This window comes from Pontibacterium sinense, assembly GCF_015209595.1.
GTDB lineage: Bacteria > Pseudomonadota > Gammaproteobacteria > Pseudomonadales > Balneatricaceae > Pontibacterium > Pontibacterium sinense.
In genome coordinates this window covers 115,343-173,013 of record NZ_JADEYS010000006.1, presented here as the reverse complement: position 1 = coordinate 173,013, position 57,671 = coordinate 115,343, and the positions used below count along the sequence as shown (strand labels likewise).

General features: G+C 50.0%; 48 protein-coding genes (2 of these 48 running past the window's edge). 21 read left to right on the top strand and 27 right to left on the bottom strand.

The genetic code is table 11. The features are described from left to right. From IOQ59_RS08025 to sohB, 5 genes are all read right to left on the bottom strand, one after another. On the bottom strand, positions 1–560 hold the 5' portion of the coding sequence (locus IOQ59_RS08025; RefSeq protein ID WP_371871841.1) for a mechanosensitive ion channel family protein. Its footprint begins 559 nt before the window's first position; the window shows 560 of its 1,119 coding nt (coding positions 1–560); the start codon lies at positions 558–560; its stop codon lies off the left edge, out of view. After that, a complete protein-coding gene (gene nagZ / locus IOQ59_RS08020) occupies positions 553–1,569 on the bottom strand; it encodes a beta-N-acetylhexosaminidase (protein WP_193952746.1) in 1,017 nt (338 codons plus the stop codon). Before nagZ ends, IOQ59_RS08025 begins: the two co-directional genes overlap by 8 nt. Positions 1,570–1,572: 3 nt before the next feature. Continuing rightward, positions 1,573–2,055, bottom strand: a complete 483-nt coding sequence (locus IOQ59_RS08015; protein WP_193952745.1) for a L,D-transpeptidase — start codon at positions 2,053–2,055, stop codon at positions 1,573–1,575. Further along, positions 2,055–2,714, bottom strand: coding sequence for a TetR/AcrR family transcriptional regulator (locus IOQ59_RS08010; protein WP_193952744.1), 660 nt, complete (start codon positions 2,712–2,714; stop codon positions 2,055–2,057). The genes IOQ59_RS08015 and IOQ59_RS08010 overlap by 1 nt, the downstream gene beginning before the upstream one ends. Before the next feature lie 87 nt (positions 2,715–2,801). Next, the gene (gene sohB / locus IOQ59_RS08005; protein ID WP_193952743.1) at positions 2,802–3,860 is read right to left on the bottom strand and encodes a protease SohB; all 1,059 of its coding nucleotides are present in this window, start codon (positions 3,858–3,860) and stop codon (positions 2,802–2,804) included. 274 nt (positions 3,861–4,134) lie between these two features. On the opposite strand from sohB, the gene IOQ59_RS08000 reads away from it, so the two are divergent. After that, positions 4,135–4,467, top strand: coding sequence for an SCP2 sterol-binding domain-containing protein (locus IOQ59_RS08000; RefSeq protein ID WP_193952742.1), 333 nt, complete (start codon positions 4,135–4,137; stop codon positions 4,465–4,467). 41 nt (positions 4,468–4,508) lie between these two features. Here the strand turns inward: IOQ59_RS08000 and nudC are convergent, their stop codons facing one another. Beyond that, positions 4,509–5,291 (bottom strand): NAD(+) diphosphatase, encoded by a 783-nt coding sequence (gene nudC / locus IOQ59_RS07995; RefSeq protein ID WP_371871840.1) that lies wholly within the window; start codon positions 5,289–5,291, stop codon positions 4,509–4,511. Between the two features lie 233 nt (positions 5,292–5,524). Between nudC and nhaB the strand changes: the two genes are divergently transcribed. After that, positions 5,525–7,030, top strand: a complete 1,506-nt coding sequence (gene nhaB, locus IOQ59_RS07990; protein ID WP_193952741.1) for a sodium/proton antiporter NhaB — start codon at positions 5,525–5,527, stop codon at positions 7,028–7,030. A gap of 69 nt (positions 7,031–7,099) precedes the next feature. On the opposite strand, the gene dnaQ is transcribed toward nhaB, so the two are convergent. Genes dnaQ through IOQ59_RS07975 form a run of 3 tightly spaced genes read right to left on the bottom strand, consistent with a single transcriptional unit; the run spans position 7,100 to position 9,029 of the window. Next, the gene (dnaQ, locus tag IOQ59_RS07985) at positions 7,100–7,825 is read right to left on the bottom strand and encodes a DNA polymerase III subunit epsilon (protein ID WP_193952740.1); all 726 of its coding nucleotides are present in this window, start codon (positions 7,823–7,825) and stop codon (positions 7,100–7,102) included. Positions 7,826–7,834: 9 nt separating this feature from the next. Next, positions 7,835–8,269, bottom strand: coding sequence for a ribonuclease HI (rnhA, locus tag IOQ59_RS07980; RefSeq protein WP_193952739.1), 435 nt, complete (start codon positions 8,267–8,269; stop codon positions 7,835–7,837). Further along, a complete protein-coding gene (locus IOQ59_RS07975; RefSeq protein WP_193952738.1) occupies positions 8,226–9,029 on the bottom strand; it encodes a class I SAM-dependent methyltransferase in 804 nt (267 codons plus the stop codon). The genes rnhA and IOQ59_RS07975 overlap by 44 nt, the downstream gene beginning before the upstream one ends. A 100-nt stretch (positions 9,030–9,129) precedes the next feature. On the opposite strand from IOQ59_RS07975, the gene gloB reads away from it, so the two are divergent. The 7 genes from gloB (at position 9,130) to IOQ59_RS07940 (ending at position 17,632) form a co-directional block, all read left to right on the top strand. After that, positions 9,130–9,903, top strand: coding sequence for a hydroxyacylglutathione hydrolase (gloB, locus tag IOQ59_RS07970; protein ID WP_193952737.1), 774 nt, complete (start codon positions 9,130–9,132; stop codon positions 9,901–9,903). 238 nt (positions 9,904–10,141) lie between these two features. Continuing rightward, entirely contained in the window at positions 10,142–11,752 is a 1,611-nt protein-coding gene (locus IOQ59_RS07965; RefSeq protein WP_193952736.1) for a lytic transglycosylase, read from the top strand. Between the two features lie 9 nt (positions 11,753–11,761). Next, positions 11,762–12,010: a hypothetical protein gene (locus IOQ59_RS07960; protein ID WP_193952735.1), complete on the top strand. Its 249-nt coding sequence runs from the start codon at positions 11,762–11,764 to the stop codon at positions 12,008–12,010. A gap of 87 nt (positions 12,011–12,097) precedes the next feature. Then, the gene (locus IOQ59_RS07955) at positions 12,098–13,912 is read left to right on the top strand and encodes an extracellular solute-binding protein (RefSeq protein ID WP_193952734.1); all 1,815 of its coding nucleotides are present in this window, start codon (positions 12,098–12,100) and stop codon (positions 13,910–13,912) included. After that, complete coding sequence (locus IOQ59_RS07950) at positions 13,912–15,012, top strand: microcin C ABC transporter permease YejB (protein WP_193952733.1); 1,101 nt, start codon at positions 13,912–13,914, stop codon at positions 15,010–15,012. The genes IOQ59_RS07955 and IOQ59_RS07950 overlap by 1 nt, the downstream gene beginning before the upstream one ends. 2 nt (positions 15,013–15,014) lie before the next feature. Beyond that, the gene (locus IOQ59_RS07945) at positions 15,015–16,034 is read left to right on the top strand and encodes an ABC transporter permease (protein ID WP_228050766.1); all 1,020 of its coding nucleotides are present in this window, start codon (positions 15,015–15,017) and stop codon (positions 16,032–16,034) included. 2 nt (positions 16,035–16,036) lie between these two features. Next, positions 16,037–17,632 (top strand): ABC transporter ATP-binding protein, encoded by a 1,596-nt coding sequence (locus IOQ59_RS07940; protein ID WP_193952731.1) that lies wholly within the window; start codon positions 16,037–16,039, stop codon positions 17,630–17,632. A gap of 10 nt (positions 17,633–17,642) precedes the next feature. Here the strand turns inward: IOQ59_RS07940 and IOQ59_RS07935 are convergent, their stop codons facing one another. After that, positions 17,643–18,416 carry a formylglycine-generating enzyme family protein gene (locus IOQ59_RS07935; RefSeq protein WP_228050765.1) on the bottom strand — a complete coding sequence of 258 codons (774 nt, stop codon included), beginning with the start codon at positions 18,414–18,416 and terminating at the stop codon, positions 17,643–17,645. Positions 18,417–18,960: 544 nt separating this feature from the next. Between IOQ59_RS07935 and IOQ59_RS07930 the strand changes: the two genes are divergently transcribed. The 3 genes from IOQ59_RS07930 to IOQ59_RS07920 all read left to right on the top strand — a co-directional run bounded on the left by IOQ59_RS07930 (position 18,961) and on the right by IOQ59_RS07920 (position 22,818). After that, positions 18,961–19,965: a TRAP transporter substrate-binding protein gene (locus IOQ59_RS07930; RefSeq protein WP_193952729.1), complete on the top strand. Its 1,005-nt coding sequence runs from the start codon at positions 18,961–18,963 to the stop codon at positions 19,963–19,965. A 347-nt stretch (positions 19,966–20,312) separates the two neighbouring features. Next, positions 20,313–21,728 carry a DUF4856 domain-containing protein gene (locus IOQ59_RS07925; RefSeq protein ID WP_193952728.1) on the top strand — a complete coding sequence of 472 codons (1,416 nt, stop codon included), beginning with the start codon at positions 20,313–20,315 and terminating at the stop codon, positions 21,726–21,728. A gap of 118 nt (positions 21,729–21,846) precedes the next feature. Then, entirely contained in the window at positions 21,847–22,818 is a 972-nt protein-coding gene (locus tag IOQ59_RS07920; RefSeq protein WP_193952727.1) for a sterol desaturase family protein, read from the top strand. A 95-nt stretch (positions 22,819–22,913) separates the two neighbouring features. Here IOQ59_RS07920 and lhgD read toward each other — a convergent pair whose 3' ends face one another. Beyond that, positions 22,914–24,125 carry an L-2-hydroxyglutarate dehydrogenase gene (gene lhgD, locus IOQ59_RS07915; RefSeq protein ID WP_193952810.1) on the bottom strand — a complete coding sequence of 404 codons (1,212 nt, stop codon included), beginning with the start codon at positions 24,123–24,125 and terminating at the stop codon, positions 22,914–22,916. 83 nt (positions 24,126–24,208) lie between these two features. Beyond that, entirely contained in the window at positions 24,209–25,153 is a 945-nt protein-coding gene (glaH, locus tag IOQ59_RS07910) for a glutarate dioxygenase GlaH (RefSeq protein WP_193952726.1), read from the bottom strand. Positions 25,154–25,310: 157 nt separating this feature from the next. Between glaH and csiR the strand changes: the two genes are divergently transcribed. Then, entirely contained in the window at positions 25,311–26,018 is a 708-nt protein-coding gene (csiR, locus tag IOQ59_RS07905; protein ID WP_193952725.1) for a DNA-binding transcriptional regulator CsiR, read from the top strand. A gap of 18 nt (positions 26,019–26,036) precedes the next feature. Here the strand turns inward: csiR and IOQ59_RS07900 are convergent, their stop codons facing one another. Both IOQ59_RS07900 and IOQ59_RS21335 read right to left on the bottom strand, forming a co-directional pair. Next, the gene (locus tag IOQ59_RS07900) at positions 26,037–27,137 is read right to left on the bottom strand and encodes a sigma-54-dependent Fis family transcriptional regulator (RefSeq protein WP_193952724.1); all 1,101 of its coding nucleotides are present in this window, start codon (positions 27,135–27,137) and stop codon (positions 26,037–26,039) included. 10 nt (positions 27,138–27,147) lie between these two features. Continuing rightward, complete coding sequence (locus tag IOQ59_RS21335) at positions 27,148–27,270, bottom strand: hypothetical protein (RefSeq protein WP_255512532.1); 123 nt, start codon at positions 27,268–27,270, stop codon at positions 27,148–27,150. Between the two features lie 231 nt (positions 27,271–27,501). On the opposite strand from IOQ59_RS21335, the gene IOQ59_RS07895 reads away from it, so the two are divergent. Then, positions 27,502–28,173, top strand: a complete 672-nt coding sequence (locus IOQ59_RS07895) for a TetR/AcrR family transcriptional regulator (RefSeq protein WP_193952723.1) — start codon at positions 27,502–27,504, stop codon at positions 28,171–28,173. An 8-nt stretch (positions 28,174–28,181) separates the two neighbouring features. Here the strand turns inward: IOQ59_RS07895 and IOQ59_RS07890 are convergent, their stop codons facing one another. From IOQ59_RS07890 to bktB, 5 genes are all read right to left on the bottom strand, one after another. Then, positions 28,182–28,799 carry a response regulator transcription factor gene (locus tag IOQ59_RS07890; RefSeq protein WP_193952722.1) on the bottom strand — a complete coding sequence of 206 codons (618 nt, stop codon included), beginning with the start codon at positions 28,797–28,799 and terminating at the stop codon, positions 28,182–28,184. 160 nt (positions 28,800–28,959) lie between these two features. Continuing rightward, complete coding sequence (locus IOQ59_RS07885) at positions 28,960–30,621, bottom strand: electron transfer flavoprotein-ubiquinone oxidoreductase (RefSeq protein ID WP_228050764.1); 1,662 nt, start codon at positions 30,619–30,621, stop codon at positions 28,960–28,962. A 118-nt stretch (positions 30,622–30,739) separates the two neighbouring features. Continuing rightward, a complete protein-coding gene (locus tag IOQ59_RS07880; protein ID WP_193952721.1) occupies positions 30,740–32,518 on the bottom strand; it encodes an acyl-CoA dehydrogenase C-terminal domain-containing protein in 1,779 nt (592 codons plus the stop codon). A 94-nt stretch (positions 32,519–32,612) separates the two neighbouring features. Continuing rightward, positions 32,613–34,751 (bottom strand): fatty acid oxidation complex subunit alpha FadB, encoded by a 2,139-nt coding sequence (gene fadB, locus IOQ59_RS07875; RefSeq protein ID WP_193952720.1) that lies wholly within the window; start codon positions 34,749–34,751, stop codon positions 32,613–32,615. Positions 34,752–34,941: 190 nt separating this feature from the next. Continuing rightward, positions 34,942–36,126, bottom strand: coding sequence for a beta-ketothiolase BktB (gene bktB / locus IOQ59_RS07870; RefSeq protein WP_193952719.1), 1,185 nt, complete (start codon positions 36,124–36,126; stop codon positions 34,942–34,944). 236 nt (positions 36,127–36,362) lie between these two features. Here bktB and IOQ59_RS07865 point away from each other — a divergent pair, with 236 nt between their 5' ends. After that, entirely contained in the window at positions 36,363–37,367 is a 1,005-nt protein-coding gene (locus tag IOQ59_RS07865) for an AraC family transcriptional regulator (protein WP_193952718.1), read from the top strand. A gap of 31 nt (positions 37,368–37,398) precedes the next feature. Here the strand turns inward: IOQ59_RS07865 and IOQ59_RS07860 are convergent, their stop codons facing one another. Further along, complete coding sequence (locus IOQ59_RS07860) at positions 37,399–38,430, bottom strand: MBL fold metallo-hydrolase (protein WP_193952717.1); 1,032 nt, start codon at positions 38,428–38,430, stop codon at positions 37,399–37,401. Between the two features lie 331 nt (positions 38,431–38,761). Here IOQ59_RS07860 and IOQ59_RS07855 point away from each other — a divergent pair, with 331 nt between their 5' ends. Continuing rightward, positions 38,762–40,471 carry an HAD family hydrolase gene (locus IOQ59_RS07855; RefSeq protein WP_193952716.1) on the top strand — a complete coding sequence of 570 codons (1,710 nt, stop codon included), beginning with the start codon at positions 38,762–38,764 and terminating at the stop codon, positions 40,469–40,471. Positions 40,472–40,532: 61 nt separating this feature from the next. On the opposite strand, the gene IOQ59_RS07850 is transcribed toward IOQ59_RS07855, so the two are convergent. Further along, complete coding sequence (locus tag IOQ59_RS07850; RefSeq protein WP_193952715.1) at positions 40,533–41,303, bottom strand: enoyl-CoA hydratase; 771 nt, start codon at positions 41,301–41,303, stop codon at positions 40,533–40,535. A 367-nt stretch (positions 41,304–41,670) separates the two neighbouring features. On the opposite strand from IOQ59_RS07850, the gene IOQ59_RS07845 reads away from it, so the two are divergent. From IOQ59_RS07845 to IOQ59_RS07825, 5 genes are all read left to right on the top strand, one after another. Then, a complete protein-coding gene (locus IOQ59_RS07845) occupies positions 41,671–42,327 on the top strand; it encodes an Hpt domain-containing protein (protein WP_193952714.1) in 657 nt (218 codons plus the stop codon). Further along, positions 42,317–43,291 carry a diguanylate cyclase domain-containing protein gene (locus tag IOQ59_RS07840; RefSeq protein WP_193952713.1) on the top strand — a complete coding sequence of 325 codons (975 nt, stop codon included), beginning with the start codon at positions 42,317–42,319 and terminating at the stop codon, positions 43,289–43,291. Before IOQ59_RS07845 ends, IOQ59_RS07840 begins: the two co-directional genes overlap by 11 nt. Positions 43,292–43,490: 199 nt before the next feature. Continuing rightward, positions 43,491–44,576 carry a response regulator gene (locus IOQ59_RS07835; protein WP_193952712.1) on the top strand — a complete coding sequence of 362 codons (1,086 nt, stop codon included), beginning with the start codon at positions 43,491–43,493 and terminating at the stop codon, positions 44,574–44,576. A 20-nt stretch (positions 44,577–44,596) separates the two neighbouring features. Then, a complete protein-coding gene (locus IOQ59_RS07830) occupies positions 44,597–45,403 on the top strand; it encodes a phosphate/phosphite/phosphonate ABC transporter substrate-binding protein (protein WP_193952711.1) in 807 nt (268 codons plus the stop codon). Positions 45,404–45,416: 13 nt separating this feature from the next. Beyond that, the gene (locus tag IOQ59_RS07825; protein WP_193952710.1) at positions 45,417–48,311 is read left to right on the top strand and encodes a HAMP domain-containing sensor histidine kinase; all 2,895 of its coding nucleotides are present in this window, start codon (positions 45,417–45,419) and stop codon (positions 48,309–48,311) included. Between the two features lie 177 nt (positions 48,312–48,488). Here IOQ59_RS07825 and IOQ59_RS07820 read toward each other — a convergent pair whose 3' ends face one another. The 6 genes from IOQ59_RS07820 to IOQ59_RS07795 form a co-directional block, all read right to left on the bottom strand. Then, entirely contained in the window at positions 48,489–50,846 is a 2,358-nt protein-coding gene (locus IOQ59_RS07820; RefSeq protein WP_193952709.1) for an ATP-binding protein, read from the bottom strand. Beyond that, positions 50,839–51,387, bottom strand: coding sequence for a heme NO-binding domain-containing protein (locus IOQ59_RS07815; protein WP_193952708.1), 549 nt, complete (start codon positions 51,385–51,387; stop codon positions 50,839–50,841). The genes IOQ59_RS07820 and IOQ59_RS07815 overlap by 8 nt, the downstream gene beginning before the upstream one ends. Positions 51,388–51,419: 32 nt before the next feature. Next, positions 51,420–54,788 carry a PAS domain S-box protein gene (locus IOQ59_RS07810; RefSeq protein ID WP_193952707.1) on the bottom strand — a complete coding sequence of 1,123 codons (3,369 nt, stop codon included), beginning with the start codon at positions 54,786–54,788 and terminating at the stop codon, positions 51,420–51,422. A gap of 21 nt (positions 54,789–54,809) precedes the next feature. Continuing rightward, the gene (locus IOQ59_RS07805; RefSeq protein ID WP_193952706.1) at positions 54,810–55,937 is read right to left on the bottom strand and encodes an FIST signal transduction protein; all 1,128 of its coding nucleotides are present in this window, start codon (positions 55,935–55,937) and stop codon (positions 54,810–54,812) included. A gap of 118 nt (positions 55,938–56,055) precedes the next feature. Continuing rightward, complete coding sequence (locus IOQ59_RS07800; protein ID WP_193952705.1) at positions 56,056–56,883, bottom strand: HDOD domain-containing protein; 828 nt, start codon at positions 56,881–56,883, stop codon at positions 56,056–56,058. Positions 56,884–57,129: 246 nt separating this feature from the next. Beyond that, a protein-coding gene (locus IOQ59_RS07795) for a fatty acid--CoA ligase (protein ID WP_193952704.1) crosses the window boundary here: on the bottom strand, positions 57,130–57,671 show its final stretch. 1,096 nt of this gene lie beyond the right edge of the window; the window shows 542 of its 1,638 coding nt (coding positions 1,097–1,638); its start codon lies beyond the right edge, outside the window; its stop codon occupies positions 57,130–57,132.

Sequence of the window (57,671 nt, the reverse complement as noted above, 5' to 3'; positions counted from 1 at the left end):
AGATCCTTCGCTGCAAAACCAACAGCCAGACCACCGATGCCGCCAAAGGCCAGAATACCAGACACGCTGATCCCAAGGTTCTGCAATACGATCAACACCGCCAGAACCAAAACCGCCAACCGCAACAGCCGCCCCAATGCGCGCACCGTTGTCACATCCATCGCCTTACGCTTAGCACCGGCCTGCATCAACACCAACTCAATGCGACCAATAAAACGCACAACAAACCAGCTAAGCGCCACAATCAACATTAGCTTACGGACTGTAGATACAGACTCAGGCAGAACAAGACCACCGTTACTCACCGCAATCTGCAAGCCCGTGACAACCCCCATCACCCAAACAAGCAACATCACCGGCGCTCGTGCAGCAGCGACCACCGCATCATCCCACAGCAAATCAGTTTTGGCGGCCTGCAGACTTAAACGGGATAACAACCACCCGACAATAACGTGTGCAATCAGCGTTAAACCCAACACCAGAGCCAGCACAACGCTCCAGGCAAATTGCGGATCAACCCAATCAAGCGCCGCAACCCAATCCGACAACCAGTCAGCCACGCTCAACCTCCGACCAGAGCAATTGACACAACTCAACACCGCGCTTCATACGATCAACATCAGCCGTAAACCGCCCACCTCGCATCCGCGTCAATGACGAAACCGGGGTGCAAGAATGATCCTCAAGATATGCCAACACCTCCAAAGCCCCTTCACGGTTATTGCACGGCAACAGCACATTACAACCTGCGTTCAGCGCAGCTTCCGCCCGATGACGATACCCACCCGCGGTATGTGCAGCCTTCATCGACAGATCATCACTAAAAATCACACCGTCAAACCCCAATTTTTCGCGCAGCACTTGCCGCAACCAGAAATCTGAAAAACCGGCCGGCATATCTGAACACGCAGGATAGAGCACATGCGCCGGCATAATACCCTCCATACCCGCAGCCACCAGCTCCCGAAACGGAACAAGATCCTGCTGCCAGATTTCATCAAAAGACCGAGCATCCAAGGCATCTTTATGATGCGTATCGGCATCCGCCCATCCGTGCCCCGGAAAGTGCTTTCCTGTGGCAGCCATACCCGCTTCGCGCATCCCGGCAACAAAAGCCGCCGCCAGCGCAGATATCTGCTGCGCATCACACGCAAACGCCCGATCGCCAATCACGCTATTGCGGCCGTAATCTACATCCAGCACAGGCGCAAAACTGACATCAATATCTAATAGCCGCAACTCAGCAGCCATGAGATAGCCAACTTCTCGCGCATTATTCAGCGCCTCATTTTCGTCACGTTGAAACACCCGACCCAGCGCAGCCATGGGAGGCAGACGAGTAACACCTTCGCGCAAGCGCTGCACACGCCCACCCTCCTGATCAATACTGACGATCAGATCATCACGCACCGCGTGAATAGACTTCGATAACCGGGCCGTTTGCTCAGACTGCAAAGTGTTTCGACCGAATAAAATCACACCACCCACATGCGGGTTTTCGAGCAAACGACAATCAGCATCCGACAACTCGGTGCCATCAATATCAATAAATAAAGTTCCCTGCCCCATAGATCACTCTTCTATTACAACACGGGTGCCAACAGGCACTTTATCAAACAACTCAATCAACTCAGCGTTTCGCATTCGGATACAACCATGTGATGCAGGCACCCCCATAGGCTCGGTATCCGGCGTGCCATGTATATAGACATAGCGCTGCATCGTATCGACACTACCCAATCGATTTTTCCCCGGCTCCAAACCACTCAGCCAGAGTATGCGTGTCAGAATCCAATCACGCATAGGGAAACGCTCGGCTAACGCCTCAGAATATATTTCACCGGTAAAACGCCGCCCAACAAAAACACTATTGATCGCCTGCCCACCACCGATACAAGCACGAATATAGTGCAAACCGCGTGGCGTACAGCCACTATTCTTTTGCTCGCCAGCGCCGTTGGTGGCAGTAGAAATAGAAAACCGGCATTGCCGACCCTGATCATCGATCAAAGTAAGCAACTGCCGGTTTATAGATATGTGTAGGTGAGGAGCCATTAGATACGACAGAAAAAGGTTTTATCTGCTCGCGCCTGAAATCCTGCTGCCAACACAGGAATCATACGATGTAACACCTCTTCTACCGCCGCATCATCACGGTGAAACTCTCGTTTCTCCAGTGCACTAATGGTCTGATAGTTAGACAGAGTAAACGTAATTGAACCCAGCAAGAAATGCAGACGCCAGAAGAACTCATCATCCTCCATTGGAGCCGCATCTTCGCGCACGATACGTATCAAGCCCTGAAAACGCTGACCGTAACGCTCAACCAGGAAGCCTCGCAAATCTTCCTGATTCTTCATATACGCAAGATCCAGCAAACGCATAAATACTGCAAGCGCCTGATCATTGTCACGATTGACGACAAGAAGAGAGCGCATCAATATTTCCAGCGACTCTTCAAGCGTGACGCGAAACTCACTGGCGGTAAGCCGCTCAGCCAGCGCGTGCTCAACGTGATCACACAACGGAACGAGAAACTTCTCTGCTACTGCCTGTACAAGTCCTTTTTTTGAGCCGAAATGATAGTTTACAGCAGCCAGATTGACCCCCGCCTTAGCGGTGATCTGACGAACTGTAGTTTCGGCGAAACCGTTCTCTGCAAAAAGCACTTCTGCAGCCCGAACAATGCTCTGAGATGTATCCAGATGCGGCATCCTAACTCCCGAACCTGCGTTTGAAACTAAACATGCATATCATTATAGCGTCTAAGGCCCGCCACATATCAAGTTTTAATTCTTGTTTTAAAGAGAAATAAAACGGTTTTTAGCCAAACGGTTATACCACTTGGTTAAAATTCCATCACCAGAGTCCACAGCAAAGGACGAAAGCTTATCCTGCAGGCTCTTTTTCTCCTCATATCGAACAACATACACGTCTGCGTTTTCACACGCTTCGGTCAGATACTCATCAGAAGTGATCAATTCATCGACAAGGTTGGCATCAATAGCGCGTTTACCGAACCACACTTCACCGGTTGCGACTTTGTCGATATCTACGCTTGGACGATATTCAGACACAAACTCTTTAAACAACTCATGGGTATCTTCCAGTTCTTCGAGGAACTTTTGTCGACCCTTATCGGTATTCTGACCAAACATCGTCAGGGTTCGCTTGTACTCGCCTGCCGTTAACACTTCGTAATCGATATCGTTTTTCTTCAGCAAACGATGGAAGTTAGGCAACTGAGCAATCACCCCGATAGACCCGACGATGGCAAACGGTGCGGCTAATACACGATCACCTAAACAAGCCATCATATAACCGCCACTTGCAGCCACCTGATCTACACAGATAGTGAGCGGTATCTGCTTACGTTTAATTCGCTCCAGCTGTGACGATGCCAAACCATAGGAATGCACCATGCCGCCACCGCTTTCCAGACGAACAACCACTTCATCTTCCGGCTCAGCTAACGTCAGTACGGCGGAAATTTCTTCGCGCATCGGCTCCACATCAGACGCTCGGATGTCACCATCAAAATCGAGCACATATACACGCTTGCGACGTGGCTCATCTGCAGCTGGCTTCTGCTTCTTCCGGGCTTTACGTTCAGCCTTCTCTTTCTTCTTTTCTTCTTTTATCAGCGCTTTCAGCTCATCCCTGTCCAGAACGGCCTCTTCCAGCTGCTGCTTCATCTCTTCCAGCTCTTCATTGAGATGAGTGATTTCTACTGTGCCATGATCACCGGTTTTCCGGCCTCGAGACGCAATGGCCGCAATACCGCCGACAACGGTAATGATTGCCAGCACAATAGTGACGGACTTGGCCAAAAACAGACCATAGTCACTCAAAAATTCCATCACAGCGTTTTCTCCGCAGACATGTAGTATCAAAATAAGCCGCTAAGCGGCAATCGGTTGACCGACAAACAACATTAACCCGGACAAACATCCCATACAGATCTGGAATCGATACAGGGAAAGCCACAAATACGACCAATACCCACAATTTCAGTGCTGATTGTTGTTAAGTCCGAGCGGCAGCTAATGTAACATAAAAGCCCTCATAGTAACCGGACACTTCCACCCCTGACAGGTGGGAGATCCAGCACCCTGAATCGGACTTTCGTACCTCATGACCAATATCACTGTTGAACGCGTTATCGAAAAACTCCCAAGCCGTTTTGTTGCCGACAACGCGAAAGACTTTGCAGCAGTATTTCAGTTTGTGATTGAAGATGGGGATGACTTTAACATCCAGATCGATGACGGCACCTGCACAGTTGAAAAAGGCGAACATCCAGACCCAAACATCACCCTGATCATGGATTCTGAGACAGTCATCGATGTCGTAACAGGTACAACGGATGGTATGAGCGCTTTCTTAAAAGGACGACTACGTGCAGAAGGCAATGTGATACTGGCAACAAAACTGGGCAAATTGTTTACGAAAGACAAACAAAGCTGATTATTCCAGTGGGGGCTATCAACAAGCCCCCTCCCCAAACATTAATCTGCCAATTCCGCGAAAAAATGATCGATCAATTTTCGAGCAATTGTAAATGACGGGGGAATAGATGGCAGAGTATTTTGGTCGAACCACTGCGCGTCCAGAATCTCAACACCATCAGGGACGATGTCACCCGCCTCATAATCGGCAAAGTAACCCAGCATCAATGAATGAGGAAATGGCCACGACTGGCTGCAGTGATAGGTCACGTTTCCTACTTTTATACCTACCTCTTCCATCACTTCGCGCGCAACAGCTGCCTCCGCCGTCTCTCCTGCCTCAATGAAACCTGCCAACGTGCTATACCGCTTTTCATCAAAATGCGCAGCATGAGCCAACAGGCAACGCTCTCCATTGCGAACCAACACGATGATGCACGGAGAAATACGTGGATACTGCACAAGCCTGCAACTGACACACTCCAGCGCCAGATCATCCTTGTGTGGTGTCAATACTGTCGCACAGCGAGGACAGAAACGATGATTAGCATGCCAGGTTGCAATCTGCGATGCCCGCGATAGCAATCCGTACATCTCTTCATCGTCAGCAGCCGCCAGTAAGCGCCTCAATCCCCAACGCTCAACACATTCATTTAACAGATCGTCCGATTCATTAGCCTCAATCAAAATAAGACGATACCTAATTCCCTTATATTCACCTACGGGGTATTCGGCTTTTGATTTGCGACGCAATAGCTTCGCTGTATTTTCATCACAACGAAGCACGCCTTGCTCATTACCAACCAAACGACCGTTTTCTACTACGAGATATTCAGTTTTCACGCTGCAGCCCTATTTGCATTATTAGCTTATCCCAAAAATTAATATGATTTTTTTTAAGAAAATGCTTATAAACCTGTATCATATATAGGGTTTTCCCCTACTTACCCACGACCAAATTGGTTTTTTTACATATTAATACCCTTTTGATTTTAGGTGGCAACTGATAGGCCACCTGCCGTTTGCCGACTTCAAATTAAACATAACTAAGTGTTCTCGCATAGGAAGAGAAATAAATGACCAACACGCTAACCCAGGCTTTGGTTCGCAATTTCCTCGGAAATTCGCCCATGTGGTACAAACAGGCCATTATCGGATTCCTGATTCTTAATCCGATCTTGCTCTATACCGTGGGCCCTGTCGTAACTGGCTGGCTGCTGATCTTTGAGTTCATTTTCACACTTGCACTCGCGCTTAAGTGTTATCCGTTGCAACCGGGTGGTTTGTTGGCGCTGGAAGCCGTAGTTATCGGCCTCACAAGCCCTGCTACCGTTTCACACGAGATCGAATCTAACCTTGAAGTAATTTTGCTGCTGATGTTTATGGTCGCAGGCATCTACTTCATGAAGAGCATGCTACTTTGGGGATTTACCAAAATACTGCTCAAAGTTCGCTCCAAAATTTATCTTTCGCTGCTCTTTTCATTTTCCGCTGCGTTCCTATCTGCGTTCCTGGACGCATTGACTGTAACAGCGGTTCTGATCAGCGTAGGTGTTGGCTTCTATTCTGTCTATCATAAGGTAGCTTCAGGTAAACCATACGCTCACGCAGACCACGATCACGCCACAGATGAAGAGATCCGTGCAGCACATCACGAAGATCTGATCCAATTCCGACGCTTCCTGCGTAGCCTGCTGATGCACGGCGCAGTTGGTACAGCACTGGGTGGTGTATGTACATTGGTGGGTGAACCACAAAACCTGCTGATCGCACAGAAAACGGGCTGGGATTTCATCGAGTTCTTCTTGCTGATGGCACCTATCACCATGCCGGTACTGGTTGCCGGCCTGATCACCTGCGCCCTTCTGGAAAAAGCCAAAATCTTTGACTACGGTGCCGAGCTGCCAACCAACGTACGCTCGATTCTGGAAGATTTTGCAGTGGAACAAGACAAGAAACGCACCTTGCGCGATTCTGCCATGCTTCTGGTTCAGGGTGTTGTAGCACTCTTCCTGATCTTCGCACTGGCTTTCCATCTGGCAGAAGTTGGCCTGATTGGTCTGACAATTATTGTCCTACTAACTGCGTTTAACGGCATCGTCGAAGAACATCAGATTGGTAAAGCGTTTGAAGAGGCCCTGCCTTTCACCGCGCTGCTGGTTGTTTTCTTCGCCGTGGTATCGGTCATTCATGATCAGCACCTGTTCCAGCCGATTATTGCAGCCGTATTGGCTTTGGATCCTGAGATTCAGCCTGCGATTTTCTTCGCAGCAAACGGTTTACTATCAGCTATCAGTGACAATGTGTTTGTGGCTACTGTGTATATCAACGAAGTTGTTGCTGCACAGAACGCAGGTACTATCACCCGCGAACACTTCGAAGCACTGGCCATTGCGATCAACACCGGCACCAACATCCCAAGTGTTGCGACACCAAACGGACAGGCCGCATTCCTGTTCCTGCTGACGTCGGCGCTGGCACCACTGATTCGCTTGTCATACGGCAAGATGGTTTGGATGGCTCTGCCATACACCATGGTGATGAGTTTTGTTGGCTTCATCGCGGTTTACAACACACTGTAAGCCACTGATTCCGGAAAATAAAAAAGCAGGCTTCGGCCTGCTTTTTTGTTTTCTGTAACTGATATTTAACTAGTGCACCGTGCTATCGTCTTCGCCCTTCAGCCACAAACACCCGCCACCACTCTTTTTATCCAGCAATGCCAGAAAGGCCTCATGGGCAGCTTGCTCTTCGTCATTAGCGCGCGGCACGGTCAACTCCCAGTGATCGCCTTCTACTCGACGAATACCGCCAACACCACCGACACCGTCATCCCCTTCATGCCCCAGCACTAACGACGTCTGACCACCCGTCATCATCAGGTACACGTCAGCAAGGATCTCAGAGTCAAGCAATGCGCCATGCAGCTCACGATGCGAGTTATCGATGCCGTAACGACGGCACAGCGCATCGAGGTTATTCTTCTGGCCCGGGTGTTTCTCCCTCGCCAGCTTCAGCGAGTCAGTCACCGTACAGATATCCGCTACCCGTTCTGGATAACCGTTGCGCTCTAGCTCTTTATCGATAAAGCCAACGTCAAACGCAGCGTTGTGGATAACCAGATTCGCACCGCGAATGAACTCGATAAATTCCTCGGTAATCTCCGCAAACTTCGGCTTATCCACCAAAGATTCATTGGTAATACCGTGAACAGCAATCGCTTCTTCTTCAATATCGCGATCAGGCTTAATATATTGATGATACGTTCGACCGGTGAGTCGACGGTTATCCATCTCGACACAACCTATCTCGATAATATTGTGCCCTTCCTTTGGCTCAAGACCCGTTGTTTCGGTATCCAGTACAATCTGTCGCATTCTTTCGCCTTACATGTATTTTGCTGCACCACGGTTGGCCAAATCATCGGCCAACTCGTTCCCCGGATGACCGCTATGCCCTTTGACCCAGTGCCATTCCACTGAGTGACGCTGCACCTCTTCATCCAGACGCTGCCAAAGATCAGCATTCTTAACAGGCTTTTTCGCAGCCGTTTTCCAACCGTTACGCTTCCAGTTCTTCATCCATTCAGTAATCCCTTTTCGGACATACTGGGAATCCGTCGTCAATTTAACTTCGCAGGTACGCTTAAGCGCTGCCAGTGCTTCAATTGCAGCCATCAGCTCCATGCGGTTGTTGGTCGTGTTATCTTCACCACCAAACAACTGCTTTTCCTGATCTCCGTATTGAAGCACGGCCCCCCAGCCACCCGGGCCAGGATTACCTTTGCAGGCGCCGTCGGTATAGATCTGAACGACCTTCACTAATTTGTCCCCGAACACTCGGCTCCGCTACCGGCAGATTAATCAGACGGCCACGGGCTCTCTCTTCTTTAATTGGCGTCATTCCCGCCACATCTTTACGCGCAAGCATCAAAGTAAAAGCACCGCGCTCTTTAAAAGCACGATGCCCCCACCTTTCAAAAACACAACAGCGCTTGCGCCACTTTTCGTTCTCAAACGGCGCGAGGAAGTACTCTGAACGTCGTTTAAGCTCGGTCAACTCCAGCAACTGAAACCAGTCCGACAGGCGTCGATGACTGATAAAGTGCCCATTCCACGGCGCCTTAGGCTGTTTACCCTTAAAACGCCGGTATAATCCCCATAAGCTTGATGGGTTAAAGCCCACGACTAACATGTGCCCACCCGGCCGTAGTATCCTCGCCGCCTCACGTAATACCTGATGCGGGCTTTGCGCAAAATCCAACGCGTGATGCAGTATCACCACATCCACGCTGTGTTGCTCAAAAGGTAGTTCACTACTATCTGCAACGACACAGTTATCAGCCAGACCCAACGCTAACGCGGGCACAACAACAAACTTATTCCGCACAGGACTTTCGTCATACAAACAGATACGAGAGTCCACACCGATCTGCACCAGATGATAACCAAACAGCGTTGGTAATATGCGAGATATCAGTGCGGATTCTGCTTCTAGCAATTCGCGCCCGACCTCTGAATCGAACCACGCCTTCAAGTCAGGCGTCATAACTTTCAGGGGAGGTTGTGATTGAAAACTCATTCACTTGCTCCGATCAAAACCGATCATTCTTAACGGCTACTTTAACATTGCAGATTATTATAAAGTAATAGTAACTGGCTTTTATCATTGAGGTTTTTCTATGTTCGACGTAACACCGATCCCGGCTTTCAACGATAACTATATATGGGCACTCTCGGTCGCAGGCCAAAACCAGATCGCCGTTGTTGATCCCGGCGACGCGACACCCGTCGAAAACTATCTGCGTGACAATAACTTGCAGTTGGCCGCTATTCTGGTCACTCATCACCATCATGACCACACCGGAGGCATCCAGGCACTGCGCGCTGAATTTGATGTTCCGGTTTACGGCCCTGAAGATTGCCAGTTCTCAGGCATTACTCACACACTTGCAGACGGTGCGACAATAAATCTCTTCGGGCGCCCACTTGAAATTCGTGCAATACCGGGTCATACGCTGGATCATATCTCTTATTTTAGCGCAGCAGATACACCTCAGATTTTCTGTGGTGACACGCTGTTTCTAGCAGGCTGCGGCCGTATTTTTGAGGGTACACCGTCCCAGATGTTTGACGCCATGGCCTATTTCAAGACCCTGCCAGATACCACTGAGATTTACTGCACGCATGAGTATTCTATGGCCAACCTGAAGTTTGCCGCTGCCGTAGAGCCGGATAACACTGATATCGAAGCAACGCTGAGCACCTGTTATCAGTTGCGAGAAGCTGACAAACCCACCCTGCCAACATCTATCGCACAGGAACGCCGAATCAATCCATTTTTACGTACTGACTCCGATACAGTTATTCGCACCGCCAGTGATTTCAGCGGCCGTGCCTTAAACACTGAACTGGACGTATTTACCGCAGTCCGCGAATGGAAAAACCAGTTCTGATCAGCACTTCTTAGGGTAACTTCCGACCACAACCGTTGTCGGCAGTTACCTATTTCCCAAAACGATAGCCAGAACCAGATCACATTATACAAACACGCCAGTTGACCCTCCATTTCCAGCTCCCTAGAATGCCCCGTTAAGATTTAAAAATCCGGGCAGTTTTATACTCGGTGAGACGGCTTCAATACCCTATTAATTTTTAACGACCATGCCAGTTTTTTGTCTATAGCGGGAACACATGACTCCATATATTAAAGCAATTGTAGTGGCCCTTGTCGGGTCTGTTGCCCTTACCGGGTGTCAGTTACTTCCCCAAAAAACGCCATCGAATTCAGACAGCAACACCACGGCGAATGCAGAGCAAAGCATCCAGCAACAAACATTGACGCATCAACAGGTATATATCAAAGATGGCAAGCCTGTCGTGCGACAGGTTGTGAAACGCGACGATCTGTGGGATCTCACCCGCGATCACTTTGCATTCGATCATGCACGTAGCAACGCTCGCATAGACGCTCAGGTTATCTGGTTTGCAAAACATCCACGCTATATTAATCGTGTCGTGAAACGCGCATCTCGCTATTACTACTATGTACTGAACGAGACGATCAAACGTGGTCTGCCCGCCGAGCTTGCATTACTGCCCATTGTCGAAAGTGCGTATGATCCGTTCGCATACTCTCATGGTCGTGCCGCTGGCGCCTGGCAGTTCATCCCATCGACCGGAAAATATTTTGGCCTGAAGAAGACCTGGTGGTATGACGGACGTCGAGACATCATCGCCTCTACGGATGCCGCCCTAACCTACCTGCAGCAACTGCATAAACGCTTTGATGACTGGGAACTCGCCCTCGCCGCATACAATGCAGGCGGAGGTACGGTCTCTCTCGCCATGAAGAAAAATCGCCGCAAGGGCAAACCGACTGACTTCTGGTCTCTAAACCTGCCTGCGGAGACAGAAGCCTACGTGCCAAAGCTTTTGGCTATCGCCAAAGTGTTTAGCGCACCAGAACAACACGGGGTAACGATCCCCCCTATAGAAAACACCCCTTACTTTACCCAAATTGCCACCGAGTCCCAGATAGATCTGGCGCAGGCCGCGGATCTGGCAGGTATCAGTGCACAGGAGCTGTATCAGCTAAACCCAGGGTTTAACCGTTGGGCAACGGACCCACAAGGCCCCCACCGTCTGTTGATTCCCGTGACTAATGCCGCTCAGTTTGAAAACAATTTGGCCGCACTACCTGCGGACCAACGCGTGAAATGGGCACGGCACAAGATCAAAGCCGGTGAGTCACTGATCGGGATTGCCAAGCAATATCGCACTACCGTCACCATTGTGCGCACGGCGAATAACTTAAAGAACAATAATATTCGTGCGGGAAAAACCTTGCTGGTTCCCACGGCCAGCCAGCACTCAAGCGCTTACGTCATGAGTCAGGCTCAGCGTATGAACCGCAAGCAGGAAAAGATCTCGCGACAAACCAATCGTAGTAAAACAAAGCACAAGGTTAAGAACGGCGAAAGCTTCTGGTCTATCTCCCGCAAACACAAAGTAGGGGTACGCCAACTCGCAAGCTGGAACAACATGGCGCCAGGAGATCCACTTGCAGTCGGTAAAACCCTGATTATCTGGAAAGACCGTAAAACTTCCGCCAGCGCCGTTAGTCAGGGCGTTATCCGCAAGGTGGGCTACGTCGTCAGAAGTGGAGATTCTCTGTCACGTATCGCCAGTCGTTTTAATGTCAGCGTCAAAAGCATCCTTACATGGAACGACCTTGAAAAGCACAGAATTCTAAAACCCGGTCAGCGTCTCACACTTCACGTTGACGTGACTCAATCCAATTAAGGCGAATCCATGGACGCTACCGCTATTGTTATCATTGTTGTGTCTACAGCGCTGGCTATCATATTTAAGCTGGTGCTTTTCAAGAAAATTCGCAACTGGATGGATCAGGACCTGATCAAGGGACTGGCGGGCGATGACAGCGATAAACTGCAGTTTTTGCAGAACAAACTTGAAGGCCTGAAGAGCGATGGAGTGCCACGCAAACTGTATCAGGAACACCTCACAAACGATGCAAACGAGTTTGAACAAAGCCGATAATCATCTGTCCGAATGAAGAGGCAACTGGCGAAAGCTGCAAGTGGCTGATATAAATAGCTATTATCCCTTCAGGGTGACGGATCACAGATGAAAATTATTAAAACAGTTCTGGCTGGCGCCCTGCTTGCAGGTGCTTTACTCACCACCGCCAATGCAGCATCAACGGTTTCTCATGGTATAGCCATGCACGGAGACCTTAAATATCCACAAGGCTTTACTCAATTCGACTACGTAAACCCCGATGCGCCAAAAGGCGGACGGGTTGTGCAATCGTCGCTGGGCACTTTTGATAGCTTTAACCCGTTTATCATCAAAGGTACCGTGGCTGACGATGTCGGATTGATATACGACAGCTTGCTTGGCCGCGCACAAGACGAGCCTTTTTCTCTCTACGGCCTACTCGCAGAGAAGCTGGAAGTGGCAGACGACCGCAGCTGGATCACGTTCCATCTGAATCCCAAGGCCCAATTCAGCGACGGCGAATCGGTCAACGCCGATGACGTAATCCATAGTTTTAAACTGCTACGCGAGCAAGGCTCCCCTTTTTATCGCGCCTATTTCGCTGATATTGAAACCATCGAAGCAATCAACGACAAAACCGTCAAATTCAACTTTAAAAACAGTTTGAACCGCGAGTTGGCGCTGATTGTGGGTGAAGTACCGGTACTGCCAAAACATTACTGGGAGGGACGGGATTTCACAAAACCAAGCCTGGACATCCCCATCGGCTCCGGTCCTTATACGCTCAGTGGATTTGATCCCGGCCGCAGCGTTACCTTCAAACGCAACCCTGAGTATTGGGGAAAGGACCTGCCGGTCAGCATTGGGCGGCATAACTTTGGCGAGCTGGTATACGATTACTACCGCGACGGCACCGTAGCACTGGAAGCTTTCAAAGCGGGTGAATATGACTTCCGTCAGGAAAACAGCTCTAAACGCTGGGCCACAGGTTATACCGGTGACGCGTTCACCTCCGGCAAAGCCGTGGCTGAAGAGCTAGTGCATGAAAACCCAACCGGCATGCAAGCCTTTGTGCTGAACACCCGTCGCGATAAATTCTCAGATCCGAAAGTCCGCGAAGCACTGGCCTACGCCTTTGATTTTGAATGGACCAATAACGCCATTTTCTATAACGCATACACACGCACCCACAGCTACTTCTCTAACTCGGAGATGGCAGCAACCGAACTGCCTACACCCGAAGAACTTAAAATTCTGGAGCCTATAAAAGATCTGGTGCCAGCCGAAGTGTTTACCAAGGTGTATCGCGCACCCACTACGGATGGAAACGGCAAGATCCGCCGCCAATTGCGTACTGCAAAGCGAATGCTACTCAACGCTGGATGGTCTCTGAAGAACAACAAGCTGATCAACGATAAGACCGGTGAGCAGTTTACGTTTGAGATGTTATTGGTGCAGCCCGCCTTTGAACGAGTTGTGGCACCCTTTATCCGTAATCTTGAGCTGATGGGCATCAAGGCCAGCATCCGCGTGATTGATGTTTCTCAGTATATCAACCGCATCCGTGCGTTCGATTTCGATGTCATCGTGGGCAGTTTTGGCCAATCAAGCTCACCCGGCAACGAACAGCGAGACTATTGGCACTCTGAAATGGCCAATAGCAGCGGCAGTCGCAACACCATCGGCATTCAAAATCCTGCCGTAGACTACTTGGTAGAACAGCTGATCCAGGCACCTGATCGTGAGCAGCTGGTCCTGCGCACCCGCGCGCTGGACCGTGTACTACAATGGAACCATTACGTGATTCCTCAGTATCACATCAATAAATACCGCATCGCTTACTGGAAAAAGTTTGCTATGCCTGAACAACGGCCGCGTTATGCACTGGGTTTTGATACCTGGTGGGTCACACAGGATGCGATGAAAGCAAAGGATAATTGATGGCCGCTTATATACTGCGACGCCTGCTACTCATCATCCCCACGCTTCTGGGGATTCTTACCATCAATTTCATCATCGTACAGGCCGCCCCCGGCGGCCCGGTTGAGCAGACTATCGCTCAGCTTCAAGGTCTAGACGTAGGTGCCACCGCCCGCGTAGGCGGCACAAGTTCGGGGGATATCGCTTCCGATGGCAGTCAATCAAACGGGGGAGACAGCCAGTCTCGTGGTGCCCGTGGTTTGGACCCAGAGCTGGTGCGCCAGATTGAAGAACTCTATGGCTTTGATAAACCCGCACACGAGCGCTATATCGAAATGCTGGGTAGCTATCTGGTTTTTGACTTCGGAAAGAGTTTATACAGCGATAAAGAAGTCACCGATCTGATCGTCGAAAAACTCCCTGTCTCGATCTCTTTAGGCCTCTGGACCACCCTGCTCACCTATCTGATCTCCATACCGTTGGGCATCCGCAAGGCCGTACGGGACGGAAGTTCGTTTGATGTCTGGACCAGTACCGCAGTGATTATCGGTTATGCAATTCCGAACTTCTTGTTTGCGATCCTGCTGATTGTACTCTTTGCCGGTGGGACATACTGGGACTGGTTCCCGCTCAGGGGGCTGACATCGTCCAACTTCGATGAACTCACCCTGTGGGGACAAATAAAAGATTACTTCTGGCACATCTCCTTACCGGTGCTGGCGTCGGTGATCGGCAGTTTTGCCACCCTCACCATGCTGACCAAAAACAGTTTCCTTGATGAGATTAACAAACAGTATGTGCTGACTGCCCGCTCCAAAGGCCTCACAGAAAACCGGGTGCTATACGGACACGTCTTCCGCAACGCAATGCTGCTGATTATTGCGGGCATGCCATCCGCCCTGATCGGTATTTTCTTCACCGGCTCCATGCTAATAGAAGTGATTTTCTCACTCGACGGACTGGGACTGCTGGGTTACGAATCCGTTATCAACCGCGACTATCCGGTCATTTTTGGCACACTCTATATCTTTACGTTGCTGGGCCTGATTCTGAAACTGATCAGCGATATCACCTATGTGCTGGTTGACCCACGCATCGACTTCGAAAGCCGGGAGCATTGATTATGAGCCCGATGAATAAACGTCGTCTGGAGAACTTCCGCGCCAATAAGCGTGGCTTCTGGTCCCTGTGGATCTTCCTTGCACTGTTTCTCGCCAGCTTATTTGCGGAGTTTATTGCCAACGATTCACCGCTATTGGTGGAATACAAAGATGAGATCTACTACCCGTTACTGACCGATTATCCCGAAACCGTGTTTGGTGGCGAGTTTGAAAGCCCGACCGATTACAAAGACCCTTACGTTCAGGAGTTAATAGAACAGGAAGGGAACGGCTGGATTATCTGGGCCCCCATCCGCTATAGCTACAACACCATAAACTATGAACTCCCGGCCCCTGCGCCCTCACCTCCCAGTGCCGAGAACCTGCTGGGCACCGATGATCAGGCACGAGATGTCTTCGCCCGCGTCATCTATGGCTTCCGTATTTCGATTCTGTTTGCCGTGGTGCTTACCCTACTCAGCTCCGTAGTTGGTGTGATTGCCGGAGCCGTACAAGGTTTCTATGGCGGCAAAATCGACCTGTTTTTTCAACGCTTCATCGAAATCTGGTCGGGCCTGCCGGTCCTGTTCCTGTTGATCATTCTGGCCAGTATTGTTGAACCTAACTTCTGGTGGCTGCTGGGCATCATGTTGTTGTTTTCCTGGATGAGTCTGGTTGACGTGGTACGCGCTGAGTTTCTACGCGGCCGTAACCTTGAATACGTGCGTGCCGCACGTGCGCTCGGTCTGGACAACAACCTAATCATGTTCCGCCATATATTGCCCAATGCCATGGTCGCCACCCTGACCTTTATGCCATTTATCTTTAATGGCTCGCTCGTCACATTAACGGCTCTGGATTTCTTAGGGTTTGGCCTACCGCCCGGCTCGCCATCTCTGGGTGAACTTGTAGCTCAGGGCAAAGCCAATCTCCACGCACCCTGGCTGGGCATCACCGCCTTTGTTGTGCTTTCAACCATGCTGACCCTGCTGATCTTTATCGGAGAAGCGGTACGTGATGCCTTTGATCCAAGGAAAGTGTAGCGATGAGCGATAATCTGGTCAGCGTAAAAAATCTGTCCGTAAACTTCGGCCAAAATGGCGATGAAGTGAATGCGGTCAAGAATGTCAGCTTCGATATCCCGAAAGGTAAAACACTGGCACTGGTTGGTGAATCAGGCTCAGGAAAGTCCGTCAGCGCACTGTCTATTATGCGCTTACTGCCTTACCCCAAAGCCAGCCATCCGAGTGGCGAAATAATGTATCAAGGTCAGGACCTGATACAGCTAAATGAGGGTGAAATGCGAACCCTTCGCGGCAACCGTATCGGTATCATTTTTCAGGAACCGATGACTTCACTGAATCCTCTGCATACCGTGGAAAAACAGATCGGCGAAGTTTTACTGCTGCACAAAGCCAATACAGCCAATCAAGTACGTGAACGGATTATCGAACTGCTGGATCTGGTGGGTATTCCAGATCCGGTGAATCGGCTTAAAAGTTATCCTCACGAACTGTCTGGCGGCCAACGTCAGCGCGTCATGATCGCGATGGCACTGGCAAACGATCCGGAGCTGCTCATCGCAGATGAGCCAACCACCGCGCTGGATGTCACGATCCAGGAACAGATTCTGCTACTGCTGCAGGAACTGCAGCAAAAACTGGGCATGGCCATTCTGCTGATTACCCACGACCTGAATATCGTGCGCCGCTACGCGCATGATGTGTGTGTCATGTATCAGGGAGAACTGGTAGAGAGCAGTGACTGCCAGGCGCTCTTTGCGGCACCAAAGCATGACTATACCCGCGCTCTGTTAGCAGCAGAGCCAAGCGGTGATCCAGCGCCCCTTCCCGCGCATCTCGATACACTGATCAGCACAGACAAACTGAAGATCTGGTTTCCGATCAAACAGGGATTCTTTAAACGCACCGTTGATCATGTAAAAGCCGTTAACGAAATCTCCATTGAAGTGAAGCAGGGAGAAACACTGGGCATTGTCGGTGAGTCCGGCTCCGGCAAAACAACACTGGGACTGGCATTGCTTCGGCTGCTGGGCAGTGAAGGCGGCATTCATTTTGACGGCATCAACATCTCGAAGATGAATCAGAAGCAGGTGAAACCCCTGCGCAGGCGTATGCAGGTGGTCTTTCAAGATCCGTTCGGCAGCCTGAGCCCAAGAATGTCAGTATCAGAATGTATCGCGGAAGGATTGGCTGTCCATAATATTGGTCTCGCATCTGAGCGGGACCAGATGATTATCGACGTGATGAACGAGGTCGGGCTGGACCCGGATACACGCCACCGTTATCCCCATGAGTTTTCCGGCGGCCAACGCCAGCGCATCTGTATTGCCCGGGCACTGGTACTGAAACCGGAACTGATTATTCTCGACGAGCCTACTTCAGCACTGGACCGTACCGTTCAGAAACAGATTGTGGAGCTGCTGCGTAACCTTCAGACCAAGTACAACCTGAGCTACATATTTATCAGTCACGATTTGGCGGTCGTTAAAGCGCTGAGCCATAAGTTGCTGGTGATGCAGCACGGGGATGTGATGGAGAGCGGAGATGCAAAAGCCATCTTCAGCAATCCACAAAACGAGTACACCCGGACGCTGCTGGACGCTGCGTTCCGGGCATAATCATAAGAGCTTATTGATCGTAGGCACAACGAAAACCGATCGAACCGTAGATCGAACGACCGCTGATAGGCGGCTTCACGTTGCGGAAGGAACTACGCAGATTCGGTCGGTTTTCATCCCACGAGCCTCCGCGAACTAAACGCTGTCGCCCCTCTTCAGGCCCCGTCAGATCTCCCTCCGCATAACGACTGATACCATGACGGTCATACCAGTTCATCATCCACTCACCGGCATTACCGTGCATATCATGCAAACCAAAGGCATTGGCCTGATGACTGCCCCGTGGCCAGGTACGATCTTCACCACAACCGTCCGGCTCATTGGGAATAGCTCCCATCGTGACACCATCATCCAAAATGGCATGTTTGCAGGTTGCCTGTTCACCCCATGGATAACGGGAACTGGTGCCCGCGCGTGCCGCTTTTTCCCATTCCGCCTCGTAGGGTAAGCGGCCACCTTTCCATTGGCAGTAGTCTAGTGCCTCTTGCCAGTCAACACAGTTAACAGGGTGCTCCTCCCGCCCCTCTGCTCCCACGTTACAGTACTTATTACGCTGATGATCCTTTGGGCGCTCACACTTACCTGCCGCGATACAGGCTTCATATTCCGCGACCGATACCTCATGACGATCAATCTTAAATGCAGGCACGCTCACAGTTACGCCACCTTCGGGACCTTCATCATTTTCACAGTCTGAATCATTAACCGAACAGCCCATCTTAAATTCACCTGCCGGGATCGTGACAACATCGTCAGCTGCCTGAGTCACTGTACTGATACCCATGATCAATACTCCTAAGGAAATACCTGCCACCCTGTTTTTCAGTTCCATTGTCCGTTCCCAGCCTTTACTTAGTATTGTTATCGCGAGATTCATGCAACTTCATCGATTTTTGAACAGTTATTCATAGAATTAGTTCAAACTATTTCATCTCAGAAAAGCATAGCCGAAGCGATCAGACCTAGATGCGTCCCGGGAGACCTCCTTTCGCACATCACGAGATCAGAAATACCCGTCGCCCCCAATTGAAGCACGACCCAAAAATCCGCACCAGACACAGTCAAAAACGCTCATGATCCTGCACCACAAACAGACATTAATCTTTATTTTTCAATAAGTTTGCACTATATAAAAGCATAACCTTCTGGCCCAAGCGGAGTAAAAAGACTGGCCCTAAAAATGCAATTATGCAGCGGTAAATATGTAAACCGTCAACCAGCCAAAGCAGGCGAGTGACGTGAACACCGCCACGAAAAAATAAAAATAAAAAGCGCCTGCTTTGCTGATTCACACGCTGTTAAATATGATCAATAAACGGGAGTTCAAAATGAAAATCACTTCAAAACTGCCACAGGTACTTTCCCTGACGGCAGGTCTGGTTTTTTCTGCCAGCACCCTGGCAGCAAACTGGAATATCGCAGTCGGTGACGGTGGCGGTAGTGCACAAGAAGCACTGGGTCTAAAATTCATCGAAGCACTCGAGAAAAACACCGCAGGTAAACACTCAGCCAAGCTTTTCCTGAACGGCCAATTGGGTTCCGAGCAAGATACCGTAAACGATGCGGCGATCGGCACCCTCGACTTTTCTATTCTGGCCAGTAACAATCTCGCGCCGTTCTCTCCGACGCTTGGCATTCTTTCTCTGCCATACATCTTCGAAAATCTGGATCAGGCTCAAAAAACAGCGGAAGGTGATGTAGGTAAGCAACTCATCAAGAACACCGTTCGTGATTCCGGTGTACGTATCGTGGGCTGGACCTATTCAGGTTTCCGCGTACTAAGTAACTCCAAACGCCCTATCCAAAAGCTGTCAGACCTGGATGGCGTTATTGTCCGCGTCCCTAAAAACGAAATCATGATCGATACCTACAAGTCCTGGGGCAACAATCCAACGCCGATGGCTTGGTCTGAGACCTTTACTGCTCTGCAACAGGGCGTTGTTGATGGTCAGGACACACCATACACCACGATCTACGCAATGAAGTTTGGTGAAGTACAGAAGTACATCACCGACCTGCACTACCTGTTTCTGCTGGAACCCCTGATTATTTCTGAATCCCTGTTCCAGGATCAGAACGAGGCCACTCAGAAAGCAATTCTGGCAGCCGGTACGGAAGCAACAGCTTACAGCCTGCAGTGGTTAAAAGATCAGGAAGCGACCATCAAGAAAGAGCTGGTCAGCAAATACGGCATGCAGATTGACACGCTGCAGGACGAAGATGAATGGGCGAAACGTGCTCAACAAGCTGTGTGGCCTAAATTCTACGAATCCGTTGGCGGGAAAGAGAAAGTTAATGAACTGCTGCGTTCACTGGGGCGTGATGAAATTTAAACCCTAAAAACCTTGAATCCCCCGTTTTGAGCATGCTTTCACATCGAAAGCATGCTCAACCATCCCTGATATTATCCGCAATTCGCTCACCGCAATCTGACCCTCTTTCCAATCGAACAACTCTCACTAAAAAAAAAACACTGCACAAACAAAAAGAACCTCGCCATTTGTTGATCCAAAGCAATGCGATACGCATGATGATCATTCTCAAATGACGAATGGGAACAATTCTCAGTAGTATTCGCAACACCCTTGTGCTACCTTAGCCATCAAATTTTGTAGTTGTGTTGTCCAGTTACCCCTGACAGCACCTATCATCAATCTACTTTCGATTAAGGTTGTGTACCGTGAAACTGAAGAAAATCGTATCTGCTGTAGCGCTCGCGTCTGTCGCGTCTTTTGGTATGACTGCGCAGGCAGATGAAAAAGCCTATGCCGATTTCCCAGTCACCGTTAAGGATTACAAAGGCGACGCTGAACATTCTGTATCCTACACTGGCCAGATCGCCCGCCAGGTTCTGCATACCTCACTGAAAAAGTTGGCCGGACAGGGTAACGGAGAACCAAACGCTGAGCTGAAAGCGAAGATGATGGCTTACTACGAAGGCAAAGATGCGGGTCGTGACATTATCTCTCCGAAAACCAAAGGCGACTTTGTCATCGCTGAAACCAAGGTTGATGACCTGTCCAAGAAGAAAAACCTGGCTGGTAAGGCGTACAAAGGCGCAGTGACGTCCTGGCCTGGCAACATGACGGGCGCAGAAGTACTGGCCTTCATGATCGATAAAGCTTCTTCTGCGAACAAAGGTTATGACAAAGTAAACGGCCTGGACTACGCACAGCTGATCTCCAAGTTCACCATGGGTGCTGTTTTCTACAACCAGGCGGTCGACAACTACCTGGACGAGAAGCTAGAAGCTGACACTAAACCAAACAACAAACCGTACAAAGCAGGTAAAGCTTACACAGGTAAAGAGCATGTTTGGGATGAAGCCTTCGGTTACTTTGGTGTTCCTGCAAACACACTGTCTCTGACGCCAAAGCAGGCTTACACCGTTGCTAAAGGCAAAGAAGGTGGCCTGACACTGGCTGATGCTAACAAAGATGGCAAAGTCAGCCTGTACAACGAGATGCTGTTTGCACACGGCTACTACGCTGCGGCAACCGACAAAAGTGGCAAGACTAACTACCTGCACACCATCACTAAAGCATTCATCGATGGCCGCCAGCTGATCACCGATGCTAACGGCGAAGCCCTGAGCGATGCAGAACGCACCCAGTTGAAAGCTTACGCAGCAACGATTGCTGAAAACTGGGAAAAAGTCATTGCAGAAGCCGTCTTCAAATACGCAGGCTCCACCTACAAAGATATCGAGAAGCTGAACGCGGCACTGGATGCTAAAGAAGACGTTAGCAAAATTCTGCGTGGCTACGCTAAGCACTGGGGTGAACTGAAAGGTTTCGCTATGGCCCTGCAGGTAAGCGGTAAAGATCTGGGTGCAACGGGTGTACAGCTGAACCGCTTAATCGGATTCGGCCCAGTCCTGCTGGGTAACACTCAGGTAACCGGTATCGATGCTGACGGCAACTACGTACAGAGCAGCACTGTGACTCTGGACGAATACATGTTGCAGATGCTGAAAGTTCAGCAGCTGATGGTTGACGAGTTTGGCGTCGAAGCGCGTAGCAAAGACGTACTGGCAAGCATGGGCGACCTGATCAAGAAGCTGGGCGAGCAGGCTGCTGAAGCAGAAAACGACTAATCAAGACTGACGTAAGTTCCGCGCTGGCGGAAATGGATGTCTGACAGAACCAGCTGTACCGGAATAAGTATTAGATCGGTATAGCTGGTTTTTTGTATTAACAGGTATCATTCCGCTGATGGAAATAGTATTTACTGACTACCTCTCCGACCTGTATACCAGTGTCTATGAAACCGTATTAAACCCACGAAAACGGGTATTTCTCGGTTATATCTTGCTGGCATTGATCATCGCAAGTCTGTGGCTGAAATTGCGTGAAAAAAACCGCGCATCAACAATCGTCAAACGCCTGTTTTCACCGCGTATCTGGTGGTCCACCTCTGCGAAAGCGGACTATCAACTGCTGCTGATCAACAAAGCGATCTTACTCGCCATCGTCCCGCTGCTGATCACAAAAATGGCGCTGGCGACGGTCATTTTTCAACAGCTCTACGAACTGACTGGTTCCCGCCCCCTGCCTGGCAGTCTGCTGCCTGATTGGGCTGTCCCAATTTTCTTTACACTATTTCTTTTCGTGCTGGACGACTTTGCCCGCTACTTCCTGCACATGCTGATGCACCGCTGGCCGTTTCTATGGGCATTTCACAAAGTGCATCACTCCGCTCGTACGATGACACCATTTACCGTGCTACGCACCCATCCGATTGAAGGTCTGCTATTTACACTGCGAAGCATTCTGGTTCAGGCTGTCAGTATTGGCGTATTCCTGTTCTACTTCGGCGATCAGGTCGACCTTATAACTGTGTTGGGCGTGAACTTTGCGGTCTTCATTTTTAATGTCACAGGCTCTAACCTGCGCCATTCTCACATCGCAATTCACTATTGGAGGTGGCTCGAACGCATTCTGATCTCACCCGCACAACACCAGATCCACCATTCCACGCGTGTCCGGCACTTTGATAAGAACTTTGGTGCGGTATTGGCTATCTGGGATTGGATCGGTGGCAGCCTCCATCTATCAGAACCCAAGACTAAGCTGCGGTTTGGTGTTTCAGATAAGATAGATGTGGATGAGCAAACGCTAAAAACGCTGTATCTGCGGCCGTTTCAAGAGTGCTGGTCTGCACTACCGTTCACAAGAAAACGATAAAATATATTGCGAAAAATAACCTGGTTCACCCATCGGAGAATCAGGTTAGAGCCTCGCCCGCGCCATGATGACGACGGGCTGAAGGGTGAGGGCCGTTAGTTAACCTGCTTTTCGGCAAGTTTATCGCAGATATAACCCCCAATCGGAATCGATGAGGTCGCCGCAGGTGACGGTGCATTACACACGTGTAAGCTACGTGGGCTCTCGGCAAACAGGAAATCATGCACCAGTGAGCCATCCTTCATGACGGCCTGTGCACGAATACCCGCTGGATATGGCTGCAGATCACCCAGTTTCAGTTTCGGGCAGTACTTCTGCACTGTTTTCAGATAACCCGGCTTCCACCACGAATTCCACGTTTCGACCAACCCAACCTTGAAGTTAGCTTTCAGTACTTTCCAGAATCCAGAGAAGCCCACCATGTCCATCACATCACGCAGACTGATATTGATCCGGCCGTAACCTTCACGCTTCCAGCCCTGCACCGCGTTTGGTCCCACCGTCACAGTGCCATCAATCATGCGGGTCAGGTGCACACCCAGAAACGGCAGTTCAGGATCAGGAATCGGGTAAATCAGGTGTTTTACAATCTGGTTGTGCTCAGGTCCAAGACGGTAGTATTCGCCTCGAAACGGCACGATTTGAAAGTCGGTTTCGATGCCCAGCATCTTAGTCGTACGATCCGCCATCAGCCCCGAGCAGGTAATCAGGAAACGACACTGGACCTGTTCCTTTTGTCCCGCTCGTTCCACATCAACACTGACAACATCAGATGATTCCGATAATCCGACAACCTTGGTATTCAGACGGGTTTCGCCACCTAACTGTTCAAAGCACCCCGCCATCGCCGTGGTCACCTTCTGGTAATCCACAATACCGGTGTCTTTCACCAAGATAGCCCCGGTGCCAACAATATCCGGTTCCACTTCATTGAGCTGTTTCTGGGTCAACAGCTCAACGTTGATTCCGTTCGTATGGCAGCGCTCGTAGAGGGCCAGCATACGTTCATGCTCAAGCGCATTAGTCGCCACCAGCAACTTACCGCACTGCTCGTAAGCGATCCCGTTTTCTTCACAAAACTGGATCGTCGCAGCAACGCCTTCCTTACAAAACTGCGCTTTCAAACTGCCCGGCGCGTAATACACACCGGCGTGGATCACCCCGCTGTTATGACCAGTCTGATGCTTGGCATATACCGATTCCTTCTCAACCAGTAACACGCTTTTTTCCGGGTGACGCTGCTTCAGCTGCCATGCCGTTGAAACGCCGACGATGCCGCCGCCAATAATCAGGTAATCGTAAATCATAGTGCTCACAGTCATGTAAATAGGAACGTTGTCAGTTAACGCCGAAGCCTCTCACAGATACTCCGGCGTCCACTCATGCGGGTTTACGCTTTGGTGAAGTGGCCACGCTGACGCAACAATTCACGTTCAAGACCCGGATGCGGTACAAACTTATCACGGCCATGCACCCAGCAGTGGTTCTGACAAACCAACATAGAACCCACCGGCACACGTACACCAAAGCAGTTCTCTTCGCTTTCCAGAGACTCGCCCATCTGATGCAGGTACAGGCCCTGACGCATGTTTTGTGGCTCAGCAAACTGGTCGATAAACAGCATGTGAGGCTTGCCCTGGCTATCTTCTTCAAAGAAGACCGGGTGCTCAACTTTATAGGCAACCTGTTTGCTTGGCGGAGAACCCCAAACAATATCCTGCTTCGCCAGAGGGTGATTGTAGAACTTGTCCAGATCCTGCCAGTCATCCACGTGCAGCAGCAAAGATTCGCCGCCTTCCATGTTCTTTTCATCCATCTTCATCATCAGGACGAAGTCTGTACGCTCGTCGACATAGGTGCCGTCGTTGTGCAGCTCCATACGGCGGTGTGCCTGACGCAGATAGCTGTCACTGTTGTCTTCGTTACGTACGGTGAAACGTGCGTAGTACTTACCGTACATGGAATCGAAGTTAGGCATCCCGATCAGGTGAGAGACCGCAGTCGACAACTTAACGTTGAATTCACTCTGATCAGACGCTGGCTGGCCTTCGTACTGCAGCAGGAACGCAGCCTGATCACGGTTTTGCATGATCTGGTTAAGGCGCGGGCTTAGCGTGCCACCACAGATCGCATCTAGTTTATCCGCAATCGCAAAACGTAAGAACGGCTTGTATTCCAATGCCTGCACATCCCACTGCTGAGTCTCTTGCTCAAATGCAGTCAGAGTTTCTTCACTCAGCGTAATCACCTGCAGGCGTTTGTTCTCTGCGAAGTCTTGAACGTTGTAACCATTGGCAGGTGCAGCCACCTGTTGAATCTGCTCGATTGCCGACATTGTTATTTTTCCCAGTCATCGGTTGTTAAATAAGTTGGAAGCAATAATGTCGACGTTTTTGAGTTATGTCAACATTTTTAGATTTCAGCGTTATTTAACTGTTTTGCATTCTTAACGTAGAATGGATCGCATATCAGGCCGTCGAACAGAATGGAATATGACCGCACACGCCAACACGCCCCATACCCCGAACACACACAGCAGCGACAACTATGCCACTCAGGTATTGAGTCAGCTTAAGCAGGATATTCTGACGGGTTACTTCAGCCCCGGAGAGAAGCTGCGCATGGTGCGCCTAAAAGAACGCTATCAGGTGGGGGTGAGTCCATTAAGGGAAGCGCTGTCCCAACTGCTCGTTGAGCAATTGGTGATTGTGGAGAACCAACGCGGATTCACGGTACACCCGATCTCGGCGGAAGAGATGGCGGACATCTACCATACCCGCGCCCAGATCGAAGGGTTATGTGTTGGCCAAGCGATAGAACGCGGTGACGATGCCTGGGAAGCCAGTATTCTGGCTGCGGCCCATCGCTTGAAGAAGTCCGCAGAATTGCTGGACGAAAACAGCCCTGAAAATATTCAACGCTGGGAAGCTCTGCATCAGGAGTTCCACACCGCGATTGCCGCAGGCTGTGCCTCACCGACATTGCTCCACGTGCGCCGGTCACTGTATGAAAAAGCGTCGCGTTACCGCAACCTGTGGCTGAAACGTAATATGCTGAATCGAACTGTTTTCCATGCCAACCAGCAGCAACATCAGGATTTGATTGATGCATTACTGGCGCGAGATAGTGAAAGTGCTGTGCAACTGATTCAGGAGCACTTGTTAGGCCCTTACCGGGCATTGAAAGATACGCAGCTCTGATCAGCAGCCAGTCACTATTTAACCAGAACCAGAGCTGATTCCTGCGTTTTGCAGACGGCGATACAAAGTCGCCCTGCTAATCCCTAACGCCACCGCCGCGGCCGAGATATTACCGCCGCTATCCACTAACGCGCGCTTAATCAGCTCAACTTCTGCGCGCTTGAGGGTATTGGGTGATCCGGTTAATTGCTCACAACCAGAATCATCCAGAGACGCCAGGCTCAGCTCTTCACGAAATTCTTCGGTGAGAAGGTCATCCGTGATCTCATTGTCCCCCTCCTCCATAAATGCGATACAGGTTTTGATCACCGTTTGCAGCTGACGCACATTGCCAGGCCAGCGGTAACGCTGCCAACACTTCATCAGCTCGGCATCAATTGTCATACCATGCCCGTCACCCGCTTCGGCCAGCAGCATATGCTCCACAAAGGCCGGGAAGTTGCGTCGATCTCTCAGCGGAGGGATGCGGATCGCAACGCCGTTCAGGCGGTAATAGAGATCCTCGCGAAAGGTTCCATCCGCCACCATCTGCTTGAGATCACGATGGGTCGCACACACAACCGTAATATCAACGGGGATGACCTTACCACTGCCAAGCGGGGTGACACAGCGATCCTGCAGCACACGCAGTAATCGTGCTTGGAGGTCCAGCGGCATGTCCCCAATTTCATCCAGAAACAAGGTACCTTTATCCGCCTGCTGTACTTTCCCCTGCATGCCGCCGCGTCGGGCCCCCGTAAAGGCTCCTTCTGAATAACCAAACAGTTCCGATTCGATCAACCCTTCAGGGATCGCTGCACAATTCAGCGCTACAAAGGATTGACCTGCTCGATTGCTTTCCTGATGCAGTGCCCGAGCTAAGGCTTCTTTGCCGGAGCCTGTCTCACCCATCAGTAACAGGGGAATCTGATGATTGAGTCCTTTGGCACCACGTCTGGCGGCCCGCGTGAACTCAGTATCATCGAAGGTGACATCAGAGAGGCTGATCTCTCCCTGCTGTCGAGCAGGCGGTGTTTGTGTTCCCTGACGGGTTGAGTGTGAAGTGGGATAAACAGCCACGACTTTTTGCGGACCACTGCGGGTCGCTACCGTGTCGATAGGGGAAGATTGCGCCAACATATCCAATACCTCAGCGATAGCTTGTCAGGTTCACGCGCACAAATGCACGGAAATAGAGTTCGATACCGTCGGCAGGTAAAAGCGGATAGAGAGATACTGACATCTCCCGCTGACTGCGAGTAGAAACGTTCATGACAGGACACCCAGTTTTATATTTATTAGTACGTGCGACCTAGAATATTATTAACCTTAGCAGTCGTTCAGGAAAAATAAAATAGGTCACTGGTCCTATTTATTGCTAACATTAAGAATATGACGCTGTAATAGGCAGCGTTTTACGTACGAACTGTCCCTAAATTGAACGATTGTGTCAGATTAGAGATAATCCTTCTTATCCAACTCAGACTAAGAATATCAATACGTTATGTGTGCAGTTCAGCTACAAGTCCGCCCCGGTACCGCCGCTTTTTCCAAAGGACAGGAGCGGGTCCTGAAAATTCTTCAGTCTGCGCAAGAATTGATGATCGCTGGCGGCTACCACAACCTCACATTACGTAAAGTAGCCGCGGGAGCGGGTATCAGTGTGGGTAACCTCAACTATTACTACTCCAACAAGCAGGATCTGCTGCGAGATCTGCTGGACAAAGTGATAGAAAGTTATGTCTGGGAGTTTGATCAGGTCCTGCAAAGCGCGGGCGAATCCCCGGAAGATCAGTTTGTTGCGATTGTGAAGTTTATCATTGAGGATATCGGTACTCAGGAAACGACCCACTTTTTCCCTGAACTCTGGGCGCTGGCTAATCATGATGAGTACGCCGCTGATCGTATGGATGCACTCTACATCAAGGCCAGAGCGGTGCTGAACCACCTGATTGCGATTCTGAACCCTGCATTGACTGAATCGTCACGGGAACAAGTCGCGCTGTTTGTTTCCGCTTCTATGGAAGGTTTAACGCCCTTTGCTGGCTTTGGAAAACCCTGGGCGACCCAACGCCCGGAAATTACCAATATTGCGGCTATCGGTTTCCTGCATCTGGTCACTAGTATTACCAATGAATCCATTCAGGGTGGTCTCAGCACACCCAAATCCCGTTAGCCGTCCAGTTAAGGACAGCCCAAGCGGGAGATCAGCTGTGTACGAGTTGTTACATCAAACTTTCTCAAAATCTCAGAAATATGTGATTTAACGGTGCTTTCACTGATATTTAGATCATACGCGATCTGCTTATTCGAATGTCCAACTCTCACCTGTCTCAACACCTCTTGCTGCCGTTCGGTCAGTGTTGGATTCTGTAGATGGCCTGATGTGTAACACCTCAACACCGATTTTTTTTGCGGATCAGGCCAATGATCCTTTCCGTTCAACAATCCACTGGTCACTTCTGAAATTTCCCGCAAACTGGCCGCATTGGACACCAGACCTGAAGCCCCGATGCGACGGGCTTGATAGAGCGCCTCATGATCCAAGTGATCTGCGAACATCAACACCGGTGTATTAACTTTCTCGATGGTCTGTCGCATTGTACTGACGCCACAACGGTGAACGAGTGCAGAATCCAGAATGATCAAATCCATCTGCCGACGGGGCACATTCTCGGCCAGCGAATCACTTTCATAGATCCGATAATTTGATCGACTGCAACGATCATCCAGCGCAATCTTAACCCCCCGGCGATACAGTTCATGTCGCGCAGCAACCAGAATATTTTTATTAGAAGTCATGTGTCCCCCTGCAAGACCCCACTGTCTGAACGGTTAGGAAACTGTCTGAACAGGTCGAAAACTGAGCCTTCAAGAAAAAGATCAGGCACCTTGCGGCACCTGATAAAGGGATTGTGAGAAAACTCACAACGGTAAGAGACTGTCTGGAAGCAAAGGCAGCTTACATATTCGGATAGTTCGGGCCGCCACCGCCTTCCGGGGTCACCCAAGTAATGTTCTGCGCGGGGTCTTTGATGTCGCAGGTTTTACAGTGCAGGCAGTTCTGGCCATTGATCTGGAAACGCTGTCCCTGCTCATCTTCCATCACTTCATATACCCCCGCAGGACAGTAACGCTGTGCCGGTTCAGCATAGAGCGGAAGGTTCTTACTCAGCGGCAGATCAACATCGCGCAACACCAAATGACACGGCTGATCTTCTTCATGGTTGGTGTTGGAGAGGAACACCGACGACAACTTATCAAAACTCAGTTTACCGTCAGGCTTTGGATAACGAATCGGTTCAAACTGATCCGCCGGTTTGAGCTGCGCATAGTCGACATGATTATCTCGCAGGGTGATCGGCAGCTTGCCGCCAAAGATATTCTGATCAATAAAGTTGAACGCGCCACCCAGCATCGGACCAAATTTGTGCATCGCGGGGCCAAAGTTACGGGTGCGGTACAACTCATCGTACAACCAGGAGGTCTTAAAGCTATCAGTAAACGCTGACAGTTCTTTGCTACCTTCACACCCACCACTGATCGCTGCAAACACGGTTTCTGCCGCCAGCATGCCGGACTTCATCGCCGTATGCGTGCCTTTGATCTTGGCAAAATTCAGAGTGCCTGCATTACAGCCAATCACCAATCCACCCGGGAAGGTCATCTTTGGTAACGCGTTGAAACCACCTTTGGAGATAGCACGGGCGCCATAAGAGACACGCTTGCCACCGTCCAGATACTGCTTCAGCACGGGATGGTGTTTCAGGCGCTGGAACTCATCAAACGGACTGACATGCGGGTTGGCGTAGTTCAGATCGACGATCAGCCCAACAACAACCTGATTATTTTCCGTGTGATACAGGAAGAAACCACCGCTGGTACCTTTCTCCAGTGGCCAGCCTGAGCCGTGTATCACGAGACCCGGCTGATGCTTCTCCGGTTCCCCTTCTTTTACAGGTAAGTCCCACAACTCTTTGATGCCGATACCGTAATGCTGAGCATCCGCATCGACATCCAGATCAAACTTCGCATACAGCTCTTTGCCTAAATGACCCCGGCAACCTTCTGCAAACAGGGTGTATTTGGCATGCAGCTCCATACCCTGCATGTAGCTGTCTTTCTGCTCACCGGATTCGCTGATACCCATGTCACCCGTGGCGATTCCTTTTACAGCACCGTCATCGTGGTAAAGGATCTCGCTCGCCGCAAAGCCCGGAAAGATCTCAACGCCCAGTTGCTCCGCCTGCTCTGCTAACCAGCGGCAGACGTTGCCCAGACTGGCGATATAGTTGCCTTCGTTATGCATGGTTTTCGGCACCACACCGTTTGGCAATTTCTGGGCTTTCGTATCATCTTTCAGCAGGAATAACTGATCTTCAGTCACCGGTATATTCAGCGGCGCACCCCGCTCTTTCCAATCAGGAAACAGCTCATCCAGCGCACGCGGTTCGATGATCGCACCGGACAAAATATGCGCGCCAACCTCTGAACCTTTCTCAACGACACAGACCGTCAACTCACGCTCAGCGGCTTGCGCCTGTTGCATCAAACGACACGCAGCCGACAGACCGGACGGACCCGCACCAACAATAACAACGTCAAATTCCATAGATTCGCGCATGAATAGTACCTCACATCGTTTGCGCTCATTCATAGTCATCCAGGATGGTAGAGGCTCACTAATCTCTCTACCCGCAAGGACAACCAGCACTGGCTCACTCGTACAAAAACAGATCCGTTTAGAACTGATCTTCCGACAGCGCCATCACACTTGTGCTCCCCGCTTTAACAGCTGCCAACGCACTCTGCACTCGCGGCAACAGATGCTCGGAGTAGTATTGCGCCGTAATCAGCTTGGTTTGCAGGAACTCAGCATCCCCTTGCCCCGCATCCAGCTGTGCCTGCGCTTTTAATGCAGACTGGCCCATGATCCAACCCCCGCAGATGTAACCGAACATCATCATGAACTGGACGCTGACACTGCCAGCCGCAGCCGCATCTTTAGCAGCATTGTCCAGCAACCATTCACGTGCAGACTTGCCTGACTCCACCGCATCTCGCAGGGCAGCGCCTTGAGCCGCAAACGGCTCAATACCTTCCAGCTGTTCAACGGTCGCTTCCATCTCAGTCAACAGGTCTGCCAGATGTTCACCACCGTTCACCAACGTCTTACGCCCCACCAGATCCAGCGCCTGAATACCGGTCGTACCTTCATAAATGGTCAGGATGCGTGCATCGCGGTAATGCTGGGCTGAGCCGGTCTCTTCGATAAAGCCCATGCCGCCGTGGACCTGCGTCCCCAGATAGGTCACCTCTTGCGCCAATTCGGTCAACCAGCCTTTAACAATCGGCGTCAGTAACTCAACACGGGCATTATTTTTTTGTGCAGCATCCCGGCTCTGTGCGTAGTGCCCCCGGTCGATCTCCGCTGCAGCGACAAACGCCAGACCGCGCATCGCTTCGATGGATGCCTTCATCTGCATCAACATACGGCGTACATCTGGGAATTTGATAATCGAGAAACGACTACCATCCTTTTTGGTACCCTGAAGACGGTCTTTGGCATATTCCACCGCCTGCTGGTAAGAACGCTCGGCAATCGCCAGACCCTGCAAACCCACGCCCTGACGTGCGTGGTTCATCATCGTGAACATATACGCCAGACCTTTGTTCTCTTCACCGACCAGATAGCCCACCGCACCTTCGTTGTCGCCAAAGCTCATGACACAGGTCGGACTGCCGTGGATACCGAGTTTGTGCTCCAGAGAGACGCAATGTGCATCGTTACGGGCTGCAGGATTTCCGTTTTCATCCAACAGGAACTTGGGTACTACAAACAGGGAGATGCCTTTGACACCTGCCGGGGCATCCGGCACCCGTGCCAGCACCAGATGCACGACGTTGTCCGTCATCTGATGATCACCCCAGGTAATGAAGATCTTCTGGCCAGTAATCAGGTAGTGATCACCATTGGGAACCGCTTTTGTTTTGACGGCAGCCAGATCCGTTCCCGCATCCGGCTCAGTCAGGTTCATGGTGCCGGTCCATTCACCGCTCACCATCTTCGGCAGATAGGTTTGCTTCAGCGCATCTGAACCATGATGAGCGATGGACTCAATCGCCCCCTGCCCCAACAATGGACACAGGGCGAACGCCAGATTGGATGACTGCCAGATTTCATTGACGGCCGTCCCCAGTACGTTAGGCAGATTCTGACCACCAAACTCCTCAGCTGCGGTTAATGAAGACCAACCTCCTTCCATATACTGCTGATAGGCTTCAGAGAAACCCGCGCTCTCCTGCACGCCGTTTTCGGCCAGCTGAGGATGTTGGGTATCACCAACCACATTCAACGGAGCCAATACATCAGAACCTAACTTTCCAGCTTCAGTCAGAATGACCGATGCCAGCTCGGCATTCACATCTTCCAATCCTGCATCGGCGCACAGCGCGTCAAAATCGACCAGTTCATTCAGAACAAACTCTGCATCACGGTAAGGGTGTTTGTATTCGCTCATAATCTTCCACTCGTTGCGGGCCAGTATCAGGACCGGCCTCTCTTTATTTTGTACTTAAACTGTCCTCCTCTTCATACGGAGGACGATTGCTGAATCAATAGAACGTGCGCTTTTCCGCTAACATCGCTTTAAAGCCGTCAGTCAGCTGATACAACGCACCGTGCTGCTGATTAGCCTCAGCTTTTACAGCAAAAACATCCAACCCCAACGTATCGATGTAACGCAACGCGCCACCGTGGAAACGCGGGAAACCCAGCCCTAAAATCAATCCCATATCAACTTCAGTCGCGGTTTCAACAATCCCGTCTTCCAGACACCGTACCGCTTCCAGACACATTGGAATCATCATGCGATCAATGATCTCCTGATCACTGATATCCAGGGATTGCGTCACCCGATCAGCAATCAGTTGACGGGCCAAACCTGCCGGCTCTTTATAACGGCGACCATCGTCATCAACACCATACTCATAAAAGCCCTTACCGTTTTTCTGGCCCAAACAATCAGCCGCCAGCAACGCTTCGGCAATCACATCTGCATCATGTCCCATACGCTCCGGGAACCCTGCCTGCATGACATGATCGGCGTGAACCAGCGTATCAATGCCGACAACATCAGCCAGATAAGCGGGCCCCATCGGCCAGCCAAACTGCTCCATCACACGGTCGATACGTTGAAAATCGACACCATCAATCAGCAAACGGTTAAAGGCGTTGAAGTAAGGAAACAGAATTCGATTAACCAGAAATCCCGGACAGTCATTCACCACAATCGGTGTCTTGCCCATTGCCGTTGCATAGGCCACTGTGCGGGCGATGGTTTGATTACTGGTTTTGCTACCGCGAATCACTTCCACCAATGGCATCAGATGCACCGGGTTAAAGAAGTGCATGCCGCAGAACTGCTCTGGGCGGGCCACACTTTCCGCCAGTGAATCGATGGAGATCGTTGATGTGTTGGAAGCCAGTACAGCATCATCAGGGACCGCTCGCTCTACATCAGCCAGCACTGCGGCCTTCACCACTGGGTTTTCAACCACTGCTTCAACCACCAGATCAACCGCCCAAAAATCCTTGTAATCCAAAGTGGGCGTGATGGCATCCATTACAGCCGTTTTACCTGCATCGTCCAAACGGCCCTTGGCGATTTTTCGGTCGAGCAGCTTAGACGCTGTTTTCACACCCAGATCCAGTGCTTCTTCCCGAATATCTTTCATCAGGATCGGCGTGCCAGTAGACGCAGATTGATAAGCAACACCCCCACCCATAATGCCTGCACCTAATACCGCACTCTGCTTCACAGGTGCAGCCTGCTTACACCAGCGCTTCGATTGCTTCTTCAGAAGCTGATCGTTCATAAACAATCCAATCAGGCTTTTAGCCGAATCGGAATGCGCCAGCGTAACCAAACTATCCAGCTCAGTATTGAGTGCTTCTGCAAAATCCAGCGTACTGTGCTGCGTGACAGTGGCCAGGATAACCCCCGCCGCAGGATAGTTCGGATCCAGCTTCTTACCATACTGGTCTTGCAGATCAGCAAGTTCGGTACGTACGGCCGCGGAATCGACCAACGGCTGCTGTTTACGTGCGCGGTTCTGAGCGTGACTCTTTTCACCAGTGATCGCCGCCTGCAACACTGACAACGCTTCCTGACACAACGCATCTGGCGCAGCCACTGCATCAACTGCACCTTGCTCTAGCGCAACCTGAGGCTTCTGAGGTTTACCGGTCAACGTCCACTGCAGGGCCGCTTCGGTACCGATCAAACGACTCAATCGAACCGTACCACCCCAACCCGGACAGATACCCAAATTCACTTCCGGCAGACCCACGCGTGCATCCGCAGCCAGCACACGAAAATCAGCACTCAGCGCGAGCTCAAAACCACCGCCCAACGCCATACCGTTGATTGCGACCACCGTGGGAAAAGGCAGGTTTTCTAACGCCCGGAACGTCTTGTGTGTCTCATTGATCCACGCCTTAAGCGCATCAGGAGTCAGAGAAAAATTGTTCTGAAACTCAGTGATATCAGCGCCCACTATAAAGGCCGGTTTCGCACTACTGATCAACAACCCCTTAACGTCCGGGGTTTCTTCTAACAGAGACACCGCCTCACCCAATTCCTTTAGGGTTAGGTTGTTCAGTTTGTTAACAGATTCGCCCTGAAGGTCGAACCTGAGTTCAACCACACCGTTATCGATGGATGTAAGGCTGATCGCCTGACCGTTATACATTTAGATTTCCTCGAACACCGCTGCCTGCACAAAAAGAACGGGCCATCACTGACCCTAAGGGACATTCATGTCCTACCAGAGTGCAAACAAATAAAATCAGCTTTGGGCTTAAAAACAGCCATCCATGGCCAAATGGAGTAAGAAATTGACTCCAGCCCAGTACGTTTAACCCACAAAGAAGGGGATCGGGTTAAACGCGTTCAAACAATGCAGCGATACCCTGACCGCCACCAATACATAGGCTCACAATTGCATAACGGCCATTAACTCGGTTCAGTTCGTGCAACGCTTTAACCGTCACAACCGCACCGGTTGCCCCAATTGGATGCCCCAGAGAGATACCACTACCATTCGGATTCACCCGATCACGTGGCAGATCCAGCTGCTGTGCAACGGCCAGTGCCTGAGCAGCGAATGCTTCGTTCACTTCGTACACATCGATGTCATTCACACTGAGCTCATTACGTTCCAGGATTTCCTGAATCGCGGGTACAGGGCCAATACCCATGATCTTCGGATCAACACCCACTACGGAGTAATCAACCAGCCTGGCCATGGCTTGCACACCTTGAGCCTCAGCTTCTTCACGATCCATCATCACCAGCGCCGCCGCCGCATCATTCAAGCCAGACGCGTTGCCCGCAGTCACAGTGCCGTCTTTCTTAAACACCGGCTTAAGCTTCGCCATGTCAGCCGGCGTGCAGTCGTAACGAACATGCTCATCGGTATCGAACAACGTCACACCTTTGCGGCTTTTCAGCTCAACCGGCACGATCTGCTCTTTGAAGTAACCGTTTTCAATCGCGTTTTGCGCGCGGTTGTGGCTCTGCGCCGCCAGCTCATCCTGCTGTTCGCGGGTGATGCCATATTTTTCAGCAACGTTTTCAGCCGTTACGCCCATGTGGATGTGATTGAACGGACAGTGCAGTGCCGCAACCATTGGATCAATCAACGCACCGTCCCCCATACGCTGGCCGAAACGTGCGGTTGGCATGTGGTATGGCGCAAGGCTCATGGATTCAGCACCACCGGCCACCACCGTGTCACAGATACCCAGCTCAATCTGCTGTGCAGCAGTCAGTACCGCCTGCAGGCCACTGCCACAAAGACGGTTCACAGTCAGTGCTGGCGCGGTTTCAGACAGTCCACCGTTCAGCGCAGCAACACGCCCCAGATACATATCCGCAGGTTCGGAGTGGATGACGTTACCGAAGACCGTTTGCCCGACAGACTCTGCAGCAATGCCTGCACGCTTCACGGCTTCGGCCACCAACATACCCGCCATAGCACCCGGCTTTTGAGCTTTCAGGCTGCCGCCGTAGCTACCAATCGCTGTACGTACACCGCTTACCACAACCACTTCACGTTTCTGCATGTGACCTCTCTAATCTGCGCCGCGGCTATCTAAAGCTGCGTTCGCGTGTTGTTTTTGAGTTAGCCGGATGATGCCGTAAACCACCCGTACCAGAATGCCTCCTAGTTTCATCTGCAGACGCACGATCAACAATAACGAAAGCAGCCTTATAGTTAACATTTTCGGACATTCAGGCTACACTAGCATTATATATACAGCTTAGTTCTTTAGGTTACCTGTCATATACGGACACAGACATGAGTACAGAACGCCACTCTATTTCAATTCATTTTGCACGCACGCTGGTCGCTTCAGCCAAACGTCATGGTGTTGATCATCAGCAGCTATTACGGTTTGCCGGTTTAAACGAACAGCTGCTGGAAAACCCGGGGTTACGGATTACACCGGACCAGCTCAGCCGGATGATGCAAGAGATGTGGCGGGTCGCCGATGATGAATTTATGTGCATGGGGAGTCAGCCTTCACGGCACGGCGTATTCACTCTCATGTCGAAACAAGCAGTGCGTTGCCGCAACCTAAGAGCCGTCTACCACCATTTGGGGCATTTTTATAACCTGGTGGCAGATGCATTAATTCTGGACTTTACGATCACCGACAACGAAGCCCGCTTTTCCCTGCGCCTGACTGATCCGGACAGGGATCCGGACAATACGCTGCGCGAGTTTTTGCTACTGCTCTGGCACCGTTTCCCCAGCTGGCTGATTGGACAGCGCATCCCCTTAAAATATGTCACGCTGGATTTTCCCGAACCTGCACACAGCGCAGAACACCGCCTGATGTATCCCTGCACGGCTAAGTACAACCAATCGGCCAACTGTCTGGTGTTCAGCACCGATATGCTGGATGAACCGGTAGTACAGACCCCACGCACCTTAAGTGCTTATCTGCGCCGCGCGCCACTCGACTGGTTTAAACGACAGGCTTACTACCCCGTATTTACCCGTCGCGTTATGGATTACCTTGAACAAGCACCAGAACTGGCGGCAACCAATATGGATGATATTGCAGCGGAGTTGCATGTGACTTCGAGGACGCTACGCCGAAAACTGGCCGATGAAGGCACCAGTTTTCAGGAGCTAAAGGATGATGTCCGGCGTGATGCCGCCATTCATTATCTGAGCCAACCGTCGATTCCGATCTCTCAGATCTCGCGCCAGCTGGGTTTTTCCGAACCGGCAGCGTTTACCCGTGCGTTTAAACAATGGACCGGAGTGCCGCCCAGCGTCTACCGCCGGAGCTAACCGCCATCACACTGACGACGGTCGTTATTCTTCAGATACACCGATACTGGTGAACATCGTTCTCATCCAACCAGCGTTCAATCTTTTGTTCTGCCAACAGATAATTCAGATGGGCCAGACATTCACCACCCCCTAAGAACAGATCGAAGATCGAGAGCTTACGCGGGTAAAGGATCTCCACCAGCTGCATCACGTTTCGCGCATCTGCACAGGACTGCAGCAACAGGTCCAACGTTTCAATATGCCCCTCAGTGAGCTGATCCAAACGACGATGCAGACCAAAAAACGGGTATTCGTGAGAGGGCAATACCAGCGTATCATTCGGCAGTATCTTTAATGCATCGAGCGAGCCGAGCCAGTGATTCAGTGGATTACCATCAGGATCCTGCGCCCGGGTACTCACATTCGAGCTAATCCGCGGCAGCACCTGATCGCCGGAAATCAGCACGCCCTTATCAGCGCAGTATAGCGATGCGTGCGCTATGGTATGGCCTTCAGAGACAATCACCTGCCAGCGCTCACCTGCGATTGAAAGCGACATCCCGTGAGATAACCACTGCGGATCTTGAGGCAGCACATCAAAGAGACCAGCGATCGACCCGCTGATATCCAGTAACGTGGTCGCCTTCTTCGCATCCATCCCCATATGATGAAAGAACTGAACCCGATCAACCTGCTCTTCCGGTTCAGGGGCGTGAGCCTCTGCCAGAAAGTGGGTGGCAAAATCATATTCAGGGCGCGTGATCAGCAGAGGAGCATCCCAGTAACGACACAACCATCCCGCCGCTCCCAGGTGATCAACATGGGAATGGGTGGCGATAACCCGTGTAACCGGCTTGCCTTGCAGGTGTTCATCAAATACCGATTCCCATACCTGCTCAGTTTGAGGCCCGGCGATACCACAATCGATCGCCACCCATCCATCGCCATCTGCCAACAGGTAGAGGTTGATATGGTCTAACTCAAATGGCAGCGGCATACGTAACCAGAGAATACCGGGGGCAATCTCAACCACAGCCCCTTTAGCGGGCGTATCAAAGTCAGCGGCGACGACTGCGTTCATAGCAACCTCATTCACAGATAGGAAACAGATCGGTCTCTTTACAACAACCAGAATAAACAACCAGTCTGCAACGCTATTCCGCAGTGCACAATATCAAAAACAGTCATTTAGTTAACTTATTCGGACAGACCCTCACCTCATCAAAGCCCGCCTTCTAAAATATCGCGACTCCTTTCAGGCCCTACTGACTGATGGCGCTTACCCTTTCATACTCGTGCAAAAACAATCTCGAATAGATTTCTACGTCCTCTTTCGTGACTCGCCTAAATCGTCGCATATACTTAATCCAATCGGCTTTGCATTCCATTGACTCCAAGAAAGGAATCTCATTATGGAAAGACCAGACCTCCCCTTCCCAAAAGTCATGCTGTTTGACTGGCATGGCACCCTCGTAAACACCCACGAGGCCATGTACCAAGCCATTGAAGAGATGCTGTCTCAGGTAGACGAATTGGATCTGGTTCGGCATCTGCGTCCTGAAGCTGAAGCAAAAACCAAGGAAGACGAGAAACTGCTGCGTTATATTCGCATCTTCCGCCACCTGCATCCGCGCGTACTGGCCGAACAGCGTATCTCCCGTACCGACATATTTGATGCCCTGTTTGGCGAAAACGAAGAAGCCAATGCTATTGCCCATCACGCTTATAACGAGTGTTATCGCAACCACTACGGCAAGGTGTATCCGTTTCAGGATGGCGTGTACGACTACCTCTGCTATCTTAAAAAACTGGGTATCAAAATTGGTGTAGTGACCAACCGCAGTCGTGAGTTTCTCGACCACGAACTGGCTCATATCGACAATGGACGCTGGAAAAACCTGTTCGATACCAGCTTGTGTGGCAATGAAGCACGCCGTTATAAACCCGCACCTGACCCACTTATTGAGGCCATTGAATCGCTGGATGAATCGGTAGGCAAGGAAGTTTGGTATGTCGGCGACAGTCTGACGGACATGATCACGGCCAGTAAGGCCGACATCACATCAATTTTTTACAACGGTGCCTTATGGGATGCTGAGTGGTTTGAATACACCTTCTCGGTGGTCGACCATGATAAACACCGACCGGACCATATCGTCCACAGTTTTGACGATCTGATCGATCAGGTTGAAGCCGCGCAAGGCCCCATCGATTCCTCCCTCACCGCCCAGCGCCCAGCCCGACTAGCACCTTTACAGCCGCCACCACCACGGGAAGAGCCCGACTGGCATCCCGCCTTGGCAAAATTGACCTATCCAAGAGTGGTACTGTTCGACTGGCACGCTACGCTGGTTGATACACTGGACGCGATGTACCACGCCGTGGACGATATGTTGAAGGAGCTGCGCGAACTGGGACTGCTTGATCATCTGGTTGAACCGGATCACTGCAAGTCACCCGATGATATGCGACTGGTTGAATATGTCCGTGACAACCTGAGCCTGCACCCTAAGATCAAGCTGGACCGGAAGATCTCGCGCACTGACATTTTCGAGATTCTGTTTGCCGACAATCAGGCCGCCAAGCAATTGGCCCATCAAGGATTCACCAAACACTACCGCAAGTATTACGGCACCGCGCTTCCCTTTGAGCCCAAAGTAAAACAGGTACTCGAAGGTCTGCGCGGTCTGGGGTTAACCGTAGGCGTCATTACCAACCGAGACCGGGAGTTCTTTGTGCATGAACTCAATACCATCGATGGCGACGGTTGGGCAGACCTGTTCGATACCGATATCTGTGGCGATGACACAGTGAAACGTAAACCTCACCCTGATCAGGTGTTCAAAGCGGCAGACAATCTGGATATCCCGCTGGGCGCGGATGTTTGGTACGTAGGGGATAGTACAACCGATGTAATTGCTGCCAAGTCCGCCGGGATCACCAGTGTATTCTTTAACGGTGCACTCTGGGATCAGCCCTGGCTGAATAAGATCTTTCCTGGCAACGAACGCTACCCGCACAAGCCCGATGTTGTGGTGAACGATTTCTCAGAATTCTGGGCAATGATGCTCAGCTGCCGCCGTAAACACCATGAAAAACTCGCAACCGATGAATCGCAGTAATTGAAGATGGAGACAGCTTAACTCCTCGCTGTCTCCATCTTCAGTGCCGTATTAGCTTTGCTTAGCAGGCACTAAAGTCGGGGGCCCGTTTTTCCAGAATCGCAGTAATCGCTTCCAACGACTCTGGGGATTGCAGAGCTTGCTTAAACTGCGCCATCTCCGCTTCAAGCGTCTCTGCCAGCGTGCAATCTTGTGATGTTTTTAACAGTTGTTTACCGTTTAACAGGGCCTTGGGCGGCATCTGCGTTAACGCTTGAGCGGCACTCAACGCATGCGCTAAGACCTCATCTGCAGGCAAAACCTCGTTCACAATCCCCAACTCACGGGCACGGTCTGCCCCGAAGACTTCTCCCATCACCACCAACTCAAAAGCCACCCGATGACCTAATGTCTGCGGTAACAACAGACTGGTTCCGCCCTCTGGCACCACCCCCAAACGGGTAAATGGCAGCTGAAACTTTGTCTCTGTCGCACCAAACACCAGATCACAGTGCAGCAGCATCGATGTACCGATGCCAATCGCCAGACCTTCCACAGCGGCAATCACCGGTTTCTTCATTGTGGAGATCGCCTGCAGAAAATGCAGCGCAGCCGATAGTTTTTCAGGCTCTGCCGTGGCAGTGAGGAAATCCCCCAGGTCATTGCCCGCAGTAAAACATCCGCCTTGCCCGGAGAGTACAACTACTCTGACCGCAGGGTTTTCATCGGCATCCAGCAACGCCTGAGTCAGTTCCTTATACATCAGGAAGCTCAACGCATTTTTCTTTTCAGGCCGGTTCATTTTGACCTGCAAAATACCGTCACCTGGTTCAACCAATACGTACTCAGACATCATTGTAATCCTTCATTGATTCATTGGGAGTGGTTATCACTCTGCATCGACTAGTTTCAACTCGCAATGGCAATGACGGCCGTTGTGATGACCAATTCGGACAGCAAAGAGACTGGCCAACTTCATCAGCCATATCTAATAAATCGATTCAGAAAAACAACCTACCTAATACATACACGAAGGAAACAGAAACAAAGCGTCTCTGCCTTAGCTTGTCAGAAAGCATTTATATGCTGATGAGTATACTTTTACACTTTATTCCAATAAATTCGATATTCTAAATATTAAATCGGATCTGCCGATAACAACGTGTCTATAGATAGACTTTCACAAGTTTTAATGGCGGTAACGTCTCGGTAGGTTGTAAGTGACTGGATTTAGCTGTTCACAATCGGATAATAAGGGCTTAAGTGACCAGAAAGCATTGATAGTGGATGACTTAACATTCATTCGAACGGATAGATTACTCACTCTCTACTCAGGAGACGAAGTACAGGTCCGACGCTGCATTAAGGTATTCTGCCAATCGTTTAACAATTGGGAATCACTCTACTCTGAGGCCTGCAAGCGTAAAGACTCTGCGTCGGCCCGAAACCTTGCTCACAGATTAAAGGGTGCGGCAGCCAATATCGGAGACGTGTCACTGGCTGAACGGGCGCGCCAGCTAGAAACAAATCACCGCGAAAACCAATGGTCCGGCCACGACAGCCTCCTTTATTTATTCAGTGAACACCTTACACAGTTGAATGAAGCGCTACATGATTATGAAGAAAGTACTCATAAAACTGCAAGCGCCTGCGTTAACCGAGACAGCGCTCTGCAGACGCTTTCGGACTTAAAGCAATCACTTCTCAAGCATCAACTGATAGATGACGACCTTATTGAAAACATTCGCACGCTATTGCACCTGAACTCAGTTAAGGAGCAGGCAGAACAACTTCTGCTATCGCTTAATGTCTTCGATTACCCTTCAGCACAGCAACAATGCGACAACATTATCAGAGAATTAAAAAATGATTTTTGAACGCTCACGAATTCTTGTAGTAGAGGATGATCCAACAAGCCTGCGCATGCTTGCAGAAATTCTTCGTCATGAGCACGAATTGATCATCGCAACCAATTGCAACGATGCCCTTAAATTACTGGCAGAGAAACCAGATCTTATTTTGCTGGATCTCTACCTTGGTGAATCCAAAGGTATTGAGGTTCTAAGCAGAGTCAAAGCTGATCCCGAGCTTCAAGATATCCCCGTGCTCTGCGTCACCAGTTCGACTGAAACCAACGATATAGAAGAAGCGTTCCACTTTGGCGCTGTAGATTACATAACCAAACCGTACAATGAGATTATTCTGCAATCCAAAGTTAACACCTTTCTCGATCTCAGCCGAAAGACCGCACTGTTACATGAACAGGCAAATACAGACGCACTAACAGGGTTGTCTAACCGTCGGCAGCTGGATGCACAATTGCCACAGCTGTGGTTACGCATGGCAGATGAAGCAAAGCCAATGGCTGCCATCATGATTGATCTGGATGATTTCAAAGGGGTGAACGATTATTTTGGACACCCGGTCGGAGACGCCACGATAAAATTTGTCGGTTCAACCCTCGCACAATGCGTTGATCCGTTTTCTGATTTGGTATTCCGAATAGGCGGTGATGAATTTGTCGTTCTGCTACCAGGGGTTGATTTTTCAGGAGCGCTGAAATTGGGTGAAACCATCCGCGAAAAGGTGGAAGTGAGTTCACTCGACATGCTGCCCTCTGCTGGAGAGGAAGGAGGCTTTCGCCTATCCGGTATAGAAATCACAGTATCAATAGGGATTGCCTCAGCCTTGGCGATAAAAACTGTTTCTCCTTTATTACTGATAGAGAAGGCTGATGCTGCGCTGTATCAAGCCAAAGAGGCAGGTCGCAACACCGTCTACCCGAAATCCGAACCTAAACGTATGGAAGCAACGGCCCCGGACTCATCCAGCCTTAGCTAAGGCTGATGAAAATCCCGTCAAATTCAAACAAAATAAAAAATATTACAAAATCACAATACCCTGCATGCTTCTAGATTAGGGGTATTGTGATAGAACAACAAAACATAAACAAAACGGATCTGTTCTTCCAAATCTCAAGACAGCATCGTAGTATCCGCGTTAGATATAAGTCCACTATCAGTGTTAAAAGGGGTAGGAAATGAAAGAGGAAAAGGTCATTCTGGTAGTAGACGATGAACCAATCAACATCGTTGTACTATCCGATCTACTCAAAACTCAATATAGAGTATTGGTTGCGACCAACGGTGAGCAAGCATTGCTAAGAGCTCACTCCGATCCTAAGCCAGACCTCATTTTACTCGACATTATGATGCCCGGTATGAGTGGCCTGGAAGTGTGCCAGGCGCTGAAAGAGGACCCCGAGACACAAGAGATCCCCATCATATTTGTCTCCGCTATGAGCGAAGAGATGGATGAAACTCATGGTTTAGCCACCGGAGCGATTGATTACATCACCAAGCCTATTTCACCGGCTATTGTCTCTGCCCGAGTAAAAAACCACTTAGAGCTACAGGCTGCACGCAAAAAACTGAAACAACAGAACGAGTTGCTGGAAGAGAAAGTGCAGCAGCGCACTCAAGAAGTTCAAGTGACTCGTGATATCTCTATTATGGCACTTGCCTCTCTGGCAGAAACCCGCGATAACGAAACTGGGGCTCATATCCTGCGTACCCAACGCTACGTTAAGGCGCTAGCGCTTGAACTGCGGAAGAATCAAAAATATAAAGATCAACTTAGCGACGAGACGATCGATCTACTTTTCAAATCTGCACCTTTACATGATATAGGCAAAGTAGGTATCCCAGACAGCATCCTTCTTAAGCCAGGCAAACTGACGGATGAAGAGTTCACTGTGATGAAAACACATGCTGAACTAGGAAGCGATGCCCTGCTCAGAGCAGAAGAGGGTTCAGACGATCAGGATTCTTCGTTTCTTCGCTACGCTAGAGAGATTGCCCAATGTCATCATGAAAAATGGGATGGCAGCGGATATCCGGCGGGGCTTACGGGCGAAGCAATTCCTCTCTCAGGCCGCCTAATGGCGGTCGCCGATGTTTACGACGCATTGATCTCAAAACGCGTATACAAACCTGCTTTCGATCATGACAAAGCCAGCGGCATTCTTAAAGAAGGACGTGGTAACCACTTCGATCCAGACGTGATTGATGCATACATAATGATCGAAGATCAATTCCGACAGATTGCAACCGATTTCAAAGATTAACTTCGCAACGAGGAAAACAGATGAAAAAACTAGCATCCCTGTTTGTCGCCACTCTACTCAGCACCCCAACGTTTGCGGATACGTTTACTGTGGGTGTCGTTCCTCAGTTTGACGTCAAAACCCTACACCAAATCTGGGATCCTATCCTTCAGGAAGTATCACATCGTACCGGTCACAGCTTCAAACTGAAGGGATCTCCTGACATCCCAACCTTCGAAAAAGAGTTTGCGGAGGCTAAGTTCGATTTTGCTTACATGAATCCTTACCACTACACCATTGCTCAGCACTACAAACCTTTACTGCGAGATACCGGACGCAAGCTTTTTGGCGTATTGGTGGTAAAGAAGGGAAGTGGCATCAACTCACTTGAGCAACTGCAGAACAGCACTATCGCGTTTCCAGCTCCTAACGCACTGGGTGCATCTCTAATGATTCGAGGAGAGTTAAAGGAAATCTACAACATCGATTTCACGCCCAAATACGTTAAAACCCACTCATCCGTTTATCTCAATACCGTGCTTGGTCGTACCCTATCAGGCGGCGGCGTGCAAAAGACCTTCAACAACCAAAAAGCCGAGATAAAAGAAAAACTGGAGATTCTTCATCAAACCCAAAAGGTATCTCCACACCCCTTTGTCTATAAAGCAAGTCTGCCTTCCAATGTGGTAGAACAAGTTAAAGCTGCGCTTCTGAATATGGCCCAAAACGCCGACACACAAGCTCTTTTGGCAAAAGTACCCTTTAAAAAGATTGGTCTGGCAACCGATGCAGACTACGACGACGTACGACGCTTGAACCTAGAGCGCTATTACGTCAAGCCAAACTGATACGGACGGCGGAATGAACCTCAACGGAAAAATTGTTTCTCCAGTCGTGTTTTGTCTGGCTGTGTTCCTGATACTGATAGAGTTTGCCTTTATCCCGTACTTTGAACAGAGACAGCTGGAGGCGATCATCTCAGGAGAGCAATCTGAACTTGAGGTACTGGCGCCGATTATTGCCGAAGAGATCATCGCGGGCGACATTGCAAAGATTTACAGCATCCTTGCCCAACAGGAAAAAATGCACGCTGACGAGAGCGGCGCTGGCATCACCCTGCGCGATGCCAGCGGTATGCAGATCTACCCTATGCATGACCGCTCCGCGGCGATCAATAAAAGCCAAGATGATTATCGTTTTCTCACACAGAAAGTCGATTGGGGTAACGAATCTATTGGCCTGCTCACATATGGTCTGGAGATAAAGCGAGAACTGAAACAGGTTCACGAGCAACTGGCATGGCTACGCATCGCAACCATCACGTTATGTTTGGTTATTATCTTGGTCAGTGGCTGGTGGATTCGCCGCCTGATCGTGCGCCAGATCGTCCAGCTTCGCGATGCCGCTCAGGAACTTGAGAAAGGCAACTACGACAGTGCGCTAGAGGCTGATACCTCAGATGAAATAGGCGACTTGATTCGGTCGTTTAACAAAATGCGCCTGACAATCAAGGAGAAAAACACCAACCTAACCGCGGCTATGCTTCAGGCAGAAGAGGCAACTAAAACCAAAGGTGAGTTTCTGGCTAACATGAGTCATGAGATCCGCACACCGATGAATGCGGTTATAGGTCTTAGCTTCCTAGCCTTGGAAACAGAACTATCGTCCAAGCAACGAGACTACCTCACCAAAATTCAGAGTTCCGCAAAAAACCTACTCGGCATCATCAATGACATCCTCGATTTTTCCAAAATCGAGGCCGGCCACATGGAGATAGATCACAGCAGCTTCCGTCTGGATGATGTCCTGGAGTCTGTATGCACGGTGATTGGACTCAAAGCCGAGGAGAAAAACCTGGAGTTACGGATACAGCGTGACTGTCGTATCCCCTCAAACCTTATGGGCGATTCGCTCCGTCTGACCCAGATACTGCTCAACATTGCTAATAATGCGGTAAAGTTCACCCATGCAGGAGAAGTGAGTGTCACCGCTCGGCTGCAGGCCCATACCGGAGACCAGGTTCAGATACGCTTCGAACTGAAAGACACCGGCATTGGCATGAGTCAGGATCAAATCAGCCGCTTATTCTCCTCCTTCTCTCAAGCGGACGCATCAACCACGCGAATTTATGGTGGAACGGGATTGGGGTTAGCAATCTGCAAACAACTCAGTGAGTTGATGGATGGCACCATAGAAGTTCACAGCACGCCTGCTCAAGGAAGCCTGTTTTGCGTAACCCTCCCATTCAGCATTGACCACCAAAGTACTTCAACCAATCATCATGGCATTTTTGAGGGCAAGCATGCAGAAATGATCAACTGCAACGAGCAGATTGCTGAAACGCTTGCCAGCTTCGGTCTAAAAACCCTAAATAACGCACCAATATCTACAAACGACTTAGATGCACTGAAAGAAAAGCTCCAACAAACGTCTGCAGACTTATTGATCCTTCAGGACTCAACCTCGGACCAACACAGTCTTCTCAACCTTATCAATACGTTTCATACTAGCGTTGTAGGTGAAAAGCAAATTCCAATGCTAATACTTACCAGTACCAATAACGCGAAGGCTGTAAACAACCAATCCGAAAGCCCACAAGTGCGTGCTCTTTCTTCCCTCGTGACGCCCTCGAGCATCTTTGACGCACTCGCTGAAATAATGGACCTCGTACGACTTTGCGATACGCAAAACAAAACAGAGGACCTCTCTCGACAAGGGATTGACCGCTTGCTGGGCGCACACGTGTTGTTGGCAGAGGACAATGCCATAAACACAGAAGTTGCACGTAATATGCTGGAGCGATTAGGCGTTAACGTTACGACCGCTGAGAATGGCGCTGAAGCAGTTAACAAGCTACAGAATCAAACCGTGGACCTCGTGCTCATGGACATACAGATGCCCGTGATGGACGGCTATCAAGCCACTCAGCAGATCCGAAAAATGCCTCAGCATAGTAACCTACCGATTATTGCGCTGACCGCACATGCCATGAAAGGAGACCGCGAGAAGAGCCTGAAAGCGAATATGAACGGCCATTTGACAAAGCCGATTGATCCAGAAGAACTCTACACTGAGTTAATTCGATGGATTGACCCTAAACCAGAACGCTCTTCTGCTAAGACAGAGGAAACAGTGAGGCCCTCTGCCCTCTCCGCCTACGTTCTGCCTACAGAGCTTCCCGGCATTGATATCGACTCCGCTCTTAAGCGCCTTTCGTATGATAAAGCACTCTACGGATCTCTACTGACGCGATTTTTTCAAGAACAATCCTCCACACCGCACGTCTTACAGGATCTGATGCAAAAAGGTGATTTGGACTCGGCCTATGCGTTGGCGCATAAAATTAAAGGCGCTGCAGGCAATCTAGGCATGAAGAATGTGCAGGGCTGCGCCACAGCTTTAGAGCATGCTCTTAAGCTGGATAATACAGAGCACGTTGACGTTGTACGTGAGTTTGAGGCTGCGCTACAGGAAGTACTTTTGGCCATTTCTCAGATGCTGGAAACCAATACGGTAAGTACACCTGATAACATTAATGAAATTGAGACCGACAAGGTACAAAGCCTTATTGATACGTTACTTCCACTTCTTAACAGCGGCGATATTGCCTCACTAGAACAAAGTGACAGCCTGTTAAATCAACTCAAAGACACTCAATATGAATCACTTGCCAGTGATGTACGAAAATATACGCACAACTTTGAGTTCGAACAGGCCGCCAGCCAGCTTAGTGAGTTGCACCTCGGGTTAGAATAACCCTGCCGCGTCACACAATATTACATCAAGCGCTGGCAATGCCATCTTGAGTCTCGATACAAAGGACCTGTATCAGGCTTTGCTGTAAAACAGCCCAATGGAAGGATGAAGTCATCCTAGGTTTAATCCTGGTTGATAGAAAGGGCTTTGAGCTTAGGGAAATCTATCGGTCTCCCCTTATTCTCCTTGCATCAAGTGCTGCAACATAGTGTTTATCTGTTCAGCGGCGATATCAAATTCGAAGTTCTGAATGCTATGACCAAGAACAGAACCCATATCTGTCGCCAAATACCCACCCGCTTGCCCAGATAACGCTGAAAACTGCTCAACAGCCGCACTATCACCACACTGAACCAATGCTAACAGCTCACTCAGACCCGCTACCAATACCGCTTTATCGGTCTCGTCAGAGCGCGGTATCTCCTCCTTTTTATCCCGTCGCGTCAGATCATCAACGCGCTTGATCAGTTGTTCCATTGTTATGGCAGATCTACTAACGAGCTCTTTCAGCTTAGGTGTCGCCTGCATTGCCTGTACTTCAATTTGTTCCATAAGATGGTGCAACGCCATCGCCCCAAGCGTACCGGATACACCTTTTATATTGTGGACCAACTCACCCAACCCAACAAAATCGCGTTGTCTGTATAGCACTTGCAGACGTTCAGCCACATCGCCTTCTCGTCCTAAAAAGCTCTGTAACAGCGAACGGTAAAGCTCTTCATTACCAGATAAGCGATCCAGTCCCTGCTCATAATCTAACACCACAGGTGAGACTAACGCAGCCTCCTGCCCCCCTCCGGGAGACACTCTATGTTGTTTAGCGTCCTCCTTTACATGAGGAGCGGGAATCCACTTGCGCAAGGTTTTCACGAGTTCATCCGGATCAATGGGCTTGGATATATGATCGTTCATCCCGCATTTAAAGCTTCGCTCTAAATCAGACGCCAGTGCGTTGGCGGTCAATGCTATCACTGGTAGGTCTTTGAATCTGCTCTGGCCACGAATCGCTGTCGCGGCAGCATATCCATCCATCACGGGCATCTGTACATCCATCAACACGACATCAACACGATGCTGTTCAAGATAATCCAGCGCCACCCGGCCATTTTCTGCTTCCCCGACCTGAGCACCAAAATGCTCAAGCATAGCTCGGGCAATTTCCATATTGATGAGATTGTCTTCCACAAGTAGAACCCGAACACCTCCTAGCAAACAATCTTGTTCTGCTGAAGCGATATCCGTTTTTTTGTTCTTACCAATGCTTAGCAACTCACCCACTGCCTGCAATAACGACGAACGTGTGTCCAATGTATTGACGCTACGTATCGCAACACCAACAGGCTCTGATACCGGCAGAGTAGATTCAGGATCCAGTAACAATATCCGTAAAGGTTTAGCCTGCTCTGAATTCAGCAGGCTAAACTCAATGGAATCATGATGTTCTGGCAGACTCTCCAAGAACAGAAGGTCTGGGGAATAAGAATGCAGGAGGCTCTTTAATCCCTGTATCGGATTTGTGACTATATGATTTTCCACCTTCAGCCCCAGATGATGCAATTTATCCTGAAGAGGCTCGGATAAATTGATACCCGCCAAACACATATCACTGAAAGCACCAGGACTCTCAAGCTCAGACGTTGGTTTTAGCGGCAACCGGACGCAAAAACACGTGCCTTTATTTGGCTGACTTTCAACACTGATCGTCCCGGACATCAACTCAACGAGCTGCTTGGAAATCGCTAATCCCAGTCCGGTACCACCAAATTTACGCGTAATGCTTTCATCCACTTGTGTAAACGGTTCGAAAAGGTGATCAACCGCGCCAGCGACCATACCGATCCCCGTGTCTTTCACTCGGAACTCGAGATACCGCTTCCCTCCAGCTTCAACCAAAGGAGAGATGAGCACGCTAACTTCACCATGGTGAGTAAACTTGATCGCATTACTAAGCAGGTTGGTTAATACCTGCTGAATGCGTAGTGCATCGCCCAAATGACAATCAGGTATGCTGAAATCGCGACTGACACTAAGCTTTATTCGCTTTCGCTCCGCTTCATACTGGTTAACCGTATATATTTGCTGAAGCAGCTCATCAAGGCTGTACTCATGTTCATCTATCAGGAGCTGACCTGCCTCCACCTTAGAGAAGTCGAGAATATCATTAATAATCCCCAAAAGGCTTTTCGCAGACAGGTGCAGTTTTTCTAGTCGATCCCGCTGATACGGTGACAGCTCTGACTGAAGCACCAGATAGGCCATGCCAATAATCGCATTCATCGGGGTGCGAATTTCATGGCTCATATTGGCAAGAAATGCACTTTTATGGGCACTGGCCTCTTCAGCAAAACTGAGCGCTTGCTGAAGTTCCAAGGTGCGCTCACGGACAAGCGCCTCTTGATCAATCAACAGCTTACGGAGACTGGTATTAGCATCAAACAACTCTGATGCTTTGCCTTCTAATAACGCCTCAGCCGCTTTGCGCGCAGCTTTCTCGCGTGCCAGGCGTTTTTTTAGGCGCTCAACCTCATCACTCATCAGCCACTCGAATATCGAAATCGGTTCTATACATGGACTCATCCTGACTGGAGGTAAAGCTAATTTCCAATACTTCATCGAAGTATTGGGCACTGCCCTTGATTAACCCGAGCGCAAGGTTCGAGAAAGGACGCCGTGATTTATAATGCATCACCAAGTGCCCTTGACTCTTACGTTCAGTTGAAAAGTGTGGCAGCTCAGCATCGGGATACAGCTTCAAAACTTCCTTATGTACTGTGCCATCAACACTTTCCAGAAAATCCAGAGTTGTTGCATAACCCTCCAGCATCACTGGATACTTTCCACCCAAAACGCCAAACATATGCGTACCGAAAGCCTCAATCAGCTCATCAACCGGTACATTCACCTGTTTGCTCAGCGCCATCACCAACTGAATCATCTCTTTATAGTCGTAATAGCCGACTGAGGTATAACTGCCTCCCGATGCCAGGTTGCAGCTGTCCAGCACATCATCCAATAGATCTTCAGAGAATTGTGTCTCTACCATCTCCATGAATTCAGTAAAAACAATACCAAGCATCGTGTTCCCCTAATGTTCAGTTGAATGAGTTTTTATAGTTCTAGCAGTTCATTAAGTAAAACTTGAGCGTGTTCAAAATTAAATCCTTGTGTCGCCTCCTGCAACTCTTGAACTAATTTTTGTTGCTGCGAACTGAGATTTCCGCATCCTAAAAGCTCTGCTGCCGTCTCCAATGCATTTATGTCTCCACTTTCCAGCAGCGGCTGTAGCTTTTGCAGTATTGCCAATAAATCCAGACCTTGTGCTATAGGTCGCTTTTCTTCAGCGCTTTGGTTCTGCACTTGCTGAATTACTTGCTGCATAGACTCTGCCGTTTCTGCACTTGCCTGCTCGACATCGAGTAACAGCGAAATGCCACCATCCTTTGGCAATGCGTTCAAAGCCTCCAATTGCGCCGCTACCGCCTGCAACCGGCTTGCACCTAGTGTTGCTGCTACTCCTTTAAGGCCATGAGCATATGCCCCCAAGCCATCAAAATCTTTCGCTCCAAGATGGTGCTCAATGCTTGCGAGCAAATCAGAATAGTTCGTAAGGTACTGTTGTAACAGTTTCGTATAGAGCATCTGATCACCAGACACCCTGCTCAGGGCAGACTTAATCTCCAGACCGGGAAGCTTATTCGGCAACGATGTAGCAGGTACTTCAAGGACAGACTCGGATTCCATGTTCACCGGAATAACACGCGTCCATTTAAGCAACGTCTGGAACAAACGGTCTGGATCAATCGGCTTAGTGATATGATCATCCATTCCCGCTTCAAGGCTACGCTCTCTATCACCACTCATCGCGTGCGCGGTGAGAGCAATGACCGGAAGGTGCGCAAAACGACTGTCGCTGCGCAAGTGAGCAACGGCAGTATAGCCATCCATAACGGGCATCTGCAGGTCCATCAAAACAACATCAAAGATATGTTCTTCCAACAACTCCAGCGCTTCTTGCCCATTGACCGCGCACAGTACGCTAGCACCCATTTTCTCGAGCATGGTTTTCGCGACTTCCGTGTTGATCGGATTATCTTCAGCTAACAGGACCGTCATCCCCCGCAACTGTCCCTGAACTGCCTCTCGGGAAACCAGCTGGGGCTCGGGAAGCACCTTCAGATTCGGCTTCAGAACGTCCTGCAAGGTATCGAATAGTGTTGATAATGTGATCAGCTCAGAACAGGTGCGGATATCAAATCCCACCACCCCCTGAGAAAGCGCCCTCGCGTTGCGGGGCGAAGTGAATACAATGGTAGGCCACATCCCTATTTCCGGTAAACGATCACGCAAGCTGGCAAGGTAATCGAGTATCCCAAAGCGATTGTCCAACGGATCCACGACAATGGCTGCATCAACAGGCGTAAGGGCCAAAACGTCTGGGAGATCACTCAAAACCTCCAGATCAAGCGAATAGCTACTTAAAGCAAGACCCAACCGCTGAAGCTGTTGCTCAAATTTTGCATCCCCTCCAAGCAATAACAGACGCTTCCCAGCAAACTGTTTATTTAGCTCAGTGTCAGCACCTGCGACTATAAATGGAAGTTCAACGCTGAAGGTTGTTCCTCGCCCAGGTGTACTTCTAATGCCGATACACCCGCCCATCAGTTGCGTTAATTGACGGCAGATAGACAACCCTAAGCCCGTCCCTCCATATTTTCGTGTGGTGCTTGTATCTGCTTGGGTAAAGGCTTCAAAAAGTTTATCCTGATACTCTTCTGAAATTCCAATGCCTGTATCTTGCACCTCAATCGCCAACCGCAGGTAATGGTCATCCAGCTGAACGACTTCCAAGCGGACGGTAACAGCCCCTCGCTCTGTAAACTTGACGGCATTGCTAATCAGGTTGACAAGAATCTGGCTAACCCGAACCGGATCCCCGATCAGTTGGTCTGGAATATCAAAGCTGCGGCTCATACTGAAACTCAACCCCTTGTCCTCAGCATGGCCCTGATTCAGGTCGTATACCTCTCGCAATAGCTGATCCAGACTAAAGCGCACGCTTTCAATATGCAGGCTGCCCGCCTCTATCTTAGAGAAGTCGAGAATATCATTGATTATGCCCAGTAGGTTTTGAGCTGAACCTTGTATCTTTTCTACGTAACCTGCCTGTTGTCTATCAAGCTCTGTGGTTAACGCCAGATGGCTGAGCCCAATGATGGCGTTCATCGGTGTACGAATCTCATGACTCATATTGGCCAAGAACTCGCTTTTCGCGCGGGTCGCAGCCTCTGCTCTCTCAAGTGCTCGCTGCCGCTCCAGCTCATCCTGCCTACGTTGGCTTATATCCTTGAACACGGCCACTGAACCAAACGCCTGTTCATCATGAATCAGTGGCACTGAAGTGACCTCCACCGGAAACCCTTCACCACTCTGACGAATAAAATACTCCTGATCAGAGTGGTAATTTTCTAACGTCTCATTAACCCGTTTAATGGGGCAGCGAGATGCAGGGAGTGGCTCACCGTTAGCCCGACGATAATGGATCAAGTCGTGAATCCTGTTACCGGTCAGCACCTCTTTTGGCCACCCTAAGAGCACCGATGCTTCATCGTTCACAAAGATGCAGGTACCGTCATTGTCTAGTGCATATACACCCTCGCCAAGGGTGTTTGCCAACTTATCGAGAAAGCGTCGTTCATGCTCGAGCTTTTGCTCCAACACCTTTTGTGCTGTGATATCAGTACGAATAGAGATATAACGCTCGGGTTTTCCATCTTCTCCGATAATCGGAGTAATCGTCGCGGATACCCAGTAGTCGCTGCCGTAACGACTGCGGTTTTTTAACTCACCGTGCCAAGTATCGCCTCGACTAATGGTTTGCCAGAGATTGTGGTAAAGCTCAGCATCATGCTCATCAGATTTAATTACCCGATGATTCTGCCCCTTTAATTCCTCTTCACTATAACCGGACAGTGCACAAAACTGTTTATTGGCATAAAGGATATTTCCCTGCGCATCTGTGATACTCACAATGGCGTGTTCGTCTAATGCATACTTCTGGTATTCAAGCTCCATCTTCGCCAACTGACTTTCCTGCAACAGCTGAGCAAAAACGTCCGGCAACTCGTTTGCCGCTAGCTTGCGCGCGTCTGGTCGGCGACCAGATGAAGTAAGGAGGCTTTCGATGTTATCCTCCAACGAGTTGATCAGTTCCTGCTGTATATGAGCTTCGGTTCGTAAGGACTCATTGACGCCATCCAGCTCCTGATGAGTCTGTTGTAAGCTAGCGGTACGCAGCTTGATATCCCGATCAAACTGCTTGTAGCTTTGATTAACCTTCTCCAGAAGAGCACTAAAAGCCGCAGCCGGATCAGGCCCCCTCAGCAGTTCGCCAACGATAAGCTCTATCTCACCAGAGCCACGAGGTACCTTCTCCAGTTGACTGGTTAGTTTGAGTTGGCGAGACAGTAGCCGGTGCATTCGTTTTCCCTTAAATTTCTCTTAGTTTTCTGACACAACGGTAAGCGTCATCGTCTGGTTGTGCAGAAAGCAGCCGCTCACATCTTCGCCAGGAGAGATTTCGCCATAAGAATAATAACCAGTGGTCGTCGTACTCTCACCCAGAATCCCTTTCACTGCCTCAACCTCTGCGGCAACCTCGTCACCCATCACCAGCTTTCGGCCCACACAACTAACCAGTATCGCCAGCCTGTTCTGTTCTTCGCCACCGATATGCAGAGCGGCTTGCCCTGCACCATCAATCAAACCGTCTATAGACGTATGCATCAGACGCAAATAGCCATCAGGATCAATATCACCAGCTAAGGTCAGACTCCCCTCTGCCTCATCGATACCAAGAATGGTACGGATAACCCCTTCCTCCCGCTGCTCAGTGGACAACATCTCCAGAGGAAACAGCAGCGCAGACGAAGGCAAGTCGCGGGCGTATTCACCCAGATAACGTTTATAGAGATCAAGAGCTGGCTTACCGTCTAACTCATACAGAATATTGCCATCGCTGCGCGTTACTTTTCGCCGCGGACCAAAAGCCTCCCAGCCGCCAAAGGAGCCGTGTTCGATCGTCAGCGAATCGCCATATAGCGCCACAGCACTTAGGTGGTCCGACTCAAGGCCATGCGGCGTAAGGCACACCGTACTCACAAAATTCGCATTGTCCGCCGCAAGCCCACCGCTGATCGGAAGGTCACCGCCCAGTATAGACGTCATGCCGTTAACGATGGCGCTACCGTTCACATTGACCCCGGGGCACAGCACGAAAACGGCGCGAAGTCCTGCCTGATCGATTTTCTCGGCCAGCGAGACTCCGGCCGCCCACGAATTTTTTATCCCGCCAACTGGCGTAGACACCACCTCACAGCGAGCATTATCAAAACTAATCTCATTCACCACCGCCGTGTTTTCAAACACGCTTTCATCCAATATTTCCCCGGCTGTTGAGCATCCCACTAGCACAGACCTTGAGTAAATCCGACACAGTTGCTGATAAAAACCCTCACTGCGCATCACGTCAGGGGAGGCAAATACCAATACCAGATCAGGCGACTCAAAAATGCTTTTTATGGGCTGAGATAAAGAATCAGCATCTAAACTGTATTGTTCAACACGCATCGTAATCCTTCTCGTTTGCGGGGTAATAAATAGAATCCAGCACGCTTAACCGCCTTGAACTCACTGCCCATAGTGATAGCATCCATCCCAAGGCTGGTGGTTCACCCTTTAGCCTCAATTAAGCTTGCATCTTCAACAGAATCTCGTCGCGGAATTCGATAAAGTCCGCCTCACTAATAGCCAAAACATTAAGTGGGGCTTCCATATCGCTGATGATAGGAGTATCCGGCTGATTTACACGCCAATAGGTACGGTACTTTCGGCTGACCTCTTTGGACAGCAGGAGAATGCTGAGCAGCATACGAGACTGTAGCTTTTCTTCACAGGTATCTCGCAGGAAGCTGCTATAGTTTGGCTGTTCCAAGATAGCCGAGCATAGCCCTTTAGGAAAATTCCATTCGCTCGCCACCTGAAAACCCAGATTGTAATGACTCGAACCAAAGGTCTCCATCTCAGCACCATGCAACAGACTAATGTTCTCTCCCTTGATATTGCTTAGAAAAGACTTAAAGTCTTCGAAGTTCCCCATCATCAACGGAATACCGCAATCATGTAACATCCCTATCGTATACGCATCATCTTCGTTGATGTTTGAAAAACGACGTGAAAGAACACTGCAGATATAAGCAACATCTTCGCTGGTATCCCAAAATCGGTCCAAGCGCCCGATCTCCGACAGACTATTCCGAAGCGCCGTCAAGCGGACAATACTAAACACACGATTGATCCCCAGTAGTGACACCGCGTGCTCTAACGAAGTGATCTTCTGTACCAAACCCAAATAGGGATTATTAACCGCGGCAAGTACAGCTGAAAACAGGGCAACATCGCGCTTTAAGGCAGCACAAATAGCATAAATATCGGGGTTTTTCTCTTTGGTAAGGTGAGCAAATTGTAGAAAAACTTCGGGACGGGAAGGGATAACACACTTCTTGGAAACGGCCATTTCTAATCCTGACAGACCTGATGTAGTTATAGCGAATACAACATCGCACTGCCAGCGTGCATTTTTTGAATAATCATGTCAATTTTTAGTGTTATGCCTTGGTATTGAGCAGTCATTCTAGTGCCGAAAAGCAAAAAAGGACCGGTACATCGCACCATGCACCGGCCAAGATCGATATCAGGAGATATGATTATTCAAATGGTGATCACGACACAGGGAAGCCGCGATCACCGGAGGGGCCGCGAATCAGACCTGTTCGCGAATGAGCTTCTTGTTGATCTTACCGACACTGGTTTTCGGAATTTCAGTGACAACATTGATGTCCTGCGGAATCGCCCACTTGTTGATACGGCCGCTATCCACAAACTGCGTCAGATGCTGCTGGATCAGCTCAGCGCTGATATCAGCTCCTGCCACCGGTACCACCATCGCCAGCGGGCGCTCGTCCCATTTCTCGTCCGGAACACCCACAACCGCCACTTCGCCCACGCCTTCGTGCTGGCTGATCAGGTTTTCCAGTTCCAGCGAAGAGATCCACTCGCCGCCGGTTTTGATCACGTCCTTGATTCGGTCTTTGATCTGCAAAACACCCGTTTCATCAATTGAGCCTACATCACCGGTATGCAACCAACCGTTCGCCCACAACTCTTCGCCCTTTTCCGGCTCTTTGCTGTAGCCCTGTGTAAGCCAAGGGGCACGCACAACCACTTCACCCATCGCTTCACCGTCATGTGCCACATCGTTGCCTTCGGGGTCCACGATACGCAGATCCACCATGCCACAGGGCA

What these genes read in the sequence shown, in the direction of transcription:
- IOQ59_RS07820 (WP_193952709.1), bottom strand. Translation starts at nt 50,846, where the DNA reads ATGAGTGATGAGGTTGAGCGCCTAAAAAAACGCCTGGCACGCGAGAAA.
- IOQ59_RS07835 (WP_193952712.1), top strand. Translation starts at nt 43,491, where the DNA reads ATGAAAGAGGAAAAGGTCATTCTGGTAGTAGACGATGAACCAATCAAC.
- IOQ59_RS07975 (WP_193952738.1), bottom strand. Translation starts at nt 9,029, where the DNA reads ATGAGTTTTCAATCACAACCTCCCCTGAAAGTTATGACGCCTGACTTG.
- IOQ59_RS07850 (WP_193952715.1), bottom strand. Translation starts at nt 41,303, where the DNA reads ATGTCTGAGTACGTATTGGTTGAACCAGGTGACGGTATTTTGCAGGTC.
- IOQ59_RS07965 (WP_193952736.1), top strand. Translation starts at nt 10,142, where the DNA reads ATGACTCCATATATTAAAGCAATTGTAGTGGCCCTTGTCGGGTCTGTT.
- bktB (WP_193952719.1), bottom strand. Translation starts at nt 36,126, where the DNA reads ATGCAGAAACGTGAAGTGGTTGTGGTAAGCGGTGTACGTACAGCGATT.
- IOQ59_RS07855 (WP_193952716.1), top strand. Translation starts at nt 38,762, where the DNA reads ATGGAAAGACCAGACCTCCCCTTCCCAAAAGTCATGCTGTTTGACTGG.
- IOQ59_RS07805 (WP_193952706.1), bottom strand. Translation starts at nt 55,937, where the DNA reads ATGCGTGTTGAACAATACAGTTTAGATGCTGATTCTTTATCTCAGCCC.
- IOQ59_RS07860 (WP_193952717.1), bottom strand. Translation starts at nt 38,430, where the DNA reads ATGAACGCAGTCGTCGCCGCTGACTTTGATACGCCCGCTAAAGGGGCT.
- IOQ59_RS07825 (WP_193952710.1), top strand. Translation starts at nt 45,417, where the DNA reads ATGAACCTCAACGGAAAAATTGTTTCTCCAGTCGTGTTTTGTCTGGCT.
- IOQ59_RS07800 (WP_193952705.1), bottom strand. Translation starts at nt 56,883, where the DNA reads ATGGCCGTTTCCAAGAAGTGTGTTATCCCTTCCCGTCCCGAAGTTTTT.
- IOQ59_RS07885 (WP_228050764.1), bottom strand. Translation starts at nt 30,621, where the DNA reads ATGCGCGAATCTATGGAATTTGACGTTGTTATTGTTGGTGCGGGTCCG.
- nagZ (WP_193952746.1), bottom strand. Translation starts at nt 1,569, where the DNA reads ATGGGGCAGGGAACTTTATTTATTGATATTGATGGCACCGAGTTGTCG.
- IOQ59_RS07940 (WP_193952731.1), top strand. Translation starts at nt 16,037, where the DNA reads ATGAGCGATAATCTGGTCAGCGTAAAAAATCTGTCCGTAAACTTCGGC.
- IOQ59_RS07935 (WP_228050765.1), bottom strand. Translation starts at nt 18,416, where the DNA reads ATGGGTATCAGTACAGTGACTCAGGCAGCTGACGATGTTGTCACGATC.
- IOQ59_RS21335 (WP_255512532.1), bottom strand. Translation starts at nt 27,270, where the DNA reads ATGAACGTTTCTACTCGCAGTCAGCGGGAGATGTCAGTATCTCTCTAT.
- dnaQ (WP_193952740.1), bottom strand. Translation starts at nt 7,825, where the DNA reads ATGCGACAGATTGTACTGGATACCGAAACAACGGGTCTTGAGCCAAAG.
- IOQ59_RS07950 (WP_193952733.1), top strand. Translation starts at nt 13,912, where the DNA reads ATGGCCGCTTATATACTGCGACGCCTGCTACTCATCATCCCCACGCTT.
- IOQ59_RS07840 (WP_193952713.1), top strand. Translation starts at nt 42,317, where the DNA reads ATGATTTTTGAACGCTCACGAATTCTTGTAGTAGAGGATGATCCAACA.
- IOQ59_RS08000 (WP_193952742.1), top strand. Translation starts at nt 4,135, where the DNA reads ATGACCAATATCACTGTTGAACGCGTTATCGAAAAACTCCCAAGCCGT.
- gloB (WP_193952737.1), top strand. Translation starts at nt 9,130, where the DNA reads ATGTTCGACGTAACACCGATCCCGGCTTTCAACGATAACTATATATGG.
- IOQ59_RS07895 (WP_193952723.1), top strand. Translation starts at nt 27,502, where the DNA reads ATGTGTGCAGTTCAGCTACAAGTCCGCCCCGGTACCGCCGCTTTTTCC.
- csiR (WP_193952725.1), top strand. Translation starts at nt 25,311, where the DNA reads ATGACCGCACACGCCAACACGCCCCATACCCCGAACACACACAGCAGC.
- IOQ59_RS08015 (WP_193952745.1), bottom strand. Translation starts at nt 2,055, where the DNA reads ATGGCTCCTCACCTACACATATCTATAAACCGGCAGTTGCTTACTTTG.
- lhgD (WP_193952810.1), bottom strand. Translation starts at nt 24,125, where the DNA reads ATGATTTACGATTACCTGATTATTGGCGGCGGCATCGTCGGCGTTTCA.
- IOQ59_RS07890 (WP_193952722.1), bottom strand. Translation starts at nt 28,799, where the DNA reads ATGACTTCTAATAAAAATATTCTGGTTGCTGCGCGACATGAACTGTAT.
- IOQ59_RS07955 (WP_193952734.1), top strand. Translation starts at nt 12,098, where the DNA reads ATGAAAATTATTAAAACAGTTCTGGCTGGCGCCCTGCTTGCAGGTGCT.
- IOQ59_RS07945 (WP_228050766.1), top strand. Translation starts at nt 15,015, where the DNA reads ATGAGCCCGATGAATAAACGTCGTCTGGAGAACTTCCGCGCCAATAAG.
- IOQ59_RS07810 (WP_193952707.1), bottom strand. Translation starts at nt 54,788, where the DNA reads ATGCACCGGCTACTGTCTCGCCAACTCAAACTAACCAGTCAACTGGAG.
- IOQ59_RS07830 (WP_193952711.1), top strand. Translation starts at nt 44,597, where the DNA reads ATGAAAAAACTAGCATCCCTGTTTGTCGCCACTCTACTCAGCACCCCA.
- nhaB (WP_193952741.1), top strand. Translation starts at nt 5,525, where the DNA reads ATGACCAACACGCTAACCCAGGCTTTGGTTCGCAATTTCCTCGGAAAT.
- IOQ59_RS07960 (WP_193952735.1), top strand. Translation starts at nt 11,762, where the DNA reads ATGGACGCTACCGCTATTGTTATCATTGTTGTGTCTACAGCGCTGGCT.
- sohB (WP_193952743.1), bottom strand. Translation starts at nt 3,860, where the DNA reads ATGGAATTTTTGAGTGACTATGGTCTGTTTTTGGCCAAGTCCGTCACT.
- IOQ59_RS07880 (WP_193952721.1), bottom strand. Translation starts at nt 32,518, where the DNA reads ATGAGCGAATACAAACACCCTTACCGTGATGCAGAGTTTGTTCTGAAT.
- glaH (WP_193952726.1), bottom strand. Translation starts at nt 25,153, where the DNA reads ATGTCGGCAATCGAGCAGATTCAACAGGTGGCTGCACCTGCCAATGGT.
- fadB (WP_193952720.1), bottom strand. Translation starts at nt 34,751, where the DNA reads ATGTATAACGGTCAGGCGATCAGCCTTACATCCATCGATAACGGTGTG.
- IOQ59_RS07920 (WP_193952727.1), top strand. Translation starts at nt 21,847, where the DNA reads ATGGAAATAGTATTTACTGACTACCTCTCCGACCTGTATACCAGTGTC.
- IOQ59_RS07815 (WP_193952708.1), bottom strand. Translation starts at nt 51,387, where the DNA reads ATGCTTGGTATTGTTTTTACTGAATTCATGGAGATGGTAGAGACACAA.
- IOQ59_RS08010 (WP_193952744.1), bottom strand. Translation starts at nt 2,714, where the DNA reads ATGCCGCATCTGGATACATCTCAGAGCATTGTTCGGGCTGCAGAAGTG.
- IOQ59_RS07865 (WP_193952718.1), top strand. Translation starts at nt 36,363, where the DNA reads ATGAGTACAGAACGCCACTCTATTTCAATTCATTTTGCACGCACGCTG.
- IOQ59_RS07900 (WP_193952724.1), bottom strand. Translation starts at nt 27,137, where the DNA reads ATGTTGGCGCAATCTTCCCCTATCGACACGGTAGCGACCCGCAGTGGT.
- IOQ59_RS07930 (WP_193952729.1), top strand. Translation starts at nt 18,961, where the DNA reads ATGAAAATCACTTCAAAACTGCCACAGGTACTTTCCCTGACGGCAGGT.